51 protein-coding genes, 1 tRNA gene and 1 other RNA gene (2 of these 53 only partly in view) are annotated in these 55,924 nt (G+C 70.2%); 34 read left to right on the forward strand and 19 right to left on the reverse strand.

Annotated elements, in window-relative coordinates; all coding sequences use genetic code 11:
- The 7 genes from ftsE to AB0N07_RS15525 form a co-directional block, all read left to right on the forward strand.
- Nucleotides 1–377 carry the 3' portion of a cell division ATP-binding protein FtsE gene (ftsE, locus tag AB0N07_RS15495; protein WP_030943440.1) on the forward strand. The gene continues 313 nt to the left of window position 1, outside the view, so only the last 377 of its 690 coding nucleotides appear in the window; its start codon lies beyond the left edge, outside the window; its stop codon occupies nt 375–377.
- A gap of 34 nt (nt 378–411) precedes the next feature.
- On the forward strand, nt 412–1,332 hold the full coding sequence (gene ftsX, locus AB0N07_RS15500; RefSeq protein ID WP_365835075.1) for a permease-like cell division protein FtsX: 921 nt from the start codon (nt 412–414) through the stop codon (nt 1,330–1,332).
- A 67-nt stretch (nt 1,333–1,399) separates the two neighbouring features.
- Complete coding sequence (locus tag AB0N07_RS15505; RefSeq protein WP_365835077.1) at nt 1,400–2,578, forward strand: S41 family peptidase; 1,179 nt, start codon at nt 1,400–1,402, stop codon at nt 2,576–2,578.
- Nucleotides 2,579–2,647: 69 nt separating this feature from the next.
- Nucleotides 2,648–3,190, forward strand: coding sequence for an SsrA-binding protein SmpB (gene smpB, locus AB0N07_RS15510; RefSeq protein ID WP_365835185.1), 543 nt, complete (start codon nt 2,648–2,650; stop codon nt 3,188–3,190).
- Nucleotides 3,191–3,280: 90 nt separating this feature from the next.
- Nucleotides 3,281–3,675, forward strand: a transfer-messenger RNA (tmRNA) gene (gene ssrA / locus AB0N07_RS15515).
- 174 nt (nt 3,676–3,849) lie between these two features.
- Nucleotides 3,850–4,239 (forward strand): hypothetical protein, encoded by a 390-nt coding sequence (locus AB0N07_RS15520; protein WP_365835081.1) that lies wholly within the window; start codon nt 3,850–3,852, stop codon nt 4,237–4,239.
- On the forward strand, nt 4,236–5,222 hold the full coding sequence (locus tag AB0N07_RS15525; protein WP_365835083.1) for a PHB depolymerase family esterase: 987 nt from the start codon (nt 4,236–4,238) through the stop codon (nt 5,220–5,222). Before AB0N07_RS15520 ends, AB0N07_RS15525 begins: the two co-directional genes overlap by 4 nt.
- Here AB0N07_RS15525 and AB0N07_RS15530 read toward each other — a convergent pair.
- The 7 genes from AB0N07_RS15530 to AB0N07_RS15560 all read right to left on the reverse strand — a co-directional run bounded on the left by AB0N07_RS15530 (nt 5,209) and on the right by AB0N07_RS15560 (nt 16,008).
- The gene (locus AB0N07_RS15530; protein ID WP_365835085.1) at nt 5,209–8,118 is read right to left on the reverse strand and encodes a glycoside hydrolase family 3 C-terminal domain-containing protein; all 2,910 of its coding nucleotides are present in this window, start codon (nt 8,116–8,118) and stop codon (nt 5,209–5,211) included. The genes AB0N07_RS15525 and AB0N07_RS15530 overlap by 14 nt on opposite strands.
- Before the next feature lie 41 nt (nt 8,119–8,159).
- Nucleotides 8,160–9,167 carry a LacI family DNA-binding transcriptional regulator gene (locus AB0N07_RS15535; protein WP_365835087.1) on the reverse strand — a complete coding sequence of 336 codons (1,008 nt, stop codon included), beginning with the start codon at nt 9,165–9,167 and terminating at the stop codon, nt 8,160–8,162.
- The gene (gene yicI / locus AB0N07_RS15540) at nt 9,167–11,434 is read right to left on the reverse strand and encodes an alpha-xylosidase (protein ID WP_365835089.1); all 2,268 of its coding nucleotides are present in this window, start codon (nt 11,432–11,434) and stop codon (nt 9,167–9,169) included. Before yicI ends, AB0N07_RS15535 begins: the two co-directional genes overlap by 1 nt.
- A gap of 11 nt (nt 11,435–11,445) precedes the next feature.
- A complete protein-coding gene (locus tag AB0N07_RS15545) occupies nt 11,446–12,270 on the reverse strand; it encodes a carbohydrate ABC transporter permease (RefSeq protein ID WP_365835091.1) in 825 nt (274 codons plus the stop codon).
- Complete coding sequence (locus tag AB0N07_RS15550; RefSeq protein ID WP_365835093.1) at nt 12,267–13,226, reverse strand: sugar ABC transporter permease; 960 nt, start codon at nt 13,224–13,226, stop codon at nt 12,267–12,269. Before AB0N07_RS15550 ends, AB0N07_RS15545 begins: the two co-directional genes overlap by 4 nt.
- Nucleotides 13,223–14,518 (reverse strand): extracellular solute-binding protein, encoded by a 1,296-nt coding sequence (locus tag AB0N07_RS15555; RefSeq protein ID WP_365835095.1) that lies wholly within the window; start codon nt 14,516–14,518, stop codon nt 13,223–13,225. Before AB0N07_RS15555 ends, AB0N07_RS15550 begins: the two co-directional genes overlap by 4 nt.
- 173 nt (nt 14,519–14,691) lie before the next feature.
- Nucleotides 14,692–16,008 carry an MFS transporter gene (locus AB0N07_RS15560; RefSeq protein WP_365835097.1) on the reverse strand — a complete coding sequence of 439 codons (1,317 nt, stop codon included), beginning with the start codon at nt 16,006–16,008 and terminating at the stop codon, nt 14,692–14,694.
- Between the two features lie 96 nt (nt 16,009–16,104).
- Here AB0N07_RS15560 and AB0N07_RS15565 point away from each other — a divergent pair, with 96 nt between their 5' ends.
- Complete coding sequence (locus AB0N07_RS15565) at nt 16,105–17,088, forward strand: LysR family transcriptional regulator (protein WP_365835099.1); 984 nt, start codon at nt 16,105–16,107, stop codon at nt 17,086–17,088.
- A gap of 96 nt (nt 17,089–17,184) precedes the next feature.
- Here the strand turns inward: AB0N07_RS15565 and AB0N07_RS15570 are convergent, their stop codons facing one another.
- The 3 genes from AB0N07_RS15570 to AB0N07_RS15580 are packed head-to-tail and all read right to left on the reverse strand — an operon-like array spanning nt 17,185 to nt 19,648.
- Nucleotides 17,185–18,000, reverse strand: a complete 816-nt coding sequence (locus AB0N07_RS15570) for an ABC transporter permease (RefSeq protein WP_365835101.1) — start codon at nt 17,998–18,000, stop codon at nt 17,185–17,187.
- Nucleotides 17,997–18,944, reverse strand: a complete 948-nt coding sequence (locus AB0N07_RS15575) for an ATP-binding cassette domain-containing protein (RefSeq protein WP_365835103.1) — start codon at nt 18,942–18,944, stop codon at nt 17,997–17,999. Before AB0N07_RS15575 ends, AB0N07_RS15570 begins: the two co-directional genes overlap by 4 nt.
- Before the next feature lie 38 nt (nt 18,945–18,982).
- Nucleotides 18,983–19,648, reverse strand: a complete 666-nt coding sequence (locus tag AB0N07_RS15580; RefSeq protein ID WP_365835105.1) for a DUF4097 family beta strand repeat-containing protein — start codon at nt 19,646–19,648, stop codon at nt 18,983–18,985.
- Nucleotides 19,649–19,895: 247 nt separating this feature from the next.
- On the opposite strand from AB0N07_RS15580, the gene AB0N07_RS15585 reads away from it, so the two are divergent.
- The 4 genes from AB0N07_RS15585 to AB0N07_RS15600 all read left to right on the forward strand — a co-directional run bounded on the left by AB0N07_RS15585 (nt 19,896) and on the right by AB0N07_RS15600 (nt 24,236).
- Nucleotides 19,896–20,648: a helix-turn-helix domain-containing protein gene (locus AB0N07_RS15585; RefSeq protein ID WP_365835107.1), complete on the forward strand. Its 753-nt coding sequence runs from the start codon at nt 19,896–19,898 to the stop codon at nt 20,646–20,648.
- 94 nt (nt 20,649–20,742) lie between these two features.
- Nucleotides 20,743–21,357: a Uma2 family endonuclease gene (locus AB0N07_RS15590; protein ID WP_365835109.1), complete on the forward strand. Its 615-nt coding sequence runs from the start codon at nt 20,743–20,745 to the stop codon at nt 21,355–21,357.
- A gap of 221 nt (nt 21,358–21,578) precedes the next feature.
- Nucleotides 21,579–22,958, forward strand: a complete 1,380-nt coding sequence (locus AB0N07_RS15595; protein WP_365835111.1) for a nitrate/nitrite transporter — start codon at nt 21,579–21,581, stop codon at nt 22,956–22,958.
- Between the two features lie 117 nt (nt 22,959–23,075).
- Nucleotides 23,076–24,236 (forward strand): uroporphyrinogen-III synthase, encoded by a 1,161-nt coding sequence (locus AB0N07_RS15600; RefSeq protein WP_365835113.1) that lies wholly within the window; start codon nt 23,076–23,078, stop codon nt 24,234–24,236.
- Nucleotides 24,237–24,313: 77 nt separating this feature from the next.
- Here AB0N07_RS15600 and AB0N07_RS15605 read toward each other — a convergent pair whose 3' ends face one another.
- A complete protein-coding gene (locus tag AB0N07_RS15605) occupies nt 24,314–24,841 on the reverse strand; it encodes an anthrone oxygenase family protein (protein WP_365835115.1) in 528 nt (175 codons plus the stop codon).
- A gap of 187 nt (nt 24,842–25,028) precedes the next feature.
- Between AB0N07_RS15605 and AB0N07_RS15610 the strand changes: the two genes are divergently transcribed.
- The 6 genes from AB0N07_RS15610 to AB0N07_RS15635 all read left to right on the forward strand — a co-directional run bounded on the left by AB0N07_RS15610 (nt 25,029) and on the right by AB0N07_RS15635 (nt 32,123).
- The gene (locus tag AB0N07_RS15610) at nt 25,029–25,628 is read left to right on the forward strand and encodes an ABATE domain-containing protein (protein ID WP_365835117.1); all 600 of its coding nucleotides are present in this window, start codon (nt 25,029–25,031) and stop codon (nt 25,626–25,628) included.
- Nucleotides 25,629–25,945: 317 nt separating this feature from the next.
- Nucleotides 25,946–26,467, forward strand: a complete 522-nt coding sequence (locus AB0N07_RS15615) for a sigma-70 family RNA polymerase sigma factor (protein WP_010039908.1) — start codon at nt 25,946–25,948, stop codon at nt 26,465–26,467.
- 47 nt (nt 26,468–26,514) lie between these two features.
- Nucleotides 26,515–27,288 (forward strand): zf-HC2 domain-containing protein, encoded by a 774-nt coding sequence (locus AB0N07_RS15620; RefSeq protein ID WP_365835119.1) that lies wholly within the window; start codon nt 26,515–26,517, stop codon nt 27,286–27,288.
- A gap of 92 nt (nt 27,289–27,380) precedes the next feature.
- The gene (locus tag AB0N07_RS15625) at nt 27,381–29,759 is read left to right on the forward strand and encodes a UvrD-helicase domain-containing protein (RefSeq protein WP_365835121.1); all 2,379 of its coding nucleotides are present in this window, start codon (nt 27,381–27,383) and stop codon (nt 29,757–29,759) included.
- A gap of 325 nt (nt 29,760–30,084) precedes the next feature.
- On the forward strand, nt 30,085–31,497 hold the full coding sequence (locus AB0N07_RS15630; protein ID WP_365835123.1) for an NAD-dependent malic enzyme: 1,413 nt from the start codon (nt 30,085–30,087) through the stop codon (nt 31,495–31,497).
- A 344-nt stretch (nt 31,498–31,841) separates the two neighbouring features.
- Nucleotides 31,842–32,123 (forward strand): HU family DNA-binding protein, encoded by a 282-nt coding sequence (locus tag AB0N07_RS15635; RefSeq protein ID WP_007382399.1) that lies wholly within the window; start codon nt 31,842–31,844, stop codon nt 32,121–32,123.
- 167 nt (nt 32,124–32,290) lie between these two features.
- On the opposite strand, the gene murA is transcribed toward AB0N07_RS15635, so the two are convergent.
- On the reverse strand, nt 32,291–33,631 hold the full coding sequence (murA, locus tag AB0N07_RS15640; RefSeq protein WP_365835126.1) for a UDP-N-acetylglucosamine 1-carboxyvinyltransferase: 1,341 nt from the start codon (nt 33,629–33,631) through the stop codon (nt 32,291–32,293).
- 252 nt (nt 33,632–33,883) lie between these two features.
- Here murA and AB0N07_RS15645 point away from each other — a divergent pair, with 252 nt between their 5' ends.
- The 8 genes from AB0N07_RS15645 (at nt 33,884) to AB0N07_RS15680 (ending at nt 43,651) form a co-directional block, all read left to right on the forward strand.
- A complete protein-coding gene (locus tag AB0N07_RS15645; protein WP_099929216.1) occupies nt 33,884–34,456 on the forward strand; it encodes a YqgE/AlgH family protein in 573 nt (190 codons plus the stop codon).
- A gap of 30 nt (nt 34,457–34,486) precedes the next feature.
- The gene (locus AB0N07_RS15650; protein ID WP_078912757.1) at nt 34,487–34,768 is read left to right on the forward strand and encodes a DUF3039 domain-containing protein; all 282 of its coding nucleotides are present in this window, start codon (nt 34,487–34,489) and stop codon (nt 34,766–34,768) included.
- A gap of 100 nt (nt 34,769–34,868) precedes the next feature.
- On the forward strand, nt 34,869–36,560 hold the full coding sequence (locus AB0N07_RS15655; RefSeq protein ID WP_365835128.1) for a beta-N-acetylhexosaminidase: 1,692 nt from the start codon (nt 34,869–34,871) through the stop codon (nt 36,558–36,560).
- A 245-nt stretch (nt 36,561–36,805) separates the two neighbouring features.
- The gene (locus tag AB0N07_RS15660) at nt 36,806–37,699 is read left to right on the forward strand and encodes a xanthine dehydrogenase family protein subunit M (RefSeq protein ID WP_030943523.1); all 894 of its coding nucleotides are present in this window, start codon (nt 36,806–36,808) and stop codon (nt 37,697–37,699) included.
- A complete protein-coding gene (locus AB0N07_RS15665) occupies nt 37,696–39,429 on the forward strand; it encodes a 2Fe-2S iron-sulfur cluster-binding protein (RefSeq protein ID WP_365835130.1) in 1,734 nt (577 codons plus the stop codon). The genes AB0N07_RS15660 and AB0N07_RS15665 overlap by 4 nt, the downstream gene beginning before the upstream one ends.
- Nucleotides 39,426–41,735, forward strand: coding sequence for a molybdopterin cofactor-binding domain-containing protein (locus AB0N07_RS15670; RefSeq protein ID WP_365835132.1), 2,310 nt, complete (start codon nt 39,426–39,428; stop codon nt 41,733–41,735). The genes AB0N07_RS15665 and AB0N07_RS15670 overlap by 4 nt, the downstream gene beginning before the upstream one ends.
- Before the next feature lie 40 nt (nt 41,736–41,775).
- A complete protein-coding gene (locus tag AB0N07_RS15675; protein ID WP_365835134.1) occupies nt 41,776–42,303 on the forward strand; it encodes an AAA family ATPase in 528 nt (175 codons plus the stop codon).
- A gap of 172 nt (nt 42,304–42,475) precedes the next feature.
- Entirely contained in the window at nt 42,476–43,651 is a 1,176-nt protein-coding gene (locus AB0N07_RS15680) for an SUKH-4 family immunity protein (RefSeq protein ID WP_365835136.1), read from the forward strand.
- Between the two features lie 95 nt (nt 43,652–43,746).
- On the opposite strand, the gene AB0N07_RS15685 is transcribed toward AB0N07_RS15680, so the two are convergent.
- Nucleotides 43,747–43,818 (reverse strand) — tRNA-Cys (locus AB0N07_RS15685).
- A gap of 214 nt (nt 43,819–44,032) precedes the next feature.
- Here AB0N07_RS15685 and AB0N07_RS15690 point away from each other — a divergent pair.
- From AB0N07_RS15690 to dapE, 5 genes are all read left to right on the forward strand, one after another.
- Entirely contained in the window at nt 44,033–44,230 is a 198-nt protein-coding gene (locus AB0N07_RS15690; RefSeq protein ID WP_124441851.1) for a hypothetical protein, read from the forward strand.
- On the forward strand, nt 44,230–44,598 hold the full coding sequence (locus AB0N07_RS15695) for a Fic family protein (RefSeq protein WP_365835139.1): 369 nt from the start codon (nt 44,230–44,232) through the stop codon (nt 44,596–44,598). The genes AB0N07_RS15690 and AB0N07_RS15695 overlap by 1 nt, the downstream gene beginning before the upstream one ends.
- A gap of 122 nt (nt 44,599–44,720) precedes the next feature.
- Complete coding sequence (locus AB0N07_RS15700) at nt 44,721–46,526, forward strand: DEAD/DEAH box helicase (protein WP_365835141.1); 1,806 nt, start codon at nt 44,721–44,723, stop codon at nt 46,524–46,526.
- A 300-nt stretch (nt 46,527–46,826) separates the two neighbouring features.
- Entirely contained in the window at nt 46,827–47,468 is a 642-nt protein-coding gene (locus AB0N07_RS15705) for a helix-turn-helix domain-containing protein (RefSeq protein WP_365835143.1), read from the forward strand.
- A gap of 121 nt (nt 47,469–47,589) precedes the next feature.
- On the forward strand, nt 47,590–48,693 hold the full coding sequence (gene dapE / locus AB0N07_RS15710) for a succinyl-diaminopimelate desuccinylase (protein WP_365835145.1): 1,104 nt from the start codon (nt 47,590–47,592) through the stop codon (nt 48,691–48,693).
- On the opposite strand, the gene AB0N07_RS15715 is transcribed toward dapE, so the two are convergent.
- Nucleotides 48,665–50,215 (reverse strand): helix-turn-helix domain-containing protein, encoded by a 1,551-nt coding sequence (locus AB0N07_RS15715; RefSeq protein WP_365835147.1) that lies wholly within the window; start codon nt 50,213–50,215, stop codon nt 48,665–48,667. The two genes, dapE and AB0N07_RS15715, sit on opposite strands and share 29 nt — an antisense overlap.
- Before the next feature lie 123 nt (nt 50,216–50,338).
- Here AB0N07_RS15715 and AB0N07_RS15720 point away from each other — a divergent pair, with 123 nt between their 5' ends.
- The 3 genes from AB0N07_RS15720 to AB0N07_RS15730 are packed head-to-tail and all read left to right on the forward strand — an operon-like array spanning nt 50,339 to nt 53,049.
- On the forward strand, nt 50,339–51,109 hold the full coding sequence (locus tag AB0N07_RS15720) for a chorismate synthase (RefSeq protein ID WP_365835149.1): 771 nt from the start codon (nt 50,339–50,341) through the stop codon (nt 51,107–51,109).
- On the forward strand, nt 51,106–52,236 hold the full coding sequence (gene menC, locus AB0N07_RS15725) for an o-succinylbenzoate synthase (protein ID WP_365835151.1): 1,131 nt from the start codon (nt 51,106–51,108) through the stop codon (nt 52,234–52,236). The genes AB0N07_RS15720 and menC overlap by 4 nt, the downstream gene beginning before the upstream one ends.
- Before the next feature lie 21 nt (nt 52,237–52,257).
- Entirely contained in the window at nt 52,258–53,049 is a 792-nt protein-coding gene (locus tag AB0N07_RS15730) for a S16 family serine protease (RefSeq protein ID WP_365835153.1), read from the forward strand.
- A gap of 16 nt (nt 53,050–53,065) precedes the next feature.
- Here the strand turns inward: AB0N07_RS15730 and AB0N07_RS15735 are convergent, their stop codons facing one another.
- The 5 genes from AB0N07_RS15735 to AB0N07_RS15755 form a co-directional block, all read right to left on the reverse strand.
- Nucleotides 53,066–53,503 carry a type II toxin-antitoxin system VapC family toxin gene (locus AB0N07_RS15735; protein ID WP_365835155.1) on the reverse strand — a complete coding sequence of 146 codons (438 nt, stop codon included), beginning with the start codon at nt 53,501–53,503 and terminating at the stop codon, nt 53,066–53,068.
- Complete coding sequence (locus tag AB0N07_RS15740) at nt 53,500–53,739, reverse strand: DUF2191 domain-containing protein (protein ID WP_365835157.1); 240 nt, start codon at nt 53,737–53,739, stop codon at nt 53,500–53,502. Before AB0N07_RS15740 ends, AB0N07_RS15735 begins: the two co-directional genes overlap by 4 nt.
- Nucleotides 53,740–53,804: 65 nt before the next feature.
- Nucleotides 53,805–54,767, reverse strand: coding sequence for a glycine betaine ABC transporter substrate-binding protein (locus AB0N07_RS15745; protein WP_365835159.1), 963 nt, complete (start codon nt 54,765–54,767; stop codon nt 53,805–53,807).
- Nucleotides 54,764–55,594 carry an ABC transporter permease gene (locus AB0N07_RS15750; protein WP_365835161.1) on the reverse strand — a complete coding sequence of 277 codons (831 nt, stop codon included), beginning with the start codon at nt 55,592–55,594 and terminating at the stop codon, nt 54,764–54,766. Before AB0N07_RS15750 ends, AB0N07_RS15745 begins: the two co-directional genes overlap by 4 nt.
- Nucleotides 55,591–55,924, reverse strand: partial view of a betaine/proline/choline family ABC transporter ATP-binding protein gene (locus AB0N07_RS15755; protein WP_365835163.1) — the 3' portion only. Its footprint extends 902 nt past the window's final position; 334 of the gene's 1,236 nt are visible here — the last part of the coding sequence; its start codon lies off the right edge, out of view; its stop codon occupies nt 55,591–55,593. Before AB0N07_RS15755 ends, AB0N07_RS15750 begins: the two co-directional genes overlap by 4 nt.

Below are 55,924 nucleotides of genomic sequence, written 5' to 3' on the forward strand. Positions count from 1 at the left end.
AGGAGGTCATCGGCAAGTCGAAGGGCGAGATCCGCAAGTCCGTGCCGCAGGTGCTCGACCTCGTCGGGCTGGGCGGGAAAGAGGATCGGATGCCCGGTGAGTTGTCCGGTGGTGAACAGCAGCGCGTGGCCATCGCGCGCGCCTTCGTCAACCGGCCCAAACTGCTCATCGCGGACGAGCCGACCGGAAACCTCGACCCGCAGACCTCCGTCGGCATCATGAAGCTGCTCGACCGGATCAACCGGACCGGCACCACCGTGGTGATGGCGACGCACGACCAGAACATCGTGGACCAGATGCGCAAGCGCGTCATCGAGCTGGAGAAGGGCCGCCTCGTCCGCGACCAGGCACGCGGCGTCTACGGCTACCAGCACTGACCGCCACGTCCACGGAAAGGCTCAACCAGTCGCCATGCGCGCACAGTTCGTACTCTCCGAGATCGGTGTCGGTCTCCGCCGCAACCTGACCATGACCTTCGCGGTCATCGTCTCCGTCGCCCTGTCCCTGGCCCTGTTCGGCGGGTCGCTCCTCATGAGCGACCAGGTCAGCACCATGAAGGGCTACTGGTACGACAAGGTCAACGTCTCGATCTTCCTCTGCAACAAGAGCGACGCCGAGTCCGACCCCAACTGTGCCAAGGGTGCGGTCACCGACGACCAGAAGAAGCAGATCCTCTCCGACCTGGAGAAGATGACCACGGTCGTCCAGAAGGTCACCTACGAGTCGCAGGACGATGCGTACAAGCACTACAAGCAGCAGTTCGGCGACTCCCCACTGGCCAGTTCCCTCACGCCGGACCAGATGCAGGAGTCGTACCGGATCAAGCTGAAGAACCCGGAGAAGTACCAGGTCATCGCGACCGCCTTCGACGGGCGTGACGGTGTGCAGTCCGTTCAGGACCAAAAGGGCATTCTGGACAACCTGTTCGGGCTTCTCAACGGTATGAACTGGGCCGCGCGGGCCGTGATGGCACTGATGCTCGTGGTCGCGCTGATGCTGATCGTCAACACCGTGCGGGTGTCCGCGTTCAGCCGGCGGCGCGAGACCGGGATCATGCGCCTGGTCGGCGCCTCGGGCTTCTACATCCAGGCGCCGTTCATCATGGAGGCGGCGGTCGCCGGGCTCATCGGCGGGACGGTCGCCTGCGCATTCCTGGTGGTCGCGCGGTATTTCATCATCGACCACGGTCTGGCCCTGTCCCACAAGCTCAATCTGATCAACTTCATCGGCTGGGACGCGGTGTTGACCAAGCTGCCGCTCATCCTTGCCACGAGTCTGCTGATGCCTGCGCTTGCCGCGTTCTTCGCGCTGCGCAAGTACCTGAAGGTGTGACGCATGCCAAGAGGGCCGTACGGTCAACCGGCCGTGCGGCCCTTCGCGTTGTCCTAGACTCACCGGCATGTCAGGTCGTGACCTGTTCTGCCAGCCCCGCCGCATTCGCCGCGGGGCCGTCCTGACATTGGTCTTCGCGAGCGTGCTCGTCGCCGGCGCGGCGACCGGCTCCTTCTCCGAGGGCGACCGGAAATCCTCGTCAGGCGCGGCCCGTTCGGCCGTGCCCGCCGGTCATCACGAGGACGTGGCGAAGGCGGCCGAGGAGGCCATGGCCGACGGCAAGTCCCCGATGGAGGCCGCCGAGCGCGCGGTCAGCCGCAGCGGCGACCGCTGGGGCGCCGTCTACTCCGAGGGCGAGTACCAGGAGTTCGAGGAGGCCCTCGACGGCCAGTACACCGGCGTCGGCCTGTGGGCCAGGCGCGAGGGGGACGGCCGTATCGAGGTGACCAAGGTGGCCGCCGACTCGCCCGCGGCCGCCGCCGGTATCCGCAAGGGCGACCGGCTGCGCAGCATCGACGGTGAGAAAGTCGACGGGCAGCCCGTCACCGAGGTCGTGTCGTTACTGCGCGGCGACGCCACCGACGCGGCCGCCGGTACGGCGGTGCGGCTGGGCCTGCAGCGCGGCACGCGCGCGTGGATCGAGACCTTGCGCCGCGCCCATCTGTCCACCGATTCGGTCACCGTCCGAAAGCTCGCCGACGGGGTCACCGTGATCAGGATCGCCGCGTTCACCAAGGGCTCCGGCGACGTCGTCCGCGCCGCCGTACGGCGGGCCCCCGCCGGCGCCGGGATCATCCTCGACCTGCGCGCCAACTCCGGCGGCCTGGTCACCGAGGCCGTGACCACCGCCTCCGCCTTCCTCGACGGCGGCCTCGTCGCCACGTACGACGTCGACGGCGAGCAGCAGGCCCTGCATGCCGCTCCCGGCGGCGACACCACCAGACCCCTGGTCGTGCTCGTCGACGGCGGGACCATGAGCGCGGCCGAGCTCCTCACCGGCGCCCTCCAGGACCGTGGCCGTGCGGTCGTCGTGGGCTCCCGCACCTTCGGCAAGGGCTCGGTCCAGATGCCGAGGCAGCTCCCCGGCGGCTCCGTCGCGGAACTGACCGTCGGGCACTACCGCACTCCCTCCGGTCGCAGCGTCGACGGCCGGGGCATCACCCCCGACCTGGACGTCACCTCGCCGGGCCAGGCGGCCGTCGAGCGCGCCGAGACCGTGCTCGACGGACTGGGCGACGCCGACTAGACAGCCGTTAAAGGGCTGGCCCGGACACCCCTGCGTAGTGCGAAAATGGACGGCACTATGAGCAAGGGAATGTACGTACCGAAGGAGTCCCAGCCCAAGCAGGGCGGGGCGGCCGCGAAGGCCAGGGACGGCGAGAAGGGCGGCAAGCGCAAGATCGTCGCCCAGAACAAGAAGGCCCGGCACGACTACGCGATCGTCGACACCTACGAGGCCGGCCTCGTGCTGACCGGCACCGAGGTCAAGTCGCTGCGCGAAGGTCGCACCTCGCTGACCGACGGCTTCGTCCAGATCGACCGGGGTGAGGCGTGGCTGCACAACGCCCACATCCCGGAGTATCACCAGGGCAGCTGGACCAACCACTCCGCGCGCCGCAAGCGCAAGCTGCTGCTGCACCGCGAGGAGATCGACAAGCTGGAGTCCAAGGCGCAGGAGACGGGTCACACGATCGTGCCCCTCGCCCTGTACTTCAAGGACGGCCGTGCGAAGGCCGAGATCGCCCTCGCACGAGGCAAGAAGGAGTACGACAAGCGCCAGACCCTGCGGGAGAAGCAGGACCGGCGGGAGTCGGACCGGGCGATCGCGGCGGCGAAGCGGAAGCAGCGCGGAGTGTAGCCCGGGAATACGGTGGCATCCGCCCTCGTTGGTTCTGTACGATGGCCTCAACACCGGTTGAACCCGGTGTGAGCATTGAAAACACAACATGGGGATGATCGGTTTCGACAGCGGCTGTCGAAACAGGGGAAGCGTGTCGAGGAAGCGGCAATGATCTCGTAAACCATATGTCGCAAAAAATAATCGCCAATTCCAAGAGCGATTCTCCCGAGCTTTTCGCTCTCGCTGCCTGATCAGGTAGTGATCGAATAGCTCCTTAATGGGAGTGTCAGCCCGGGGCTGTTCCCGACCCGGATCCTGGCATCAGCTAGGGGACTAAACCTTGATCCCGGTCACGGGGTGAAGAGGGAAATCAAACAGTGACTGGGCCCGTCGGCGACTTGTTCGCGTGATCGCCGGGGCCGAGAAAATCGCAGCGAACTGCACACGGAGAAGCCCTGATTCTGCACCGTTGGACGCGGGTTCGATTCCCGCCATCTCCACTCATCCCATGTGGGCAAGGCCCCGTCGCTTCCGAGCGGCGGGGCTTTGTCGTGGTGATCGCGACCGGCGACTGGGGGGAACCAGACCGTGCGGGACCAGTCCGGCCCCTACTTCGAGAAGTACGACTCCGACTTGCCCGCCACGGCATCGTCCAGGCCCACGCCGAACTCACCGGCATGCCCGGGACCGGCCAGGTCACCGACTGCCACCGCGCCACCGGAGCGTGGAGCGACCTCTGGGAGGACGGATGGGCCTGCGCCGGGGCTTTCGAGTCCGACGACCACAGGGTGCGGATCGCCGCTGTCGGCATCGCCGGCATCCTGACGTCCCCTCCCGACGAGCCCCTCGCCGCCCGCGTCGACGGGGCCTCCGCCCGCACCGCGACCGAGGACAGCTCCGGCCTGTGGAAGTGGCCCGCGGCCTTCTGCGCGAGCGCCGCGCCGACGGAGCCGCAAACCCGGTCCCGGCCTGAGGGCCCTGCACGGCGTCCCACAACCACGGCGCCCGATGTGGTGCCGCACCACATGTCGAGGGACCGTTCACGCTTCTACGGTCCCTCCCCATGACCCAGACCAGAGCCGCACGTCACAGCACCGTCCTCGCGACCCTCCTGGTCGCCCTGATCGCCGCCTTCCTCACCCCGGGCAGGGCGTCCGCCGCCTCCCTCCAGGAAGTCACCGGCTTCGGCTCCAACCCCGGCGCCCTGCGCATGTTCCGGTACGTGCCCGACGGGCTGCCCGCCGGGCGGCCCGTCGTCGTCGCCCTGCACGGCTGCACACAGGACGCATCCGGCTACGGCACCGGCAGCGGCTGGCTCCAGCTCGCCGACCGGTGGGGGTTCTCCGTGGTGCTGCCGCAGCAGCAGAGCAGCAACAACGCCTCGAACTGCTTCGACTGGTTCCAGAGCGGGGACATCGATCGCGGCCAGGGCGAGGCCGCGAGCGTCGCGCAGATGGTGGACCGGCAGCTCACCGACATCGGCGGCGACGTTTCGCGCGTGTACGTCACCGGGCTGTCCGCCGGCGGTGGCATGACCGCCGTGATGATGGCGGACTACCCGGAGAAGTTCGCCGCGGGCGGGATCGTCGCCGGGTTGCCGTACGGATGCGCGCAGGCCGCCGGGTCGCCGTATGTGTGCATGTACGTCGGTGCCACGCAGACGGCGAAGCAGTGGGGCGACCGGGTGCGTGCCGCCCGGCCGGGCTACACCGGCCCCTGGCCCACGCTCACCGTCTTCCAGGGCAGCGCCGACTACACCGTCAAGCCCGTCAACATGACCGACCTGATGAAGCAGTGGACCGATGTGCACGGGGCCGACCAGACCGCGGACGTCAGCGACACCGTCGCCGGCTACCCCCACCAGGTCTTCCGGGACCCGGCAGGGAACACCGCCGTCGAGACGTACAGCATCACCGGCATGGGGCACGGGCAGCCGGTCGACCCCGGCAGCGGCACCGCGCAGTGCGGTGCCGCCGGGGCCTACCTCCTCGATGTGAACCTCTGCGCCGCCTACCGGCTCGGGCTCGCCTGGGGGCTCAGCGCAGGGTGAACGTCGACAGGCGAACGCCCTTGCTCAGGACCAGATAGACGTCCGTACGGCCCTTCGTCGGGCCCGACAGCTTCGCGGTCACCGTGGTGTAGTCGTACGGCGACGACGTGCCCGCGAAGTGTGCGGTGCCGACGAGGGTGCCGGTAGGTGAGCCGAGCCGCACCTCCACTGTGCCGGGCGAGGTCCCGGCGACCCGTGCGTCGAACTCGCCCGCACCCGGGACCGGCCGGGTGTCCGCGAACTTCAGCCACGCGCCGTCGGAGGCCGCCGACACCGCCGTACCGCTCGCCTTGGACTCGTCGACGAGAGCGATGCCGGCGGAGTAGTCGTCGAAGTTCTCCGCGCGGGTCGTCTCCGACAGGTCGCGGGGCGGGATGGTCTCGCCCTTCACCTGCCAGGACGTACGGGCGCGGACATCGGAGGACGACGCGCCCACCAGGACGTCGTAAGTGCCGCTCTCCACCACCCACTTGGAGCGGGTGACGTCCCAGTGCGCCAGGTCCGAGGGCCGTGCCTTCAGCCGCACCGTCCTCGTCTCACCCGGCTTCAGCGACACCCGCTGGAAGGACTTGAGCTGCTTGAGCGGCTGTTTGTCGCGGGAGGTGCGCTGGTGGGTGTAGAGCTGGACGACCTCCGCGCCCGCCCGGCTGCCGGTGTTGGTGACCGCGACCTCGTAGCCGTCGCCGACCCGCCGCAGACCGGAGTACGCGAAGGTCGTGTACGAGAGGCCGTAGCCGAAGGGATAGAGCGCCTGTCCCGTGAAGTACTGGTAGGTGCGGTCGGACTTGATGATGTCGTAGTCGAGGATCGACGGGAGGTCGGCGTCGGACCGGTACCAGGTCTGGGTGAGGCGGCCCGACGGGTTGGCGTCGCCGTAGAGGAGGTCGGCGAGGGCGTTGCCGGTCTCCTGGCCCGCGTGGGTGGTCCACAGCAGCGCGGGGACCTCCTTCTGCAAGGAGCCCAGCGTGGTCGGGTAGCTGTTCTCGACGATCACGACCGTGTGCGGGTTGGCCGCCCGCACCGCCTTGACCAGGGCCTCCTGCGTCGGAGCCAGGGCCAGGTCCGTCCGGTCGTGGGCCTCGCGGCCGTTGATGGACGGGTCCGAGCCGACCACCACGACGGCCTGGTCCTTGCCCTTGACCGCGGCGACGGCCTCCTCGACACCGCTGCGGACCACGTCCTTGGTGTAGTGGGCCGCCTGGTCCTTGGCGACCAGGCCGAGGGTGCCGTCCGTGCCCGTCGGGCCCAGGTAGACCGGGTTCGACCACCAGGACTCGGAGGTCTCGTAGCCGGCGTAGCGGAGCAGGTACGTGCCGTCGTCCTGGCGCTCCAGCTTGAACTGCTGCTGTACGAACCAACCGTTCGGCTGCTTCTGGTCGTTGACGAAGTTCGACCAGTTGTAGCCGACGTACTTTCCGTTCGCCGCGGAGCGCAGGGTCACGATGCCCGAGCCCCAGTCGAAGACGTCGAACTGGGCTCCCGTACCGGAATCCGTCGTCTCCTTCAGGGGCGCGCCCGCCTCGCCCGCGCCCGCCGTCACGTACTTGCCGGTCGCCGTGTCCTTCAGGGCGATCCGGTCCACGCCCTCGCTGCTCGCGACCGAGGTGCCGAGCTTGGACTCGATGCCGTCCTTCGGGGTGACGGCGTAGGGGAGGGTGCCGGAGTACCAGTCGGTGTAGAGGGTGTCGGCGAGGGGGCCGACGACGGCGGCACTGCCCGTCTTCTTCAGCGGCAGCGCGCCGTCGTTCTTCAGCAGGACCGCCGACTCGGTGGCGGCCTTGCGGGCCAGGGCGCGGTGGGCGGGGCTGTCGATGACCGACGCGTCGATGGAGCCGTACCTGCCGCCGCCGGGGTCGAACTCGCCGAGGCGGACGCGGATGCTCAGTACGTCTTTCGCCGCCTTGTCGACGTCCGACTCCTTCAACAGGCCGGTGGAAAGAGCCGACTTGACCGCCGAGGTCGTCGGGCCGGAGTCCGCGTCGTCGGCGGTGAAGCTGTCGACGCCCGCCTTCAGTGCCGCCGCGTCCGCCTCGGCCTGGGTGCCGTAGTACTGCTGGCTGCCGACCAGGTTCCCGGGCGCCGCGGCGTCCGTCACATTCAGCAGATCCTTCGAGGTCCAGGTGCGGACGGTGTCGTCGAGGGCCGGATTCACCGTGTTCGGACGGCCGTTGACCAGGTTGTACGAGGTCATCACGCCGGTCGCCGCGTCGGCCGCGACCGCGGGCTTGAAGGCCTGCTCGTCGTACTCCTTCAGTACGCGCGGGCGCAGTTCGGAACTCGTGGTGTCGCGGTGCTCCTCGTTGTTGTTGGCGAGGAAGTGCTTGATCGTCGGGGCCGTCTTGAGGTGGTCCGGGTCGCCTCCCGTCAGGCCCGTGCCGTACGCCGTGGAGATGGCGCCGGTCAGATACGGGTCCTCGGAGTAGCCCTCCTCGTTGCGGCCCCAGCGCGGGTCGCGCAGCAGGTTGACCACGGGAGCCCACAGGTTGAGGCCCCAACCCGCGGGGCGGGTCTGCTGGAAGCCGCGTGCCTCGTCGCCGACCGCCGAGCCGACCTGGCGGAGCAGGGTCGGATCCCAGGTGGAGGCAAGGCCGACGGCCTGCGGAAACACGGTCGTCCTGCCGAGCCAGGCCACGCCGTGCAGGGCCTCGGTGCCGGTGCGGAAGGACTGGATGCCGAGGCGGGGGATGGCGGGCTCGTACTGGTGGAGGAGGGAGATCTTCTCGTCGAGGGTGAGGCGGGAGAGCAGGTCCAGGACGCGGGCGTGCACCGGGAGATTCGGGTCGCGGAACGGGTAGACGGGGTCGTCGGCGTGGGCGGGGAGGGTGGCGCCCAGACCGGCGATCAGGGTCAGGGCCGCCAGCAGCGTGGTTCTCTGTTTTCTGCGCTTGCCTTTCAAGTCACGGCTCCTTCGAGTAGGGCCTTGCACACAGGGGTTGGTCAGGCGTTACGCGGCGCGGTGCTCGCCCGCTCCGTCAGCCGCGGTGGCAGCAGCGTCGCCTCGGGTACGGTGCTGCCGCCCAGCTTCTTCATCAGGAGCTCCACCGCCCGCTCGCCCACCTCGGCGGACGGCAGGGCGACGGAGGTGACCGGTACGCGGACGGACTCGGCGAGTTCGTCGGGGCAGATGGCGGTGACGGAGAGGTCGCCGGGGACCCGCAGGCCGAGCTGCTCGAAGGCCTCGATGAGCGGTTCGAGGATCGGCTCGTTGTGGACGACCACTCCCGTCAACGCGGGGTGTTCGCGCAGGAGTTGCCCGGCCACCAGCCGGGCGGCCGCGGGCGAGGCCTCGCAGGGGTGCACGGAGGAGGACAGCCCGCTGCGGTCGGCGGCGGCCGTGAAGCCCTGCACCACCCGCTGGGCGAACGCGGTCTGCCGTACGTACACCTCCGGCGGCGAGCCGACCAGCGCCACCACCCGGTGCCCGAGCCGCGCCAGATGCTCCACGCACGCCTCGCCGGCCGCCTTGAAGTCGAGGTCGATGCAGGTCAGGCCCTCGGAGTCGGCCGGGAAGCCGATCAGCACGGACGGCCGTTCCAGCGAGCGCAGCAACGGCAGCCGGGGCTCACGGAGCTGGACGTCCATCACGATCAGCGCGTCGACCAGCGCCGTGTCCGCCACCCGCCTGAGGCCGTCCTCGCCCTCCTCCTGCGTCAGCAGCAGCACGTCGTGGTCGTGCTTGCGAGCCGTCGTCACCACCGACACCGCGAACTGCATCACCACCGGGACATGGATGCCCGCCCGTAAGGGGATCACGAGAGCCAGGACGTTCGACCGGCTGCTGGCCAGGGCGCGGGCGCCCGCGTGCGGCCGGTAGCCCAGCTCGCGGGCGGCCGCCTCGACCCGCTGCCGGGTCTCCTCGGAGATCGGGCGCTTGCCGCTGAGCGCGTAGGAGACGGTGCTGGGGGAGACCCCGGCGTGCCGCGCCACATCGGTGATCTTCACCATCAGCCCAGCTCCAGGGAGAGGAACCCGGTACCCGCCTGCGCCCGCGCCGACCGCTCCCCGGCGGCCAGACTCCACTCGGCCACCGGCTCACTGCACGAGGCCCGCAGCGTGTCGCCTTCCCGTACGACGGTGAAGGTCACGTCCCCCACCGGCACCGTCACCTGAGTGCCCCGCTCCAGGTCGTAGGTTCGCAGGGTGACCCCGTCGGCATGGTCGTAGTCGGGCCGGTCGGCCACCGCGCCCACCGGGATCACCGTCCCCGGCCGTACCAGCAGGGGCACGCTCAGGAAGCCGTGCCGCTCGCGCACCCAGCGCGGCCCGGTCACCGTCCGCCCGCTCAGGAAGTGCGTCCAGGTGCCCTCGGGCACGTAGTAGGACACATCCCCCTCGTCGTCGAACACCGGTGCGACCAGCAGATCCGGCCCCAGCATGTACTGCCGCTCCAGATGCGCGCACCCCGGATCGTCCGGGAACTCCAGCACCATCGCCCGCATCATCGGCACGCCCTCGGTGTGGGCGGTGCGCGCGGCCTCGTACAGATACGGCATGAGCTGCAGCTTCAGCCGGGTGAACTGGCGCAGCACGTCCACGGACTCCTCGTCGAACAGCCAGGGCACGCGGTACGAGGAGCTGCCGTGCAGCCGGCTGTGGGAGGACAGCAGCCCGAAGGCCAGCCACCGCTTGAACAGGGCGGGGGTCGGGGTGCCCTCGAAACCGCCGATGTCATGGCTCCAGTAGCCGAAGCCGGACAGGCCCAGCGAAAGGCCGCCGCGCAGCGACTCGGCCATCGACTCGTAGGTCGCCTCGCAGTCGCCGCCCCAGTGCACGGGGAACTTCTGGCTGCCGGCCGTCGCCGAGCGGGCGAAGAGCACGGCCTCGCCCTCGCCGCGGTGCTTGCGCAGCACGTCGAAGACGGTGCGGTTGTAAAGGTACGTGTAGTAGTTGTGCATCCGCTCCGGGTCGGAGCCGTCGGACCACGCCACGTCCACCGGCACCCGCTCGCCGAAGTCGGTCTTGAAGCAGTCGACGCCCTGCGCGAGCAGCGCCTCCAGCTTCGAGGCGTACCAGTCGCGGGCGGCCGGGCTGGTGAAGTCGACCAGCGCCATGCCCGGCTGCCACATGTCCCACTGCCAGACGCTTCCGTCGGGCCGCTTCAGCAGATGGCCGAGCGCCTTGCCCTCAGCGAACAGGGGCGAGCGCTGGGCGATGTACGGGTTGATCCACACGCACACGCGCAGGCCGCGTGCCTTCAGCCTGGCCAGCATTCCCTCCGGGTCCGGGAAGACCCGCGGGTCCCACTCGAAGTCGCACCACTGGAACTCCCGCATCCAGAAGCAGTCGAAGTGGAAGACGGAGAGCGGGAGTTCACGCTCCCGCATGCCCTCGATGAAGGACGTCACCGTCTCCTCGTCGTACGAGGTCGTGAAGGACGTCGACAGCCACAGGCCGAACGACCAGGCGGGCGGCAGGGCCGGGCGGCCGGTGAGGGCCGTGTACTTGCGGAGGATCTCCTTGGGACCGGGGCCGTAGATGACGTAGTACGTCAGCTCCTGCGTCTCCGCGCTGAACTGGACCCGGGACACCGCCTCCGAGCCGACCTCGAAGGACACCTTGCCCGGGTGGTCGACGAAGACGCCGTAGCCCCCGTCCGTCAGATAGAACGGGACGTTCTTGTAGGCCTGTTCGGTGGCCGTGCCGCCGTCGGCGTTCCAGATGTCGACGACCTGGCCGTTCTTGACGAGCGGGCCGAAGCGCTCGCCGAGGCCGTAGACGGACGTACCGACCCCGAGGCCCAGCTGTTCCCGCAGGTAGTGCGCCCCCTCCGCGTTCCGCATGATGCCCATGCCCTTGGGGCCGCTGGAGGTGAGGATGCGGCCGTCGGCGAGGAAGTCGACATGCCAGGGGCCGGTGCGGGCCACTCGGACCGACAGCGCGCCGGAGGTGAGGGTCGCGTGCTCCTCGTCGTACCCGACCTGTGGGGCGAACTCCTGTCCGCTGATGTCGAATTCAGGGCCGCGTGACTGCTCGCCCTCGAAGTGGGTGAAGGTGAGGCCGATGACGTCGGGCATCGGGGTGTGCGCGCTGATCGTCACGACCGGTCCCTTCAGCAGGTCGCCGCGGTGGCGGATGGGCTGGGTCGGCGCATGGATCTCCAGCGAGCCTCCCCCAGAGGGGGTGCCCCCAGTGGCGCTGACGTCGAGGACCTCGACGGGGTGGGCCGCGGTGACTCCCTCGCGCAGCAGCCAGTAACCATCGGTGAACTTCACGTGGGGGGTCCTTACTTCACAGCACCTACGGCGATGCCGCGGGTGAGGGTCCGTTGGAAGACGAGGAAGAACACGATCGCCGGGAGGACGCCGAGCAGGGCCGCCGCATTGGTCATCGTGGCGTCCATCAGGCGCTGGCCCTGGAGGACGCCGAGGGCCACCGACACCGTCTGGTTGTCGTTGGAGATCAGCATCACCAGGGGAAGCAGGAACTCGTTCCAGGTCCAGATGAAGAAGAAGACCAGGAGCACGCCGATGGTCGGCCGGCTGACCGGGACGACGATCCGCCACAGCACCTGCCACCTGTTCGCACCGTCGATGCGGGCCGCCTCGATGATCTCTCGGGGGAACTGGCCCAGGACCGACGAGAGCAGATAGGTACCGAAGGCCGCCTGGATCACCGTGAAGACGATGATCACGCTCAGCCTGGTGTCGTACAGACCGGTCTGCTTGCTCAGGTAGTAGACCGGGTAGACCAGCGCCTCCTGGGGCAGCATGTTGGCGAGCACGAAGAAGGCCAGGACCCAGGTGCGGCCCTTGATCCGGCCGATCCCGATGGCGTACGCGTTGAGGACGGAGAGGATCACCGCGAGCACGGCCACCGAGCCGCTGATCAGCACCGAGTTGACCAGCTTCTGGCCGAAGTCGACGCGCTGCCAGAAGCTCTTGAGACCGTCCAGATACAGCCCCTCGGGCAGGCTGAGCGGGCCGTTCTGGGAGTACTCGGCCGGCGATTTGAACGCGTTGACGGCGACGATCAGGAACGGCACCACCATGAACAGGGCCGCGATGCACAGCGCGATCAGCACCGGGTAGCGGCGCAGGGAGGTCGTCATGCGCGGTCCCCTTCCTCGTCGCGGGTCTGGAGCTTCAGGAGGACGAGGGAGAGCACCAGGATGATCACCGTGAGGATCGTGGAGATCGCGGCGCCGTAGCCGACCTGGGTCTTCTCGAAGAAGGTGGAGAAGGAGAAGTAGGACGGCACGTCGGTCGCTCCCCCCGGACCGCCCTTGGTCAGCACGTACACCGCGCCGAAAACCTTGAGCGCGGCGATCGTGCACCAGGTCAGGACCACGTAGATCTCCGGGCGGATCTGCGGCAGTGTGATGTGCCAGAAGCGGCGCCACCAGCCCGCGCCGTCCAGCTCGGCCGCCTCGTACAGCTGCGGGTCGACGCGCTGCAGGCCCGCCATGAAGACGACCAGCGGGAACCCGATCTGCACCCAGACCATGACCCCCATGACGCTGTACAGCGCGATGTCGGGGTCGCCGAGCCAGTCCTGCTGCCAGGAGCCCAGCCCGACCGCCTTCAGCAGTTCGTTGAGGGAGCCGTTGTCGGGGGCGAGGATCCAGCTCCAGACGATGCCGGCGACCGCGATCGGCAGTACCTGCGGGAGGTAGAAGCAGGCACGCAGCACCGCGGCCCACCGGGATCCGAAGTGCTTGCCGATGTAGTCGAACAGCGCGGCCGCCAGGACGAGACCGATCATCGTCGGTACGGCCGCCATGGCGACGACCATGAACAGGCTGTGCCGGAACGACGCCCAGAACTCCGCATCGTCCATCAGCTCGCGGTAGTTGGCGAGACCGGTCCACTTGGGGCTGCCGATGCCCTGCCACTGGGTGAAGCTCACGCCCGTGTTCATCAGGAACGGGACGACGATGATCGCCGTGAAGGCCAGGATGCCGGGGAGCAGGAACAGGGCGTACGAGTCGCGGGTACGGGGGCGGCGCGGGCCGGTGTCCGGGTGCTTGCCGGCGGCCCGCGCACCCCGTTCGACGGTCACCGTCATTTCGTCGGCGCGCCCTTGTCGTAGGCCTGCTGCAGTGCGCTGAGGTAGGCGTCCGGTTTCTCGCTGCCCGTCATCAGCTTCTGCGTCTCGGAGGTGAGGACGTCGTAGAAGCCGTTCACCGGCCAGTCCGGGTAGAAGGCCAGGCTGTCACGTCCGCTGAGGGTGTTGAAGTTGGCGATGAGCTGCTTGGACTTCGGGTCCGTGATGGCGGAGGCGTCGGCCGCGACCGGGACGCCGCCCTTGTTGCCGAGCAGGTTCTGGATCTTCTTCGACATGGTGATGTCGATGAAGTCGTAGGCCAGGTCCTTGTTCTTGGCGTTCTTGGGGACCACCCAGATGTTCCCGCCGGAGCCCGGGGTCAGATTCGAGCCGGGCCACAGGGTGGTGTCCCAGTCGAACTTGGCCTCCCGCTGGAAGCGGCCGTACCACCAGCTGCCGGAGAAGAGGATCGGCGCCTTGCCCTGGATCCAGGACACGCCCGCGTCCTCGGATTTGGTGCTGGTGGAGTTCTTGCTGATGTAGCCCTTCTTCACCCAGTCGGCGAAGGTGGTGGCCCCGTACGTCCAGGCCTGGTCGTGGAAGTCGGTCTTGCCCTTGTACAGCTGGTACTTGTCGACCCAGGAGCGGTCGGCCTTGGAGAGGGCCAGCTGGTAGAGGTACTGCTGGGCCATGTACTCGGCGCCCGCGTTGGCGAGCGGGGTGACGCCCTTGGCGACGAACTTGTCCATGGCGGCGGTCAGTTCGTCGAACGTCTTCGGCTCGGTGATCCCGTACTTCTTGAAGAGGTCCTTGTTGTAGTAGACCATCGTGTACTCGGCGTAGTTGGGCACGCCGTACCAGTTGCCGGAGCCCATGACTCCGTTCGTGTCGTACATGCTGGTCGTACGGACGCCCGCGCTGAGCTTCTTGTCCCAGCCGCGCTTGGTCGCCTCGGCCGTCAGATCGGTCAGCAGGCCCTGCTTCGCGAGGGTGCCCGCGGTCGCGTTGCCCTTGCTGTACTCCATGACGTCGGGCACGTCCGAGGAGTTCAGGATCATGGGCGCCGTCTTCTGGATCTGTTCGAAGCCCTTCTCCTCGAACTTCACCTTGACGCCCGGATGCCTCGCCTCGAACTCTTTGATCGCCTCGTTCCAGGCCACGCCCATCGCGCTGTCGGGGCCCTCGAAGTGCCAGAGCTTGAGTGTCTTGGCGTCGGAGGACCCGCTGCCCGAGCCGCCGCATGCCGTGACCAGCAGCGATCCGCCGAGGAGCGCGGCCGTGACCGTCATCACACGCCTTCGTGCCGTCAACATCCCGTGCCTCCAGGAGAGCCGGATGGGTATTCGGGGGTGTCACGCGGCGGAGGGATTCGGTCGTCGAATCGATTCGATGCGTGACGTCGAAGCGCTTCGACGGGCGAAGGTATGCGGGCGCTGTGGGTGCGTCAATGGCTTGCGCGAGAAATGCTTCGCGGGACGGGCCGTTATCAACCCGCGGGCCGGTGGGGGCTGGCGGCGCAGTTCCCCGCGCCCCTTACGGGGCGCATCAGCGCACCGGCGATCAGCAGCGCTGCGGCCGCCGCCGTCACCGGCACTCCGAATCCCGCTGTCGGGGACAGGCGGTCCACCAGCCAGCCGCCGGTCGCGGAGCCGCAGGCGATTCCGCCGAGCAGGCCGGTCACCGCGAGGGTCATGCCCTCGTTGAGGCGGCCCTCGGGGGTGCGCTGCTGCACCAGCGTCATCGTCGTGACCATGGTCGGGGCGGTCGCCATGCCCGCGACCAGCAGCGCGCCGGCCAGCAGCAGGAGCGAGCCGGTGAGGGCGGCGGCGAGGAGGGGGAGCGTCATCAGGGTGGTCATCGCGGCGATGCACCAGGGCAGGCGGGCGCCGGCGGAACCGCGCGGCTTGAAGGCTCCGTACAGCAGTCCCGCCGCGCACGAACCCGCTGCCTGCAGCGCGAGCGCGACGCCCGCCGCCGAACGGTGTCCCTGTGCGTCCGCGAACGCGATCGTGACGACCTCCATGGAGCCGAACACCGCGCCCATGGCCAGGCAGACGGCAAGCAGCGGGGGCATGCCGGGCGCGCGGAACGGGGACCTGGCGCGAGCGTGCCGCTGCACGGGCGGCTCGGTCGAGCGCTGCGCGGCGAACAGCAGCATGCCGGTCAGCAGCAGCACCGCCCCGACCAGCGTGCCCGCCTCCGGGAAGAACGTCCCGCAGAGGAAGGCCGCGAGCACCGGGCCCAGCATGAAACAGAGCTCGTCGGCGGCCTGTTCGAAGGAGTTCGCGGTGTGCAGCGCACCGTCGTCGCCCTTCAGCAGATGGGCCCAGCGGGCGCGGGACATGCCGCCGGTGTTCGGGGTCGTCGCGGTGGCGGCATAGCAGGCGAACAGGGTCCAGGCGGGGGCGTCGAAGTGCACGCAGAGCAGGAGGGCCAGGGAGCCGAGGGCCGCGATCACCGTGGCGGGTACGGCGATACGGGCCTGGCCGTGCCGGTCGACGAGCCGCGCGGTCCACGGGGCCACCAGGGCCGTCGTCGCGAGGCCGGTCGCGGTGACGGCGCCGGCGAGGGCGTACGAACCGCGCGCACCCGCGATCATCACGACCGCGCTCACACTGAACATGCCCATGGGCAGCCGGGCCAGCAGATTCCCGAGAGTGAAGGCGCGGGCGCCGGGGGTGGCGAAAAGGCGGCGGTAGGGACCGGGCGGGCGGTTGCCGGTACGGGGGCTGAAGTCGACGGCGACGAGGGTGTCGGCGGTGACGGTGAACAACGGGGCTTTCCCGGGGGTCGGTTGCGGCATGGGCACCACGGTCGCCCGTAGGTGATCAAGGGGTCCAACACCTACTCCGCGCCGATTCACGCACCTGTGTTGTAAGTCCTGTTGTAGGTTCGCCGAATGTCCGCGCCCTGTCGTCTCGACCCCCGCCTCCTGAGTGCCTTCCTCGCCGTCGCCGAGGAACTGCACTTCACGCGAGCCGCCGCCCGGCTCTACGTCGCCCAGCAGGCGCTCAGCCGGGATGTGCGGCGCCTGGAGCTGGAGTTGGGTGCCGAGCTGTTCGTGCGCAGCACCCGGCAGGTGACGCTGACGGCCGACGGTGAGCGGCTGGTGCCGTACGCGCAACGGGTGCTGCAGGCGCAGGACGAGCTGCTGGCCGCCTTCGGGCAGGCCAGGCCCCTGTTGGTCGACCTCAACTACCGGGGCGCGGCCACCGCGCGCCGCGTCCTGCACCGGGCCCGTGAACTCGCCCCGGACCACGAGCTGATGGCGCGTTACGAGAGCGGTCTGACCGGCGCGGCGGAAGAACTGCTGGCCGGGCGGCTGGACGCGTCGTTCGGCCGGTTCGCGGGCCTGGACCCGGTGCTGCGGGCCCGGCTGGAGCACCAGCCCGTGCGCTACGAGCCGATGGCGGTCGTGCTGCCCGAGGACCACCGGCTGGCGGCGCTCGACGCGGTGCCGCTCGCCGCACTGGCGGGGGAGACGGTGTACGCGGGGGCGGGAAATCCGCGGACACCGGAGTGGACGGATCTGGCCCGCCGGCTGTTCGACGGGCGGGGCATCGAGATCGCGCCGCCCGTTCCGCTGGCCGTCGGGGAGGAGGAGTTCGAGCGGATCATGGCCAAGACCCGCAACCCGATTCTCGCCGTGGTGGATTTCCCGGCGATGCCTGGGAGGGTGTTGCGGCCCTTGATCGATCCTGTGCCTCTGTCGCCCGTGTCACTTGTGTGGCGGAAGGGGCTGGTGCACCCCGGATTCGATGCGCTTCGACGGGCGGCGGCCGAACTCTCAGCGGAGGAGGCGTGGCTTCGGGTGCCCTCTGGTGGATGGCTTCCAGACATCGATGCGGACGTCCTGCCCGCCGGGGCCCGGCGCAGGCGCTGACCGGACACGAACGGGGCGGCGCACTCCGACGGGTTGTCGGTGCACGCCGCCCTGGGGTGGGACGGGTTTGCGGGGTGGCCCGCGCTGTCATGGCCGTTACTTCGGGTCGCTGTTGAACTTCGACGCCGACCAGAAGTAGCCGAGGACCGCGAGGCCGACGCACCAGGCGATGGCGAGCCACCCGTTGTGGCCGATCGGGGTGCCGAGGAGGAGTCCGCGCAGGGTCTCGATGGCGGGAGTGAAGGGCTGATACTGGGCGATCGGCTGGAACCAGCCCGGCATGGTGTGCAGGGGGACGAAGGTGCTGGAGATGAGCGGGAGGAAGATCAGCGGCATCGCGTTGTTGCTGGCGGCCTCGGCGTTCGGGCTGACCAGGCCCATCCCGACCGCGATCCAGGTGAGCGCCAGGGAGAACAGCGTGATCAGCCCGAAGGCGGCGACCCACTCCAGGACGGTGGCGTCGGTGGAGCGGAAGCCGATGGCAACGGCGACGGCGCCGACCAGGACCACGCTCATCAGGCACTGCAGCACGCTGCCGACGACGTGCCCGATGAGCACCGAGCCGCGGTGGATGGCCATGGTGCGGAAGCGGGCGATGATGCCCTCGGTCATGTCCGTGGAGACGGACACCGCGGTGCCGATCGTGGTGGAGCCGACGGTCATCAGCAGCAGGCCCGGCACCAGGTAGGCGATGTAGGCGGAGCGGTCGGCGCCGCCGCCGAGGCCCGCGCTCATCGCGTCACCGAAGATGTAGACGAAGAGCAGCAACAGCATGACCGGGGTGAGGAGCAGGTTCAGGGTGAGCGACGGGTAGCGCCGGGCGTGCAGCAGGTTGCGGCGCAGCATCGTGGACGAGTCGCGCAGGGCGAGGGAGATCCGGGTCGGGCGGGCGGGAGCCGTAGGGGTGCTCATTGCAGGGCCTCCTCGGGCCGGGTGCTGCTGGTCAGGGCGAAGAAGACGTCGTCGAGGTCGGGGGTGTGCACGGTCAGCTCGTCGGCCTCGACACCGGCCGAGTCCAGCCAGTCGAGGATGGAACGCAGTTCGCGCTGGCTGCCGTCGCTGGGGATCTGCAGGGCGAGGGCTTCGTCGTCCCGGGCCGCCTCACCGAGGGCGGAGGCGGCGCTCTGATACGCGGCCGGGTCGGTGAAGCGGAGCCGGACGTGGCCGCCGGGGACGATCCGCTTGAGCTGGGCGGCGGTGCCTTCGGCGGCGATCCTGCCGTCGTGGAGGACGGCGATACGGTCGGCGAGCTCGTCGGCCTCGTCCAGGTACTGGGTGGTGAGGAAGACGGTCACGCCGTCGCCGGTGACGAGGTCGCGGATGATCTGCCACATGGTGTGCCGCGAGCGCGGGTCGAGCCCGGTGGTCGGCTCGTCGAGGAAGATGATCCGCGGACTGCCGACCAGGGTCATGGCGATGTCGAGGCGGCGCTTCATGCCGCCGGAGTAGGTGGAGGCGGGCTTCTTCGCGGCCTCGGTGAGGTCGAAGCGCTCCAGTAGTTCGGCGGTGACCTGCCGCCCCTCTCGCTTGGAGAGGTGGTGCAGGTCCGCCATCAGGAGCATGTTCTCCTCACCGGTGATCAGGTTGTCGACGGCGGAGAACTGCCCCGTGACGCCGATCGCGGCGCGCACGGCCTGCGCGTCGGTGGCGAGGCTGTGCCCGCCGACGTACAGGTCGCCGGCGTCGGCGCTGATCAGAGTGGAGAGGATCTTGACTGCGGTGGTCTTGCCGGCGCCGTTCGGGCCGAGCAGCGAGAAGATCGTTCCTTCCGCGACGGCCAGGTCGATGCCGTCCAGGACGGTCTTGTCGCCGTAGTACTTGCGCAGCCCGTTCGCCGCGATGGCCAGGTCGGTCATGGGGAGTGCTCCTTCAAGGGCTGGGAGGCCGCGAGCGGTCAGAGGCTGCGGGCGGTGATGTCACCGGAGGAGGTGGTGGCGCGGATGTCGAGTGCGGCGGTGCCGTCGTTCTTGAGGGCGTTGCTGATGCGGCCGTGGCCGGTGCCGGCGTCCAGGACGGCGGAGACACCGGCGGCGGCGCCGACCGAGATGTCGCCGGACTGGGTGCGCAGCGTCACCGTGCCGCGCACGGCCTCGGCGATCCGGATGTCGCCGCGGGCGGTGCTGATCTCGGCGGGGCCGCCCAGCCGGCCGACCTCGACGTCGCCGTCGACCGCGGTGAGGCGGAGGCTCGCGGCCTCGTCGATCTTGATCTGGCGGTAGGCGCCTTCGAAGACGACGTCACCGAGGCGGCCCACGGTCCGCAGCTCGGCGCTGCCCGTCTTCGCCTCGATCCGGGAGCCGGCGGGCAGCTGGACGGTGACCTCGACGGATCCGGAGGGGCCGAGGTACTGGTTCTTGGCCGGCTTCGCCGCGATCCGCAGCACACCGTCGCGGTAGTCGACCTCCAGCTCCTCGGCCGCCTTCACATCGCGGTTCTTGGAGGCGTTGGCGGGCCGGACCTCGACGGTGGTGTCGGTCCGGTCGGCGGCGATGAACTCGATGCGTCCGGCGGGGATGTCGAGGACGGCGGAGACGGCGGCGGGGGTGTCGAACTTCTGCATGGTGCTCTCCTTCGTATGCAGCGGGCGCTCGGTCGGCCAGCTGTTTCTGATGAGAGAAAGCTACGTTGCGTTCGAAGATCCGGCAACAGACTCGTTGCGCAACATTCCAATCAATGCAGGTGAGAGCAGATAAATCGTTGCAACGGATCAAAATTTAATGCAACGTCAGTGCGTCGCTCGTTGCAATGGAATGAGGCTGAACGCTAGAGTGGGAGGCGCCGAAGAGGCCCGTACGAAGGAGAAGGCGATGCCCGGAGGCAGACTCACCCAGCAGGACCGCCAGCAGATCGCGCTGGGACTGGCCGACGGCCTCGCCTACGCGGAGATCGCCCGGCGCCTGGACCGTCCGACCTCGACCATCACGCGCGAGGTGCTGCGCAACGGCGGCCCCACCGCCTACCGCGCCGAGATCGCGCACCGTGCGACGGCACACCGCGCGCACCGCCGCAGGCAGACCGCGACGCCGAACTCTCCGGCGTCCCCGCAGCCGTACGGGCGCGATGCGGAGGCGGTCCGGGCGTACGAGGAGACGCTCACCACCGTGTTCGTGCAGTCGGGCACGCCGCAGATGATGGCCCGGGTGCTGGCCGCCGTCTGCCTCAGCGACGCCGGCTGCCTCACCGCCGCCGAACTCGTCGAGCGGCTCAAGGTCAGCCCGGCGTCCATCTCCAAGGCGGTCGCGTTCCTGGAGGAACAGGGCATGATCCGGCGGGAACGCGACGCACGCCGCCGCGACCGCTACGTCGTCGACTCCGACGTCTGGTACCAGTCGATGATGGCCAGCGTCCGCGGCACCGCCCAGGTCGCCGAGACCGCACGGCAGGGCGTCGCCGTCCTCGGCCCCGGCACCCCGGCCGCCGTCCGCCTCGAGAACATCGCCCGCTTCCTCGACTTCGTCTCCGAGAGCATCGCGCGCGCCGCGGACCAGGCCCGGGACGTCCTCCATGCGCGGCCCGAAACGGGGTCGGACGGCAGCGCGGAGCCACATCCGGATCGCTGAGGGGCGCTTTGGATCACTCATCGGGGTGAGGTGACCGCCATTCCCCCTGGGCACGCTGAACCGGCAGTCGAGACTCCGTCCCATGGGAGCACCGATGAGCGCCGTATCCGACGACGGGCTGGACGACGAGCCGGCGTACCGCTGGCCGATTCCGCCCGCCGGAGGCTGGACCGCGGACGACCTCGACGGGATTCCGGGCCTCCCGCCGCACACGGAGTTGATCGACGGGAGCCTTGTCTTCAGGAGTCCGCAGACGCGCTTCCGCAACCTGACCCTGCGTCTGCTGGACAACGCCCTCCTGGACCAGGCGCCGGACTACTTGGATGTCATGCGGGAGATGACGGTCAAGCTGGATGCGAAGAACCGGCCCGAGCCGGGCATCCTGGTGCTCCCCCTGGAGGCGACCACCGGACCCGACCAGACCTGGTACAACCCCGAGGACGCCATCCTCGCCGTAGAAGTCGTCTCCGCCGACTCTCGCCAACGCGACCGCGAGGTCAAGCCCCGCAAGTACGCGGCCGCAGGCGTTCCGCACTTCTGGCGGGTCGAGCAGGACGACGACAAGGGATATCCCGTCGTGTACGTCTACGAGCTCGACCCCGCCACCAAGTCCTACGGCCTCACCGGCATCTTCCACGACAGGCTCAAGGTCTCCGTGCCCTTCGACATCGAGATCGACCTGACGGCCGTCGACCGCCGCGGTCGGTGAGCGCTCGCGCGTCACCTTCACAGGAGTCATCTCACGAGCGGGGAGCCGTTCGTAACGTACGGGCGCAAGACCTCTCATCCGCCCCGGCCGCCGGGTGAGAGCAAAGTTCCTTTCCGGTCACCCAGTGCCACAGGCCGGAAACGCTGCCTCCCTACCTTCGGGACTCATCACCGCTCATCTGCCCCAAGCACGACCGAGCCCCGGAGCACCGTGGAGGCGTCATGACAGCCCCTAGCACAGCCCCCGCACCCAGCAGGGGAGGCCGCTGGATCCAGCAGTGGGATCCCGAGGACGAGACCTTCTGGAACGAGACCGGAGAGAAGATCGCCAAGCGGAACCTCTACTTCTCCGTCCTCTCCGAGCACATCGGGTTCTCGATCTGGACCCTGTGGTCCGTGCTGGTGCTGTTCATGGGCCCGAAGTACGGGCTCACCCCGGCCGACAAGTTCCTGCTGACCTCGATGGTGACCCTGGTCGGCGCGGTCGTCCGCGTCCCCTACACCTTCGCCGTGGCTCTCTTCGGCGGCCGGAACTGGACGATCATCTCGGCCGGCCTGCTGCTCATCCCGACGATCGCCGCGTTCGCGGTGATGAAGCCGGGCACGTCCTTCGACACCTTCCTCGGGATCGGTCTGCTGGCCGGCATCGGCGGCGGCAACTTCGCCTCCTCGATGACCAACATCAACGCCTTCTTCCCGCTCCGTAAGAAGGGGTGGGCGCTCGGCCTCAACGCCGGCGGCGGCAACATCGGCGTAGCAGCTATCCAACTCGTGGCCCTCGCCGTCATCGGCGCGAGCGGCGGGCCGCGCGTGCTCCTCGGGATCTACATCCCGCTGATCGTGGTCGCCGCCGTCCTGGCCGCACTGTTCATGGACAACATCGAGAACGTCAAGAACGACACGGGCGCCGCCAAGGACGCCGTGAAGGACGCCCACACCTGGATCATGTCCGTCCTCTACATCGGGACGTTCGGCTCCTTCATCGGCTACAGCTTCGCCTTCGGGCAGGTGCTCACGAACCAGTTCGGCCGTACGCCGCTGCAGGCCACGTACCTCACCTTCATGGGCCCGCTGCTCGGCTCGCTGGTCCGTCCGGTGGGCGGCTGGCTCGCCGACAAGTACGGCGGCGCGAAGATCACGCTCTACAACTACATCGCCATGGGGGCTGCGACCGCCGTCCTGGTCGTCGCCAGCATGCAGAAGTCGCTGCCGCTGTTCGTCGTCGCCTTCGTCGTCCTGTTCTCGCTCACCGGCATCGGCAACGGATCCACGTTCAAGATGATCCCCGGAATCTTCCAGGCCAAGGCCCTCGCCAAGGGGCTGGAAGGTGAGGCGGCGGCCAAGTACGGGCGTCGGCTCTCCGGCGCCTCCATGGGTCTCATCGGCGCGGTCGGCGCACTCGGCGGCGTCGGCATCAACCTGGCCTTCCGCCAGTCCTTCCTCTCCTACGGCTCCGGCACCGGCGCGTTCGTCGCCTTCCTCGGCTACTACGCCCTCTGCTTCGGGGTCACCTGGGCCGTATACCTTCGGCGCCCGGCAGCAGCGGCGCAGTCCGAAGCCGCCGCAGAGGCGAAGCCGCAGCTCAGCTACGCCGAGGTGTGACGTAACACCAGCGACATGAAGCCGAACCGAGCCTGTCACGGACCGTTGACAGGCTCGATCGGCATTGCAGGCAGTACCGCCGTACTGCAGGTACGACGACTCTTGGGGACGAGAGCCATGTACGACGAACAGCAGGGACCGGACCCGGTCAGGCAGAGCCCCCTGGCGGGCTTCACCGTGGGCGTGACCGCGGCCCGCCGGGCCGACGAACTGGGCGCGCTGCTGCAACGACGGGGAGCCGCCGTCCTGCATGCACCCGCCCTGCGCATCGTGCCGCTCGCCGACGACAGCGAACTGCTGGCGGCGACGAAGGACCTGATCGACCAGGCGCCGGACGTGGTGGTGGCCACGACCGCCATCGGCTTCCGGGGCTGGGTCGAGGCCGCCGAGGGGTGGGGGCTCGGCGAGCCGCTCCTCGACCGGCTGCGGCACGTGCAGCTGCTGGCGCGCGGGCCCAAGGTCAAGGGTGCGATACGGGCCGCCGGGCTGACCGAGGAGTGGTCGCCGTCGAGCGAGTCCATGGCCGAGGTGCTGGACCGGCTGCTTGAGGAGGGCGTCGACGGGCGCCGTATCGCCGTACAGCTGCACGGCGAGCCGCTGCCCGGGTTCGTGGAGGCGCTGCGGGCCGCCGGAGGCGAGGTCGTCGGGGTGCCGGTGTACCGGTGGATGCCGCCGGAGGACATCGCGCCGGTGGACCGGCTGCTGGACGCCGCCGTCTCCCGGGGGCTGGACGCGATCACCTTCACCAGCGCGCCCGCCGCCGCGTCCCTGCTGAACCGGGCCGAGAAGCGCGGGCTGCTGCCCGAGCTGCTCGCCGCACTCCACCACGACGTCCTGCCGGCCTGCGTCGGTCCGGTCACCGCGCTGCCGCTGCAGGCCCACGGCGTCGACACGATCCAGCCCGAACGCTTCCGGCTCGGCCCGCTCGTCCAGCTGCTGTGCCAGGAGCTTCCGAACCGGGCGCGGTCCCTGCCCATCGCCGGGCACCGGGTGGAGATCCGCGGCCATGCGGTCCTCGTCGACGGCGACCTCAAGCCCGTACCGCCCGCCGGAATGTCGCTGCTGCGGGCGCTGTCGCGGCGGCCGGGTTGGGTGGTGGCCCGGTCGGAGCTGCTGCGGGCGCTGCCCGGCGCCGGGCGCGACGAGCATGCGGTGGAGACCGCGATGGCTCGGCTGCGGACGGCTCTCGGCGCGCCGAAGTTGATCCAGACGGTGGTGAAGCGGGGGTATCGGCTGGCGTTGGATCCGGCGGCCGACGCGAAGTACGCCGACGTGTGAGGAGGCACCCGGCGGTGGGGGCTCCCTCGCTGGGGACTCCGCCCCCAGGCCCCCGATCGGCCTGAACGGCCTCGTCCTCAAACGCCGGACGGGCTGAAATGATCCGCCCGGCGCTCGGACGTGCCGCGCGTAACCCTGCCGTAGAGAACCAGCGCCCGCCCCAAGCACCCCAGCGCCACTGTCGTCACAACCGCCCGCACCACATTCCACGCCACCCACGCGTCCTCGAAGTGCTCCCGTGCCGCCGTCGGATCCGTCATGTTCGCCAGGTCGTCGTTGAGCGGGATGTTGACGGCGACCGTGGTGAGGAAGCCGAGCGCGCAGGCCGCCAGGGCCGCCCACACCCACCAGCGGTACGGCTGCCCGCGCAGCTGCCACGAGGCCACCGCCGTCAGCAGCGGCGCCCCCAGGAAACCGAGGAAGAACACCGGGTTCTGGATCACGTCGTTGATGTTCCGCATGACCTCGACGTAGACCCGGTCGTCGCTGCGGGCCAGCGCCGGCATCACGCAGCACGCGAAGATGCAGTAGACCCCGGCGATCAGGCCCATCGCGACCGTGGCCGCACCCAGTACGAATCCCGTGCTCCTGCTGTGGGTTGTCATGCCCTCCAGTCAACGGACGGCGGCCCGCCCGGAACATCGCCGAGAAGCGCAGCCGCATGAGCGGCCGTCCACCCGCCACCTCCTCCGCCGCCGGCACGAGGGGTTCCGGCCGCGCGAGCGGGAAGGCACTGTAAGAGGGATCGGTTGCTTCAGCCCTCAGGTTCCCGAGCCAGGCGGTGACAGGCACATGGCACTGGGTACGGCCACGGCCGCGTACGAACTGCGGTTCGACGCCGGGCGGATCTGTCTCGACCTCCTCGCCACCACCCACCCCGAGGAGCGGTTCGACTCCCTCGAGGTGCTGTGCGCCTGGATCACCGGGGCGGGGCTGGTCCCCGCGACCACCCCGCTGGCCCACGCCGACCCGTCCTGGCTGGTCGGCTTCCGTGAACTGCGCGGACAGATCGGGCAGTTGGTGCACGGCGGACTTGCGCCGGCAGTCCTCCGGCCGTCGTACGACATCGCGCTCGCCCGTGTGAACGAGATCGCCCGTGTCTCGCCTCCCGCCCCACGCGCCGTGCGCGGCGAGGACGGCTCGCTCGTACGCGAGCTGGACGGCCCGCCCGAGTGCGCGGCGCTGCTCGCGGCGATCGCCCGGGACGCCGTGGAGCTCCTCACCGACCCCGTCGTACGGGCAGGGCTGCGGCAGTGCGAAGGGGACAACTGCCCGATCGTCTACGTGGATTCGTCCCGGGGGCGCAGGAGGCGCTGGTGCTCCAGTGAGGTCTGTGGGAACCGGGAAAGGGTGGCCCGGCACCGTCGGCGGGCGGCTCTGACACGAGCCTGACGTCCGCTATGCGGCTTCTGCGAAGGAGTCGTCGACGTGATTTCGATTACACACCGTTTACCTCATCCGTGGCATGGGCAGCGGTTGCGATCTCGCCAATGCGGCGGAAATGTGAAGATCGCGAGGGGGGAATGTGCTCCCATGTCCGCCTCGTCACGTCACTCAGAAGAAAACTGTCATCTCACGTTGAACATGACACGGCCCACATCCGTACCCGTGGACGAGCGACCGACTGGGGGAACCCCCGGACATCGGAGGTGGGCGTGCGCAAGGATTCCGTCGTGGCCAATGAACGTGGATCGAGGGCCCGACATCGCATGTCCCAGCCCTCGGAACCTGATGAGGAGCTGATGCGTGCGCTCTATCGCGAGCACGCCGGACCTCTCCTTGCCTATGTACTGCGCCTGGTCGCCGGAGACCGGCAGCGCGCCGAGGACGTGGTCCAGGAGACACTGATCCGTGCCTGGAAGAACGCCGGTCAGCTCAATCGGGCGACCGGATCTGTACGCCCCTGGCTGGTGACGGTCGCGCGCCGCATCGTCATCGACGGCCACCGCAGCCGGCAGGCCCGGCCGCAGGAGGTCGATCCGTCGCCGCTGGAGGTCATCCCCGCGGAGGACGAGATCGACAAGGCGCTGTGGTTGATGACGCTGTCGGACGCGCTGGACGACCTGACCCCGGCCCACCGGGAGGTGCTCGTCGAGACGTATTTCAAGGGGCGTACCGTCAACGAGGCCGCCGAGACGCTGGGCATTCCCAGCGGCACGGTGCGGTCCCGGGTGTTCTATGCCCTGCGGTCCATGAAGCTCGCACTGGAGGAGCGGGGGGTGACGGCGTGATGAGTGTTTACGGGGGAAACCAGGGATTCGGTACAGGTGGTTCGGGTATGTCTGGCTCCATGATGGGATCTCCGGGCCCGAGCGAACACGAGACGGTCGGCGCCTACGCTCTCGGCATCCTCGACGACGCCGAGGCAACCGCTTTCGAGGCGCACCTCGCGACCTGCGAGTGGTGCGCCCAGCAGCTCGACGAGCTGGCCGGGATGGAACCGATGCTCGCCGCCCTCGCGGATCTGCCGGGGACCGGTTCACCCGCGATCGGGGAGTCCCTGTCCGCCAGGCCCAGCCCGCGGCTCGCGGAGAAGCTGGTCGACGAGGTCTCCGAGCGCCGGGCACAGAAGCGCCGCAAGGGCTTCTACCTGGTGGCGGCCGCGGCAGCGCTGATCATCGGCGGCCCGCTGACGGTCATGGCCGTCAACGGCGGCAGCGGCTCGGGCACGAACGCCACACCGCTGGCGGCCGGAGCCAAGGCTGCCTTCGGCACCATCTCCGACAAGGTCTCGGCCACGGACGCGTCCACCAAGGTCAAGGCGACCGTGGCGATGGAGCAGAAGGACTGGGGCACCTGGGGTGTCGTCGAGCTCAGCAACGTCAAGGGCCCGCTGAAGTGCTCGCTCATCGCCGTCGGCAAGAACGGCGAGCGCGAGACCATGTCCTCCTGGTCGGTCCCGAAGTGGGGCTACGGCATCCCGAACGGCAAGACACCGGAGGCGAAGCAGCCGCTCTACGCCCAGGGCGGCGCGGCCCTCAAGCCCAACGAGATCGACCACTTCGAGGTCATGACCTTCCAGGGCCAGAAGCTCGTCCAGGTCGACGCGTAGTTCTCGTGGAGATCGACGCGTAGCTTACGTAGCTTTGCCGGGTCCCCTTCGCGTACGGTTGACGGCTGCCATGCACGTCAGAAGGGGGTCCGGTGGCCGCTCAGGCTCAACCCGATACCGCCGTCGGCTCGGATCACGACTCCGTACGCGACCGAGAGATCAGCGTCGAACAGGAACACCTCGACCGGGTGTACCGGCGTCTCGAGGAGAAGATCCACGAGGCCGAGTTCCTGATGAACGACGCGGCCAAGCGCGGTCAGGTCGGCACGCCCGGCGCCCTCGCCGAGCGGGACGCACAGGTCTTCCGGGCGGGAATCCATCTCAACCGGCTCAACAACGAGTTCGAGGACTTCCTCTTCGGGCGCATCGACCTGCTGCTCGGCAAGGACGGCAAGAAGGGCCCCGACGGCGCCTACACCGCCGTGGAGCCTGCTGAGGGTGCCGTGCGGGACGACGACACCGCCGATATCGCCGAGACCCTGCACATCGGACGGATCGGTGTCCTGGACTCGGAGTACGCACCGCTGGTCATCGACTGGCGGGCGCCCGCCGCCGCGCCCTTCTACCGCTCCACCCCCGTCGACCCCGGCCGGGTCGTGCGCCGCCGTGTCATCCGCTCCAAGGGCCGCAAGGTGCTCGGCGTCGAGGACGACCTGATGCGCCCCGAGCTCAAGGCCTTCCTCGACGGCAACGAGCTGCCCGTCATCGGCGACGGCGCCCTGATGGCCGCCCTCGGCCAGGCCCGCAGCCACACCATGCGGGACATCGTCGCCTCCATCCAGGCCGAACAGGACCTGGTCATCCGCGCCCCCGCCGCCTCGGTGACGTATGTCGAGGGCGGGCCCGGTACGGGCAAGACGGCCGTGGCACTCCACCGCGCCGCCTACCTCCTCTACCAGGACCGCCGCCGGTATGCGGGCGGCATCCTGATCGTCTCCCCGACCCCCCTGCTCGTCGCCTACACCGAGGGTGTCCTCCCCTCCCTCGGCGAGGAGGGCCAGGTCGCCATCCGCGCGATCGGCTCCCTCGTCGACGGTGCGGAGGCCACGCTCTACGACTCGCCGTCCACCGCCCGCGCCAAGGGCTCGCACCGCATGCTCAAGGTCCTGCGGAAGGCGGCGCGCGGAGCACTGGAGCTGGGGCCGACCGCCGACCCCGGACGTGCCGCCTCCGGCCAGCTCGCCTTCGGCGAGGACGACACGGACGGGTCCGCTGCCCCCACCGGCACCCCCACCCGTCTGCGGGTCGTCGCCTTCGGCCGCCGTCTGGAGCTGGAGGCCGCCGAGCTGGGCCGTATCCGCCAGGCCGTGCTCGGCGGCACCGCGCCCGTGAACCTGCTGCGCCCCCGCGCCCGCAAGCTGCTCCTCGACGCCCTGTGGGCGCAGTCCGGCGCGGCGGGACGGCACACCGACCCGGAGCTGGCGGCCGAACTGCGGTCCTCCTTCGACGAGGACGTGTCGAGCGAGGACGCCTTCCTCACCTTCCTGGACGCCTGGTGGCCCGAGCTCACGCCCAGGGCGGTCCTCGCCGCGATGTCCGACGAGCGGCGCCTCGGCCGCTGGGCCCGCCGGATCCTCAACCCCAACGAGGTCCGCAAGGTCGCCCGCTCGCTCAGACGCGAAGGCCACTCCGTGCACGACATCGCCATGCTCGACGAGCTCCAGTCGATCCTCGGTACCCCGGCCCGCCCCAGGAAGAAGCGCGAACTGGACCCGCTCGACCAGCTCACCGGCCTCGAGGAGCTGATGCCGCTGCGTGAGGAGTCGCAGCGCGAGCGCGCCGAGCGGCTCGCCCAGGAGCGCACCGAGTACGCCCACGTCATCGTCGACGAGGCCCAGGACCTCACCCCGATGCAGTGGCGCATGGTCGGCCGCCGCGGCCGGCACGCCACCTGGACCGTTGTCGGCGACCCGGCCCAGTCCTCCTGGTCCGACGTCGACGAGGCGGCCGAGGCGAGGGACGAGGCCCTCGGCACCCGCCCCCGGCGACGCTTCGAGCTCACCGTCAACTACCGCAACCCGGCCGAGATCGCCCAGCTGGCCGCCAAGGTGCTGGCCCTCGCCATGCCGGGCGCCAAGTCCCCGTCAGCCGTACGGTCCACCGGGGTCGAGCCGCGCTTCTGCGTCGTACGGGACTCCCTCGCGCAGTCCGTCCGCGAGGAAGCCGCCCGACTCCTCGACCGTGTCGACGGCACGGTCGGCGTCGTCGTCGCCATGCAGCGCCGCGAGGAGGCCGCCCGCTGGCTCGCCGGGCTCGGCGACCGGGTGGTGGCCCTCGGCAGCCTGGAGGCGAAGGGCCTGGAGTACGACGCGACGGTCGTCGTCTCGCCCGCGGAGATCGCCGACGAGTCCCCGGCCGGCCTGCGGGTCCTGTACGTCGCCCTCACCCGCGCGACCCAACAGCTGACCATCGTCTCGGCCGACCGCGACGCCCCGGACGCGAACGCCGTCCCGGACCTGCTGAGGGACTAGCACCTGCTCCATCAAAGTTAAGAACCGGATGAACTCTCGGCACGGGAATGGCCTTACGGGATCTGTTTGTTAGCCTTGGTGTGGCACCGGCCCGATCCAAGCCCCCGGGCCCAACCTTCGTCGCTACGAGCGACCACTTGCCGCGAGGCGAGCATGGCGGGTCGGTGCCACTTGAACATCGAGAGGCCCGCGTCACCATGTGACGCGGGCCTCTTCTGCTGTGAACAAAACGATCGCAATACGGAGCGGCTAACGCCTACTCGGCAGTAGGTGCGACCATCGGACGGCATACCCAGCGTCACGGTGAAAGCAGAGGAAGTCGGCCATGGCAACGGCGCCCAGCGTCTCCTACTCCATTACGGTCCGGTTGGAGGTGCCCGCGAGCGGAACCGCGGTCTCCCAGATCACCACCGCCGTAGAGTCCCACGGAGGCTCGGTGACCGGCCTCGACGTGACCGCCTCCGGCCACGAGAAACTCCGCATCGACGTCACCATCGCGGCGAGCTCCACGGCCCACGCCGAAGAGATCGTCACGCAGCTGCGCGGCATCGAGGGCGTCACCCTCGGCAAGGTCTCCGACCGTACGTTCCTGATGCACCTCGGCGGCAAGATCGAGATGGCGTCGAAGCACCCCATCCGCAACCGTGACGACCTCTCCATGATCTACACGCCGGGTGTGGCCCGCGTCTGCATGGCGATCGCCGAGAACCCCGAGGACGCCCGCCGCCTCACCATCAAGCGCAACTCGGTTGCGGTCGTGACGGACGGTTCGGCCGTGCTGGGCCTCGGCAACATCGGCCCGAAGGCCGCCCTCCCGGTCATGGAGGGCAAGGCGGCCCTCTTCAAGCGCTTCGCGGGCATCGACGCCTGGCCGCTGTGCCTCGACACCCAGGACACCGACGCGATCGTCGAGATCGTGAAGGCGATCGCCCCCGGGTTCGCCGGCATCAACCTGGAGGACATCTCCGCGCCCCGCTGCTTCGAGATCGAGGCGCGCCTGCGCGAGGCCCTCGACATCCCCGTCTTCCACGACGACCAGCACGGCACCGCGATCGTCGTCCTCGCCGCCCTGACGAACGCACTTCGCGTCACCGGCAAGGCCATTGAGAACATCCGGGTCGTCATGTCCGGCGCCGGCGCGGCCGGTACGGCCATCCTCAAGCTGCTGCTCGCCGCGGGCGTCAAGAACGCCGTCGTCGCCGACATCCACGGCGTCGTGCACACCGGCCGCGAGGACCTGCGGGAGGCCGCGGCCGACTCGCCGCTGCGCTGGATCGCCGACAACACCAACCCCGAGGGCCTGACCGGCACCCTCAAGGAGGCCGTGCGCGGCGCCGACGTCTTCATCGGCGTCTCCGCCCCGAACGTCCTCGACGGCGACGACGTGGCCGCCATGGCCGACGGCGCCATCGTGTTCGCGCTCGCGAACCCCGACCCCGAGGTGGACCCGGCAATCGCCCGTCAGACGGCGGCCGTTGTGGCCACCGGCCGCTCCGACTTCCCGAACCAGATCAACAACGTGCTGGTCTTCCCGGGCGTCTTCCGCGGTCTGCTGGACGCCCAGTCCCGCACGGTCAACACCGAGATGATGCTGGCCGCCGCAACCGCTCTCGCGGACGTGGTGACCGAGGACGAGCTGAACCCGAACTACATCATCCCGAGCGTCTTCAACGACAAGGTCGCGGGCGCGGTGGCCGGCGCGGTGCGGGAAGCGGCGAAGGCCGCGGCAACCTCGTAAGGGCTTGCAGGGCCTTTTCCGCGGGTTGTGAGGATCGCCACGGCAAGGCCTTGCACCGGCGCGTCGGGGAACCTGACCCTCCTGGTCGCCGTTTATCGTGTCGGCCAGGCTCAGGCCCTCTTTTCGTGTGACTCCCAAGGGTGTTCTCACGACTCCTGCGGGTGCCGGATTGGCTTTCGCGCCGCAGGTAGGGGCAGGATGCGTCCCTGGGCGCGAGGGGTCTGACCACGGACCCGGGCCCGGGGCCTCTCCGAGGACCCTGGCAGCATCGGCTTCACCGTGCCCGATATGCGGCTCCGCCGCGTGGCACGCCTCAACGGCAAGAAGAACACGGGAGTAACAACATGAACCGCAGTGAGCTGGTGGCCGCGCTGGCCGACCGCGCCGAGGTGACCCGCAAGGACGCCGACGCCGTGCTGGCCGCGTTCGCCGAGACCGTCGGCGAGATCGTCGCCAAGGGCGACGAGAAGGTCACCATCCCCGGCTTCCTGACCTTCGAGCGCACCCACCGTGCCGCTCGCACCGCGCGCAACCCGCAGACCGGCGACCCGATCCAGATCCCGGCCGGCTACAGCGTCAAGGTCTCCGCGGGCAGCAAGCTCAAGGAAGCCGCGAAGGGCAAGTAGGCGCTCCGCTTCGAGCGCCGGGTAACTGCAGGCCGTCTCTCGGCTGACGGGACGTCCGTGGCTGGTCGCGCAGTTCCCCGCGCCCCTTTGGGGCGCTCACCACAACGCCGATGGGGCGGTCACCCGGACTCGGGTGACCGCCCCATCAGCGTTCGTACGACTGCCGTCTACCCGAGCGCCTTGCCCGGCAGTTCCACCTTCGCACCCAGCTCCACGAGCTTCTCCATGAAGTTCTCGTAGCCACGGTTGATGAGGTCGATGCCGTGGACGCGGGACGTGCCCTGGGCGGCCAGTGCGGCGATGAGGTACGAGAAGCCGCCGCGGAGGTCGGGGATGACCAGGTCGGCGCCCTGGAGCTTCGTCGGGCCCGAGACGACGGCCGAGTGCAGGAAGTTGCGCTGGCCGAAGCGGCAGTCGGAGCTGCCCAGGCACTCGCGGTACAGCTGGATGTGAGCGCCCATCTGGTTCAGCGCGGAGGTGAAGCCGAGACGGGACTCGTAGACCGTCTCGTGGATGATCGACAGGCCCGTGGCCTGCGTCAGCGCGACCACGAGCGGCTGCTGCCAGTCGGTCTGGAAGCCCGGGTGCACGTCCGTTTCGAGCGCGATGGACTTCAACTGGCCGCCGGGGTGCCAGAAACGGATGCCCTCGTCGTCGATCTCGAAGGCCCCGCCCACCTTCCGGTAGGTGTTCAGGAACGTCATCATCGAGCGCTGCTGGGCGCCGCGGACATAGATGTTGCCCTCGGTCGCGAGCGCCGCGGACGCCCAGGAGGCGGCCTCCAGGCGGTCCGAAAGCGCGCGGTGGTTGTAGCCGCCGAGCCGGTCCACACCCGTGATGCGGATGGTGCGGTCGGTGTCCATCGCGATGATGGCGCCCATCTTCTGCAGGACGCAGATCAGGTCCTCGATCTCCGGCTCCACGGCCGCGTTCGAGAGCTCCGTGACGCCCTCCGCGAGGACGGCCGTCAGCAGCACCTGCTCGGTCGCGCCCACCGACGGGTACGGCAGCCGGATCTTCGTGCCGCGCAGCCGCTGCGGCGCCTCCAGGTACTGTCCGTCCGCCCGCTTCTCGATGCGCGCGCCGAACTGCCGCAGCACCTCGAAGTGGAAGTCGATCGGCCGGCCGCCGATGTCGCAGCCGCCGAGACCCGGGATGAACGCGTGTCCGAGGCGGTGCAGCAGCGGACCGCAGAACAGGATCGGGATACGGCTGGAACCCGCGTGCGCGTCGATGTCCGCGACGTTCGCACTCTCCACGTGGGACGGGTCCATCACCAGCTCGCCCGGCTCCTCACCCGGACGGACCGTCACGCCGTGCAGTTGCAGCAGTCCGCGTACGACACGAACGTCCCGGATGTCCGGAACATTGCGCAGTCGACTCGGTTCACTGCCCAGCAGGGCGGCGACCATTGCCTTCGGTACGAGGTTCTTCGCACCGCGGACACGGATCTCGCCCTCCAGCGGGGTTCCGCCGTGGACAAGCAGGACATCGTCGTTGACGGTCATGTATCTCGCGTTCCGATGAGTGGGGCAGGGGCCAGAAGGGAAAGGGTAATCGCCGCCCACCCCCCTTCTGTAAGCCCAAGGACGGCCCGGCTGCGTCATAGCTGTGTCACAACACGAACCGTTCCCTGGTGGCCACATGGGGTCACCGGCCCGTCCGTGCGCCCTGGGTGCTTCATTCCTCCCTGAGCTGCATTCACCCGGTAACCGCCATTGCCTCCCCACGCGGAGGCAAGATGCGGGATCATGTCTGCCATGACCGAGGTGTCCTCGCTCACAGGGCGGTTGCTCGTGGCAACGCCCGCCCTGGCGGACCCGAACTTCGACCGTGCGGTGGTGCTCCTTCTCGACCACGACGAGGAGGGCTCCCTCGGTGTCGTCCTCAACCGGCCCACGCCGGTGGACGTCGGCGACATCCTGGAGGGCTGGGCGGATCTCGCGGGTGAACCCGGCGTCGTCTTCCAGGGCGGCCCGGTGTCCCTCGACTCGGCCCTGGGGGTCGCCGTCATCCCGGGCGGCGCGACCGTCGACGGGGCGCCGCTGGGCTGGCGCAGAGTGCACGGCGCGATCGGTCTGGTCGACCTGGAGGCACCGCCCGAGCTGCTCGCCTCGGCCCTCGGCTCCCTGAGGATCTTCGCCGGATACGCCGGCTGGGGCCCCGGCCAGCTGGAGGACGAGTTGGTCGAGGGTGCCTGGTACGTCGTCGAGTCCGAGCCCGGCGACGTCTCCTCGCCGTCCCCGGAAAGACTCTGGCGCGAGGTGCTGCGCCGCCAGCGCAGCGAGCTGGCGATGGTGGCCACGTATCCGGACGACCCGTCTCTCAACTGATCCGTGTGACCTTCAGTACCCTTGGCACTTATGAGCACTCTTGAGCCCGAGCGCGGGACTGGTACGGGGACCCTCGTAGAGCCGACGCCACAGGTGTCCCACGGCGACGGCGACCACGAGCGCTTCGCCCACTACGTCCAGAAGGACAAGATCATGGCGAGTGCCCTCGACGGGACCCCCGTCGTGGCGCTGTGCGGCAAGGTGTGGGTGCCCGGCCGGGACCCGAAGAAGTACCCGGTGTGTCCCATGTGCAAGGAGATCTACGAGTCCATGGGCGCCGGCGGCGACAAGGGCAAGGACGGCGACAAGTAGTCCTGCCTGAGGCCCGAGGCAGGTGATCCCGCCTCCGGCTCGAGCTCGGCGAGGCCCCGGAGCGCGTTTCGGCGCGTCTTCGGGGCCTCGGTTCGTGTGCATGAGGCCCCGGCCCGTTCAGCCGCTTCCCGCAAGGACCGACGTGACTTCACAGACGGAACTGATTCCCGCGCCCCGCAGCGTCGTCACCGGTGCCGGCGAGGTTCGGCTGACGGCCGATTCCCGGTTCCACGCCGGTACGGCAACGGAGGGCGTCGGGCGCTGGCTGCGCACCGTCCTCTGGCAGGCCACGGGGCTGCCCCTGCCGGAGGGGCGGGAACTCGACGACGCGCACGGCGACGGCATCGCGCTCCGGCTCGCCCCAGGGCTCGGTCCCGAGGAGTACCGCCTCGTCAGCGACCGGAACGGCGTCCTCATCGAGGGCGGCGACGCGGCCGGTGTCTTCTGGGGTGCCCAGACCCTGCGGCAGCTCCTCGGCCCCGACGCCCACCGCAGGGCCCCGCTCGACCGCGACCGCACATGGGCCGTGCCGCACCTCACGATCGAGGACTCCCCCCGCTTCCGCTGGCGCGGTCTCATGCTCGACGTCGCCCGGCACTTCACGCCCAAGGAAGGCGTCCTGCGCCACCTCGACCTGATGGCCGCACACAAACTCAACGTCTTCCACTTCCACTTGACGGACGACCAGGGCTGGCGCGTCGAGATCAAGAGGTACCCGCGGCTGACCGAGGTCGGCTCCTGGCGGGCGCGCACGAAATTCGGCCACCGGGCCTCACCGCTGTGGGAGGAGAAGCCGCACGGTGGCTTCTACACCCAGGACGACATCCGCGAGATCGTCGCCCACGCCGCCGAGCGGCATATCACCGTCGTCCCCGAAATCGACGTACCCGGCCACTCGCAGGCCGCCGTCGCCGCATACCCGGAGCTCGGCAACACCGACGTCATCGCTGCATCCTCCAAGGGGGGCACCGCCCTCTCCGTCTGGGACAACTGGGGGATCTCCGCCAACGTACTCGCGCCCACCGACAACACCCTGCGTTTCTACGAGGGGGTGTTCGAGGAACTCCTCGGTCTGTTCCCGTCGGAGTTCATTCACGTCGGCGGTGACGAATGCCTCAAGGACCAGTGGCGGCAGTCGCCGGCCGCGCAGGACCGCATCAAGGAACTCGGGCTCGCGGACGAGGACGAGTTGCAGGCGTGGTTCATCGGTCACTTCGACAAGTGGCTGACCGCGCGCGGGCGCAGGCTCATCGGCTGGGACGAGATCCTGGAGGGCGGGCTCGCGCCGGGCGCGGCCGTGTCCTCGTGGCGCGGGTACGAGGGCGGGGTCGCCGCGGCCCGGGCCGGTCACGACGTGGTCATGTGCCCCGAGCAGTACGTGTACTTGGACCACCGCCAGGCGGCGGGCGAGGACGAGCCGGTGCCGATCGGTTACGTGCGCACCCTTGAGGACGTCTACCGGTTCGAGCCCGTTCCACCGGAGTTGACGCCCGGCCAGGCAGAACACGTGCTCGGCACGCAGGCCAACGTGTGGACCGAGGTGATGGAGGACCCCGCACGGGTGGACTACCAGACGTACCCGCGGCTTTCGGCCTTCTCGGAGGTGGCCTGGAGTGCGCTTCCCGCCCCGGCGGAACGGGACTTCGCCGGCTTCGAGCGGCGGATGGCCGTCCACTACCGGCGGCTTGACGCCCTGGGAGTGGGCTACCGGCCGCCGACCGGCCCACTGCCCTGGCAGAAGCGTCCCGGCGTGCTCGGGCGGCCGCTGGACGGGGTGCCCCCGAACAGGTAAGTGAGCTCCCGAACAGGTAAGGCAAAAACGTCGTAAGCATCACCGAAGAGTGGCAATTCGTGCGCACCGGTGATGCTGCACGAAAACGGAACATCTCCCTGGTGAAGTGGGCGAATGCCTCCTAGCGGTCCCCCGTCTTCGGGGCTTGCGAAGATGTGCCAGAGTTGCCACGTCCGCCCTGTCAGCACGTACCGTACGGCAGCACAGGTGGGACCAGGTGGGGCAGCGGGAAGGGGCAGCCGGTTTTGACCACGCACGCACCGCAGGCGGCGCAGGCCGTCACGCTGCCCACGACGCTGGACGAGGCCGTGGCGGCGCTCACCGCCGTGCCCGCCGCCGTCCCGGTGGCCGGCGGCACCGACCTCATGGCAGCCGTCAACTCCGGGCAGCTCAGGCCCGCCGCACTGGTCGGTCTCGGCAGGATCAGCGAGATCCGCGGCTGGCAGTACCAGGACGGACACGCTCTGCTCGGCGCCGGGCTCACGCACGCGCGCATGGGGCGCCCGGACTTCGCGGCCCTGATCCCGGCGCTCGCCGCCGCCGCGCGCGCGGCGGGCCCGCCGCAGATCCGCAACGCGGGCACCCTGGGCGGCAACATCGCCTCGGCGTCCCCCACCGGGGACGCGCTGCCGGTGCTGGCCGCCCTGGAGGCGACACTGATCATCGCGGGCCCGGGCGGAGCCCGCCGGGAGATCCCGGTGTCGCACCTGCTGGCCGCGGTCGACATGCTGCGCGCCGGTGAACTCATCGGGTACGTGCGCGTGCCGCTGCTGCACGCGCCGCAGGTCTTCCTGAAGGCGACCGGCCGGACCGGCCCCGGACGCGCGGTCGCGTCCGTCGCGCTCGTCCTCGACCCCGCCCGGCGCGGAGTCAGGTGTGCCGTCGGTGCCATAGCGCCGATGCCGCTCAGGCCCCTGGACGCCGAGCAGTGGGTCGCCCGGCTCATCGACTGGGACAACGGCCGGACGATCGTCCCGGAGGCGCTGACCGCCTTCGGGGAGTACGTCGCGGCGGCCTGCATCCCCGACCCCGTTCCCGAACCGGACGGCACCGTCCAACAGCTTCCGCCCGCCGTACTGCACCTGCGGCGCACCGTCGCCGCGCTGGCCCGACGAGCACTGGGGAGGGCGCTGTCGTGACCGACGACCAGCACGGAGAGGGCACACCCCACGGCGGCGGCCGCTGGGACCCGCTGCCCCAGGGCGACTACGACGACGGCGCCACCGCCTTCGTGAAACTCCCCGAAGGGGGGATCGACGCCCTCCTGGCCTCCGCCGACAGTCCCCTTGCGGCGCCCGGCCACGGCTATGTGCCGCCGCCGATAACGGCCGAGCCCGGCGCGGGCGCGGGGACCGACCCGGCGGCGACCGGCAACTGGGCCGTGCCCGCCGACGGCGCCCGGTGGCCCGACCCCAACGCCGTGCCGCAGGACACCACGGGCGACCGGTTCTCGTACAACCCCGCGGCCACCCAGCAGTGGAACTTCGAGGAGACGGCGCCCCGGGAGTCCGCCCCCGCGCCGGGCCACGATGTGACCGGGCAGTGGTCGATCCCCGTGGCCGGTGGCGACCTCCCGGACGAATCGGGCGAGTTCACCACGTCGTCCCTGGTCCAGCAGTGGGGCGGCACGCCGCCGGCCACGCTCCCGGGCGGCGCCCCCGCCCCCTGGGCGACGGAGGCCGCGGGACAGCCCTGGGGGCAGCCGCAGACCGAGGAGCCGACGGCGCCCGAGGACGGCTCCGGGCACGCGTACGAGCAGCCCCCGGCCCACACCGGCGACCGGTCTGCCGAGCACGCAGGCGCCGCGCAGGCGCCCGTGGAGCCGGACCCGGCCGCGCACGAGTCCGAGAACGCGCGGGCGCACACCCCTGAGCAGTCCGGCCCTCATGCCGACGAATACGGAGCTCCGCCCGCCGACGCCTACATGGAGGCACCCGCCGACGTAGCCGCCTCACAGCCCGCGCACGGGCCCGGTGAGGACGCTCGGGCGGCAGAGAGTGCCCAGGAGGCCGCAGAGGCGCCTGAGGGGGCCGTGGAGCCCCTCGCGGAGCCCGCGGCGGATGCCGGGCCGGACGCCGTCGGACCGGCCGCGCGGACGTCGGCCGAACCCGACGCCTCCAACATGCCCGACTCTCCGGACAGTTCGGACACTTCGGTCGGCCCGGACGCCGCCGACGGCTCCGACACCGAAACCGCCGACGAGGCCCCGCCGCCCCCCGGCGACGAGCACCCCCTCGCCTCCTACGTCCTGCGCGTCAACGGCGTCGAGCGCCCCGTCTCCGACGCCTGGATCGGCGAGTCGCTGCTCTACGTGCTGCGCGAGCGGCTCGGCCTCGCGGGCGCCAAGGACGGCTGCTCCCAGGGTGAGTGCGGGGCCTGCAACGTCCAGGTCGACGGACGCCTCGTGGCCTCCTGCCTGGTGCCCGCCGTGACCGCCGCCGGCAGCGAGGTACGCACCGTCGAGGGCCTCGCCGTCGACGGGCAGCCCTCGGACGTGCAGCGGGCGCTCGCCCGGTGCGGCGCCGTGCAGTGCGGTTTCTGCGTGCCCGGCATGGCGATGACCGTGCACGACCTGCTGGAGGGCAACCCGGCGCCGACCGAGCTGGAGACCCGCCAGGCCCTGTGCGGCAACCTGTGCCGCTGCTCCGGCTACCGGGGCGTCGTGGAGGCCGTCCAGGAGGTCGTCGCCGAACGCGAGGCGCACTCCGCGGGTGACGCTTCCGAACAGGACGGCGACGAGGCACGTATCCCTCACCAGGCGGGTCCCGGAGCCGGCGGTGTCAACGCGTCGGCGTTCGAGTCACCCGGGTTCCCCGCACCGTCGGGACCGCATGACCAGGCGTACGGACAGGACGGAGGCCAGGCGTGAGCAACGAAGCCGCCACCGCGACCACCGCCGCGGAGGCCGCACCCGCTCCCGAGCAGCTGCCGCACGGCCTCGGCGCCTCCCTGCCGGCCGCCGACACCCGCGCCAAGACCGAGGGCACGTTCCCGTACGCGGCGGACCTGTGGGCCGAGGGCCTGCTGTGGGCCGCCGTACTGCGCTCGCCGCACCCGCACGCGCGCATTGTGTCCATCGACACGTCCCACGCGCGCGAGATGCCGGGCGTACGGGCCGTCGTCACGCACGAGGACGTGCCGGGCACCGCCCGCCACGGCCGCCGCAACGCCGACCGGCCCGTGTTCGCCTCCGAGGTCGTGCGCCACCACGGCGAGCCCATCGCCGCCGTCGCCGCCGACCACCCGGACACCGCGCGGATGGCCGCCGCGGCCGTCATCGTCGAGTACGAAGTACTCGACCCGGTGACCGACCCCGAGCAGGCCTTCGAGGCCGAGCCGCTGCACCCCGACGGCAACCTGATCCGGCACATCCCGCTGCGGCACGGCGACCCGGACGCGGCCGGCGAGATCGTCGTCGAGGGCCAGTACCGCATCGGCCGCCAGGACCCGGCCCCCATCGGTGCCGAGGCCGGCCTCGCCGTGCCCCGCCCCGACGGCGGCGTCGAGCTCTACCTCGCCTCCACCGACCCGCACGCGGACCGCGACACCGCTGCCGCCTGCTACGGCCTCGAACCCGAACGCGTCAAGATCGTCGTCACCGGAGTCCCCGGTGCGACGGCCGACCGCGAGGACCAGGGCTTCCAACTCCCGTTGGGTCTCCTCGCGTTGAAAACCGGCTGCCCGGTGAAGCTCACCGCGACGCGCGAAGAGTCCTTCCTCGGCCACACGCACCGGCACCCGACCCTCCTGCGCTACCGGCACCACGCCGACGCCGAGGGCAGGCTGGTGAAGGTCGAGGCGCAGATCCTCCTCGACGCGGGCGCGTACGCCGACACGTCCTCCGAGGCCCTCGCGGCCGCCGTCGGCTTCGCCTGCGGCCCCTATGTCGTCCCGAACGCCTTCATCGAGGGCTGGGCCGTACGCACCAACAACCCGCCCTCCGGCCATGTGCGGGGCGAGGGCGCGATGCAGGTGTGCGCCGCGTACGAGGCCCAGATGGACAAGCTGGCGAAGAAGCTGGGCATGGATCCGGCGGAACTGCGCCTGCGCAACGTGATGGCCACCGGGGACGTACTCCCGACGGGCCAGACGGTGACCTGCCCGGCCCCGGTGGCGGAGTTGCTGCAGGCCGTCCGCGACTTCCCGCTCCCCGCGCTGCCCAAGGACACCCCCGAGGAAGAGTGGCTGCTGCCCGGTGGCCCCGAGGGCGCGGGTGAACCGGGCGCGGTGCGGCGGGGCGTGGGCTACGGCCTGGGCATGGTCCACATGCTCGGCGCGGAGGGTGCCGACGAGGTGTCCACCGCGACGGTCAAGGTCCAGGACGGCGTGGCGACCGTGCTCTGCGCGGCCGTGGAGACCGGTCAGGGATTCACCACGCTGGCCCGCCAGATCGTCCAGGAGACCCTCGGCATCGACGAGGTGCACGTGGCGCCGGTCGACACCGACCAGCCGCCCGCCGGCGCGGGCTGCCGCGGCCGCCACACGTGGGTGTCCGGCGGTGCGGTGGAGCGCGCGGCCAAGATGGTCCGCACGCAGCTTCTGCAGCCCCTGGCGCACAAGTTCGGCATGTCGACCGAGCTCCTCCAGATCACCGACGGCAAGATCACCTCGTACGACGGCGTCCTGTCGACCACCGTCACCGAGGCGATGGACGGCAAGGAACTGTGGGCCACGGCCCAGTGCAGACCCCACCCGACGGAGCCGCTGAACGAGGCCGGTCAGGGTGATGCCTTCGTCGGCATGGCGTTCTGCGCGATCCGCGCGGTCGTCGACGTCGACATCGAACTCGGCTCGGTACGGGTCGTCGAGCTGGCGCTCGCCCAGGACGTCGGCCGGGTCCTCAACCCGGCCCAGCTGGCCGCCCGTATCGAGGCGGGCGTGACGCAGGGAGTGGGCATCGCGTTGACGGAAAACCTGCGTACCGCGCGCGGGTTGATCCGCCACCCCGACCTGACGGGCTACGCCCTGCCGACCGCCCTGGACGCCCCGGACATCCGGATCGTCAAGCTCGTCGAGGAACGCGACGTGGTCGCCCCCTTCGGCGCGAAGGCCGTCAGCGCGGTCCCGGTGGTCACCTCCCCGGCCGCCATCGCCTCCGCCGTACGGGCCGCCACGGGCCGCCCGGTGAACCGGCTGCCGATAAGACCGCAGGCCGCCGTGGTGACCGACCGGTGACCGCACGATCGGTGATCGTGCCGGGTGGCGTGTACGTCGCGTGAGGGGCGTTGTCGTCATCACGGGTGTGATGGCGTCCGGCAAGTCGACGGTGGCGCAGACGCTGGCAGAGAGGCTGCCGCGGGCGGCACACGTGCGTGGTGATGTCTTCCGCCGCATGATCGTGTCCGGGCGCGAGGATTACGTCCCCGGGGCCGACGGCGAGGGAGAGGCGCAGCTCCGGCTGCGGTACCGGCTGTCGGCGGCGACCGCGGACACGTACGCGGAGGCCGGGTTCACGGCGGTGGTCCAGGACGTGGTGCTGGGGCAGGACCTGACGTCGTACGTCGGCCTCGTACGCACGCGGCCCCTGTACGTCGTCGTACTGGCTCCGAGACCCGAGGCCGTGGCCGCGCGGGAGGCGGGGCGGGCGAAGACGGGCTACGGCGCGTGGACGGTCGAGGACCTGGACGGGGCGCTGCGTGCGCACACGCCCCGGCTCGGGCTGTGGCTGGACAGTTCGGAGCTGACGGTGGGGGAGACGGTGGAGGCGATCCTCGCGGGGCGGGAACGGGCGAGGGTGCGCTGAGCGTCCTGTGGTCCGGGGCGTTGTCAGTGGCGGGGCGTACTGTTCTGAGCAGTGGGGAACGGCCGCCGGAGTCGTACGGCGCGACGGTGCATGCCCGGCCGCGCCCTGCGCGGGGACTGTGAGCAGACACATGCGCCGAGGCACATGTGACGAAGCACATGCGGGGGAATCAATGAGCACGACCAGTGCCGCCACGGCGGTGATCACGCTGACCGAGGACCAACTCGATCCTTACGTCACGCACGGGGCGACGCGCCGCTGGCTGACGGGGCCCGGACTGCCGGGCGACAGCGGTCTGTTCACCTTCGAGGAACTGGTCCGGGAAGGCCTGCGGACGGTCGGGGACTCCACCGGCGACCCCGACGGCCGGCTGGCGGCGGAGCTGCGGGACCAGCTGGTCATAGGGGCGCTGCTCGACCCTCGGGGCCTGGAGACGGAGTCGGTGCTGCTGGACGGTGCGACGGGGGAGATCGCGACGACGTACTTCCTGCACGACCGTCCCGACCTGATGGACAGCCGCCCGCTGGCACCGTCGCTCGGCACGCTGGTGCGGTTCGCGACTGCGGCGGACGAACTGGCCGGGCTGCGCGGCCGGTTCGCGTCCTACGCGGGCCGTTTCGGCCCGAAGGCGGCGGCGGAGGCGTCACGCCATCTGCTGGCGGTGTTCGAGGAGGGCACGGACGGCGAACTGCCGCCGTTCTGGAAGATGGCGGCACTGATCCGCCCCCTGTCCCTGGTGGCGGGTCCGGGAACGGCCTCCGGCCTCGCGCTCGACCTCCCCACCCGCCTCCTGGACGGGGAGTTCGGCCACGGCAAGGTGTGGCGCTTCGAGGACGTCGACTTCCCCTCGACCCTCACCCACGAGCCGACCCGCCGCTTCCTGCGCGATACGGGCCTGCCGGAGGAGGGTGTGCTCTTCCACCTCGACACGGACGTCCCCCTGCCGACCCTGGCCGAGCACTACGCCTACCAGGGCCCGGACGGCTTCGATCCGGCCCGACTCCCGTACAGGGCCCCCCACTTGATACGGCTGGGCAGCCTCGTCGAGGACAACAGCCTGGTGGTCGACGGTGAAACGGGCGCGGTCCTCAACTGGAGCGAGCCCGAGGCCACCCTGTACCCGCTGAACACGGACGTCTCCACCCTGGCCTTCACCCTCTGGCTCCTGCACCGCGAGAGGGCCATCGACGAGGACCTGGCAGGAGAGCTGACGACCGACACCTACGACCAACTGGCCACGACGATGATCCACACCCTGTCGACCATCGACCCGACCACCCTCACGACGGAGCCCGGCCGGCACTACTGGACGGAGGCCTTCCAGGACGAGGCGGGCGGGATCCTGTGACCGTTAAGGGGGCCTGTGGCACGCGGCCGGAACACACTGAGGGCGGGCACCCTCAGCGGATGCCGCCCTTCCGTTCTGCCTGGTCAGGCAGCCTGAGGCCGTGGCGGGAATTGAACCCACGTACCTCGCTTTGCAGGCGAGTCCCTAAGCCACTCGGGCACACGGCCGGGTCGGGGTGGAGCGCTGGGCTCCGCTCCGAACTCGGTGAAACGACCGTACGGCGGGGCCGGGAGTGGGCTCAAGGGAAACACGGGGGCTGCAACGGGACTGCCATACGCCGTTCATGAATGGGCGGCGGCGGGCTTGGATGAGTGCGCGGCTGAGGACGACCATGGACGGATCCGGGTGACACCGGGTGGTACCACGTAGTACCGTCGAAGCATGGCTGGATTGAACCTGCGGTTCACGGACGAAGAGCTCGACGCCCTGCGTGAGCGTGCGGCGGCCGAGGGGCGCAGTATGCAGGCCTTTGCGCACGACGCGGTGATCGCGGCCATAAACGAGCACTCTCGGCTGTTCAACGAGGCTGCCGAGCACGTCCTGAAGGCGAGCGCCGAGCTGAACCGGAGGCTCGCCTGATGCACTACCTCACCCTGCCCGAGCTGCTGAACCTCGCACAGCGGCTCGGGGCGGACGAGGTGCGCGACTACGGGCTGCTGGACTCGGCCCTGGCGCGTCCGCAGTCGAGTGTCTTCGGGCAGGACGCCTATCCCGACGTGTGGCAGAAGGCCGCCGCGCTGATGGAGTCACTCGCCCGCAACCATGCCCTCGTGGACGGCAACAAGCGCATCGCCTGGTACGCGACCTGGGTATTCCTCCATATGAACGGGCACCCGTTGGACGCCGACTTCGATGTGGATGAAGCGGAGCTGTTCGTGCTGGATGTCTGTCAAGGCGCCCTGGACGTACCCAAGATCGCGGCCCAGCTGCCTCGCTTCGCACGCTGACTGTGACCTCGGTCCCACCCGTCGGCGACGTGGCCCCGTCCGCGCGTTGACCCAACCGGCGCGCCGGTAGGGTGGCCCGGTTGTCATACCCAGCCGAGCAGTCCGACCACCCCACGGAGACCGTGACTACCACCGCCGCAGCCAGCTCTGCCTCGCACTCCCACCATCTCTCTCCCGCCTTCCCCGGCCGCGCCCCCTGGGGCACCGCCAGCAAGCTGCGTGCCTGGCAGCAGGGGGCGATGGAGAAGTATGTCCAGGAGCAGCCCCGCGACTTCCTCGCCGTGGCCACCCCCGGCGCCGGCAAGACGACCTTCGCGCTGACGCTCGCCTCCTGGCTGCTGCACCACCACGTCGTGCAGCAGGTGACCGTGGTCGCGCCGACCGAGCATCTGAAGAAGCAGTGGGCGGAAGCGGCGGCCCGTATAGGCATCAAGCTCGATCCCGAGTACAGCGCGGGCCCGCTCGGCAAGGACTACCAGGGCGTGGCCGTCACGTACGCCGGTGTCGGCGTGCGGCCCATGCTGCACCGCAACCGCGTCGAGCAGCGCAAGACCCTCGTCATCCTCGACGAGATCCACCACGCCGGTGACTCCAAGTCCTGGGGCGAGGCCTGTCTGGAGGCCTTCGAGCCGGCCACGCGGCGGCTCGCGCTCACCGGTACGCCGTTCCGCTCCGACACCAACCCCATCCCCTTCGTGACGTACGAGGAGGGCAACGACGGGATCCGGCGGTCCGCCGCCGACTACACCTACGGCTACGGGAACGCGCTCGCCGACCACGTCGTGCGGCCCGTCATCTTCCTCTCCTACAGCGGCAACATGCGCTGGCGTACGAAGGCCGGTGACGAGATCGCCGCCCGGCTCGGCGAGCCCATGACCAAGGACGCGATCAGCCAGGCCTGGCGCACCGCCCTCGATCCGCGCGGCGAGTGGATGCCCAGCGTCCTGCGCGCCGCCGACCAGCGGCTGACCGAGGTCAGGAAGGCCATCCCGGACGCGGGCGCCCTCGTCATCGCCTCCGACCAGGACTCCGCGCGGGCCTACGCCAAGCTGATCCGCGAGATCACCGGCAACAAGGCGACCCTCGTCCTCTCCGACGACGCCGGCGCCTCGAAGCGGATCGACGAGTTCAGCGAGAGCAACGACCGCTGGATGGTCGCCGTCAGGATGGTGTCGGAAGGCGTCGACGTGCCACGCCTCGCGGTCGGCGTGTACGCCACCACCATCTCCACCCCTCTCTTCTTCGCCCAGGCCGTCGGCCGTTTCGTGCGTTCGCGGCGGCGCGGCGAGACCGCGTCCGTCTTCCTCCCCACCGTCCCGGACCTCCTCACCTTCGCCAACGAGATGGAGGTCGAACGCGACCACGCCCTCGACAAGCCGAAGAAGGAGGGCGAGGAGGACCCGTACGCCGAATCCGAGAAGGAGATGGAGGAGGCGAACAAGGAGCAGGACGAGGACACCGGTGAGCAGGAGGAGTTCTCCTTCGAGGCGCTGGAGTCCGACGCCGTCTTCGACCGGGTGCTCTACGACGGCGCCGAGTTCGGCATGCAGGCCCATCCGGGAAGCGAGGAGGAGCAGGACTACCTCGGCATCCCGGGGCTCCTCGAACCCGACCAGGTGCAGCTCCTCCTCCAGAAGCGGCAGGCGCGGCAGATCGCGCACAGCCGAAAGAAGCCGGACACCGAGGCGGACCTGCTGGAGCTGCCCGCCGAACGGCGGCCCGTCGTCTCGCACAAGGAGATGATGGAGCTGCGCAAGCAGCTCAACACCATGGTCAGCGCGTACGTCCACCAGAGCGGCAAGCCCCACGGCGTCATCCACACCGAACTGCGCCGCACCTGCGGCGGCCCGCCGAGCGCCGAGGCCACGGCAGGGCAGCTGCGGCAGCGGATCGCCAAGGTGCAGGAGTGGGCCACGCGCATGCGGTGAACGGCCGTTGCGTGCCGGACCTTTCACGCCGTACGTATCGGGACATACGGAGTTACTCCCTCCCCGTGTGTGCCCGGATTCTGGACGGAGACTTCCGCTCAGCGAACTCCCTTCGCTACTGTCCGGCTACGCACACGCCCCGTGGCAGCGCCGCCGCGGAGCGCAGCCGTGAAGCGACGCGGCCCGGCATCGGCCGGGCCGCCGGCCGATCGGCGGCCTCTGTTGCGCGTCACCGACGGGACTCGGTGACGCACCGCCGCTCGGAGGTCGCCGACCTCACCACTTGGAGGAGTGGGCGTCGTGACCGCGGAGACCTCTCAGACGCTCGACCGGGGACTGCGTGTCCTCAAGCTGCTGGCCGATACGGACCACGGGCTGACCGTCACCGAGCTATCCAACAAACTGGGCGTGAACCGCACCGTGGTGTACCGGTTGCTCGCCACACTGGAACAGCATGCGCTCGTACGGCGTGACCTGGGCGGCCGCGCCCGGGTCGGGCTCGGGGTGCTCAGGCTCGGCCGGCAGGTGCATCCGCTGGTGCGGGAGGCCGCGTTGCCGGCGCTCCGGTCGCTGGCCGAGGACATAGGTGCGACGGCCCATCTGACGCTGGTGGACGGGGCGGACGCGCTGGCCGTGGCCGTGGTCGAACCGACGTGGACGGACTATCACGTGGCGTACCGGGCCGGGTTCAGGCACCCCTTGGACCGGGGCGCCGCGGGCAGGGCGATCCTTGCCGCGCGGGCCAAGCCGGCAGGGGAGTGCGGGTACACGCTGACTCATGGGGAGTTGGAGGCGGGGGCCAGTGGGGCCGCGGCGCCGCTCCTCGGGGTCACCGGGGTCGAGGGCAGCGTCGGTGTGGTGATGCTGGCCGACGCGGTGCCGGAGCGGGTCGGGCCGCGGGTGGTCGACGCGGCTCGGGAGGTGGCCGAAGCCCTTCGCTGAGCGCAAGCGGTTGGCCGATGTGCCAAAGCGTTCCCGTTGTCTCTGGCCGATCCTTTCACCGCTGTCCGCCCGTCCGTCCGCATCATCGGGTCGAGCAGCGGAACAGCGGAGAGGGCGGTCAGTGGACGCAGTCGGAATTCGGACCGAGGCCGGGCGGCAGACAGTCCCGCTCGACCTCACCTCCGATGTCGTCGCCCTCACCCGGGCCCTGGTCGACATCCCCTCCGAGAGCGGGCAGGAGGGCCGGATCGCGGACGCCGTCGAGGCCGCCCTGCGGCCCCTTCTCCGTCTCACCGTCGAGCGGATCGGCAACTCTGTCGTCGCGCGCACCGACCTCGGCCGGCCCCGACGGGCGCTCCTCGCCGGGCACTTGGACACCGTCCCGGCCGCCGGGAACCTGCCCTCCCGGCTCCATGGCGACCGCGTCCACGGCCTCGGCGCCTGCGACATGAAGGGCGGCGTCGCCGTCGCCCTCCGCCTCGCGGCCACCGTTCCGGCGCCCGCCCGCGACCTCACCTATGTCTTCTACGAGTGCGAGGAGGTCGAGGGTGACCGCAACGGGCTGCACCGGATCGCCGCGGAACGCCCCGACCTGCTGGAGGACGCCGACCTGGCCGTCCTCATGGAACCCTCCGACGCGGGCGTCGAGGCCGGCTGCCAGGGCGTCCTCACCGCCGAGATCGTGGTGCGCGGCGCGCGCGCCCACACCGCCCGCTCCTGGATGGGCGTCAACGCCGCGCACCTCGCCGCGCCCGTCCTCCAGCGGCTCCACGACCACACGCCGGAGCGGATCGTGATCGACGGGCTGGAGTACCGGGAGGGCCTGAGCGCGGTCGCGGTACGCGCCGGGGTCGCCGGGAACGTCGTACCGGACGAATGCGTGATCACCGTCAACTCCCGCTTCGCGCCCAGCCGTTCGCCGCAGGAGGCGGAGGAGTACGTGCGCAGGCTCTTCCCCGAGTACGAGGTCCGCGTCACCGAAGTGGTGCCGGGCGCGCTCCCGGGGCTGGACCGCCTCGCAGGCCTCGTGTCCGCGCTCGGCGCCTCGCCCCGCCCCAAGCTCGGCTGGACGGACGTGGCCCGCTTCGCCGTGCTCGGCACGCCCGCCGTCAACTACGGCCCCGGAGACCCGGCGCTGGCGCACACGGCGGAGGAGTACGTGCCCGTCGAGCACCTGCGCACCTGCGAGGAACGCCTCAGGAAGTGGCTCCTTCAGGCCCTTTGAGCCCTGCCAGCGTCCTCAGCTGAAGCCACAGCACCAGCCGTTCGTCGGGGTCGTCGAGGTCGATCCCGACGTGCCGCTGTGCCTGCTTCAGCCGGTAGCGGCAGGTGTTCGGGTGCACGGCGAGCAGCTTCGCCGCGCCCGCCATGTCGCAGCCCGCGTCGAACCAGCCGACCAGGGTGCGCGCGTAGTCGGTGCCGTGCCGCTCGTCGTACGCGAGCACCCGCCGCCATGCCCCCGCGCTCAACTCCCGCCGCTCGCCCAGCACTTCCGCGAGCCGCAGCAGCGTCACCCGCGGGCGCACCTCGTCCACTGTCGCCACCGGCAGCTCCGGTCCGAGCACCCGCAGCACCAGGTCGGCGTCCTCCCGCGAACCCACGACCTCCGCCGGCCCCGCCACCACCTCGCCCAGCGCCGCCCGCACGGGCACCCGCAGTGCCTGCCCGGCCCGCGCCACGATGTCCTCGGCCAGCCGCTTGTGGCGCGCGCCCGGCCCGGGAAGGACGGCGTACACCACCCCGTCGACCAGCACGCACGCGTGCCGCCCGTAACGCGCCTCGCACTGCAGTCGTACGACGTCCAGCAGGCGCAGTGCGGTCTGCTCGGCGTCCGGGAGGCTCGCGGCGTCCAGTACGAAGGCGGCCACCCGGACCGTGCCCTCGAGGCCCAGGCGTTCGAAGGCGGTCGACGGGTCCGCCGTGCCGTCGAGCACCCGGCGCAGCAGGTCGCTGTTCTGGTGGCGGGCCAGCTCCTGGGCCGCCCGGGCCCGCAGCAGGAGCAGGGCCGCCGTGGACGCGCCCTGCGTCAGGGTCTCCTCCGCGTCGGGTGCGAGCGTGCCGTCGTCGACCACCCAGACCGAGCCGAGCGTCTCGCCGCCCGCGCGGACGGCGACCGCGAGGCGCGGCAGGTCGCCGTCCCGGAGCGCGGGCATCCGTACCGGCCCGGGGGCGGCGAACAGCGCCCGGTACTGCTCGGTGTTGGGTGTGCTGGCCGGCACCCGGAGGCCGAGGATGCTCTGCCGCCGGTCCTCGTCGACCGGCTGGCCCGGAACCGTGGAGTAGGCGAGGATCCGCTGGCGCGGGTCCTCCACGGCCGTCGCACCGCCGGTCGCCGCGGCGACCGCGTCCGCGAGCGCGAACAGGTCCCCGAGGCCGCTCACCGACGGTGCAGGCCGAGCCGCGATCGCCGAGGACAGCAGCAGGTGGACGTGGTGCCAGGCCGCGTCCTCGTCGACCGACAGCAGCGCGAGGCCGTGCGCCTCCGCCTCGCCGACCGGCCCGTCCGGACCGCGTACGACAAGGCCGGTCATCCCGGCCTCCGCGGCCGCCCGGACAAGAGGACCGGCGGCCGACGCCCGCACACCGACGGCCAGCAGCAGCGCTCCCGGCGCATACGGGACCTGCGCCTCGGCGTCGTACAGCAGCGCCTCGGTGACCGGGGCGGCGAGCCCGTCGGGGGCCGTGTGAAGGCGCAGCGCGGGGCCGCCGATGACGTCCAGGAGGTCGCCGAGGGTGCAGGCGTCCATGGGGCTCCTCAAAGTGCGGGGCTGCGCTCGAACGGTCGCGATTGGCCGATTCCGAAACGAACGTACGCATCTGTTGTCCAGACGCACAACCCGGAGCGGTTCCCTCCCCTCGAAACTCGACCCATGACCCTCGACCGCCCGCCCGGAGTGAGCATCCGTACCGTCCACGACGTCACCGGCCTCGCCGCCGTCGCCGACTACTTCAGCGAGGTCTGGCAGACCCCGCGCAGCGCCCCGCCGTACCCGGCCGAAGTGCTGCACAGCCTCGTCCACGCGGGCGGCGCCGTGCACGCCGCGTACGACGGGACACGGCTCGCGGGAGCGTCGGTCGCGGTGTTCGGGCCGCACGGGGACGCGTACTCCCTGGTCGCCGCCGCAGACCGGGGGCTCGGGTACGCCGTGAAACAGGCCCAGCGAGCCTGGGCCCTCGGCCTCGGCGCCCGCACCATGCGCTGGACCTTCGACCCGCTGGTCGGCCGCAACGCCCGATTCAACCTGGCCAAGCTGGGCGCCACCGGCACCGAGTACCTCGTCGACTTCTACGGCCCCATGGCGGACGGCGTGAACGGCGGCGACGAGAGCGACCGGCTGACGGTGACATGGCAGCTGGCGGCGCCGGCCCCCTCGAACAAGACCGACGACCGGGACACCGCCCCCGGCACCCACACCGCCCCCGACGGCGCGACGCTCGCCCGCCGGGACCCGGCCGGCCGGCACATCTGGTGCCGGGTACCGGACGACATCGTCCGGCTCCGTGCCGCCGAGCCGGAGCTTGCCCTGCGCTGGCGGTATGCCGTCCGTGAGGTGTTCACGGAGGCCTTTGCACAGGGGTTCACGGCGACGGGGATGTCCCGTGACGGCTGGTACACACTTTCGAGAGAGGCGGCGGCATGAAGCTGGAACGCGTGGAGGTCGTCCATGTGGAGATCCCGCTCGTCACCCCGTTCCGTACGTCCTTCGGCACGATGACGGCGAAGGACACCTTCCTGCTCCATGTCGTGACGGACGCGGCCGAGGGCTGGTCGGAGTTCGCCGCCGACCCCGAGCCGCGGTACTGCTCGGAGTTCGTGGCCGGCGCGGAGCTCGTGCTGCGGGACTTCCTGCTGCCGCGCATTGCCGCCCTGCCGCAGCTCACCGTGGCCGCGATCGCCCCCGCCATGGCGAAGACCAAGGGCCATGAGCTGGCGAAGGCGGCCCTGGAGACGGCGGTCCTGGACGCGGAGCTGCGGTCGTACGGCATGCCGCTCGCCACCTACCTGGGCGCGGTGCGCGAGCGGGTCCCCGCGGGGGTGTCCGTCGGCATCAAGGATTCCGTCCCCGATCTGCTGGACGACGTCGAGCGCTACCTCGCCGAGGGCTACGTCCGCATCAAGCTGAAGATCGAGCCCGGCTGGGACGTGGAGCCGGTCCGGGCGGTCCGCGAGCGCTTCGGGGACGCGCTGCCCCTCCAGGTCGACGCCAACACGGCGTACACCCTCGCCGACGCCGAGCATCTGCGGCGCCTGGACGCCTTCGGGCTGCTGCTGATCGAGGAGCCGCTGGACGAGAACAACCTGTACGCCCATGCGCAGCTCCAGAAGCGTCTGCAGACGCCCGTCTGTCTCGACGAGTCCCTCCACAACGCCCGTGACACCGCCTCCGCGATCGCGATGGAGGCGTGCCGGGTCGTCAATGTGAAGCCCGCGCGCGTGGGCGGCTATCTGGAGGCCCGCCGCATCCACGACGTGGCGCACGCCCACGGGGTGCCCGTGTGGTGCGGCGGCATGCTGGAGACGGGAATCGGCCGCGCCCCCAACCTCGCCCTGGCAGCCCTCCCGGGCTTCACGCTCCCCGGAGACACCTCCGCCTCCAGCCGCTACTTCGCCGAGGACATCACCGAGCCGTTCGTCCTCAAGGACGGCCACCTGCCCGTTCCCACCGCGCCCGGGATCGGTGTCGAACCGCTGCCGGACGCACTCCGGCGGTTCACGAGAGTGAAGCGAGACCTGTACGTGAGTCGACCGACACCTGGCCGGAAGTGACCGTCACGTTAGATTGATCCCGTGCTCTCTCGCCTCACACGCCCCCAGGCCCTCGCCGTCTGCGCCCTGCCCGTCGTGGCGCTGATCGCCACCGCGGTCTTCGCGCCGCTGCCGTTCTCGCTGGCGCAGCCCGGGCTGACGGCGAATGTGCTCGGGGACAACAAGGGCACCCCGGTGATCACGATCTCGGGGGCGAAGACCCGGCAGACGAGCGGGCAGCTGCGGATGACGACGATCGAGGCGACCAACCCGGACACGCGTGTGTCGCTGGGCGATGTGATCAGTGCCTGGTTCGCCACGGACCGGGCCGTCATGCCGCACGACTCGGTGTATCCGAGCGGGCAGTCCACCAAGGAGATCGAGCAGCACAACAGCGCGCAGATGAAGCAGTCCCAGGACGCGGCGACCCGGGCCGCCCTGGACTATCTGCACCTCAGCAGCCAGAAGGTCAAGGTCACGCTGAAGCTCGCCGACGTCGGCGGCCCCAGCGCCGGGCTCCTGTTCACCCTCGGCATCATCGACAAGCTCGACGGGAACGGCAGCGGCGGCGACCTCACGGCCGGCCGCACCATCGCCGGTACGGGGACCATCGACGGCGACGGGACGGTCGGTGCCGTGGGAGGCGTGGCCCTGAAGACGCAGGCCGCGCGCCGGGACGGCGCGACCGTCTTCCTCGTCCCGAAGGCCGAGTGCTCGGACGCCAAGTCCGAACTGCCGAAGGGCCTGCGGCTGATCCCGGTGACCACGCTGAAGGGCGCGGTGAACTCCCTGGTGGCGCTGGAGTCGGGGAAGGGTTCCGTACCGAGCTGCTGACCCGGCTTCCGGTGGGTCAGTCGGTGTCCTCCAGGGGGTGCTGCCAGCGGAGGCCGGGGAAGCGGGTGAAGTCGCGGTCGGCGGAGTAGAGAGTGGCGCCGTGCTCTATGGCAAGGGCGGCGAGGTAGGCGTCCTGGACGAGGTTGGCGCGCGCGCCTACTTTGCGGCACAACCGGTCGAAGATGTCCCAGTGGCGTGGCCCTTCGACCAGCGGGACGGTCGCTGGAGCATCGCGAAGGGCCTGCACGAAGTCCAGTGCGGACTCCACCGGTGCCGGATCGCGATAGATCCGGGGATGCGTCACGATGCGCACGAAGCCGCTGAGGACGACCGAACTGAGCCCGATCGGTTCATCGCCCTGGAGCCGTTCGGTGAGCCATGGGTTGTACGCCGCGTGCTGTTCGACGTCCTTGCGGAAGGCGTACACCAGGACGTTCACGTCGCAGAAGATCATTCGAGGCCGTCCATGAGGTCGAGCAGCGCGGCGTTGTTGTCGAGGTCGACGCCCGGGCGCACGCCGCCTGCCCCGTAGGTGGGCAGGTTGACGATGTTCTGCGCCGCCGCCACATCCCGTGCGAAAGACGCCCGCAGTGCATCCTCTATCACCGCACTGACCGTGACGCGTCTGCGCGCCGCCCGCAGCTTGGCTTGCTGGATCAGGTCCTCGGGGAGGTCGACAGTAGTCCTCATGCATATTAATGTAGATGCTCCGCATCATGATGCACCAGGGTGAATCGATGATGCGCAGAGTTGACCTACTTCACGAACCCCTCCGCCTTCATCCACGCCAGTGCCACCTGATGCGGATCCTCCCCGTCCACGTCCACCTTCGCGTTCAGCGACCGCGCCACGTCGTTGTTCAGCTTCTTCGTGACCGGGTCGAGGACCTCGGCGATCGTCGGCCACTTCTTCAGGGCCTTGGTGTTGATCTCCGGTGCCACGTTGTAGTTGGGGAAGAACTTCTTGTCGTCCCCCATCACCGCCAGGCTCATGGACTTGATGCGGCCGTCGGTGGTGAACACCTCGCCGTAGGTGCAGCTCCCCTTCTCCACCTGGGTGTAGATGATCCCGGTGTCCATCTGCGTGACGTTCTTCGCGGGCACGCTCATCCCGTACGCCTTCTCCATGCCCGGCAGCCCGTCCGCCCGGTTGGCGAACTCGCTCTCCACGCACAGCGTCACCGCACCGGGGTCCTTCCTGGCCAGGGCGGCCACGTCCGACAGCGTGCGCGTGCCGTACTTCTTGAAGTTCGCCTGGTTCATGGCCAGCGCATAGGTGTTGTTGAGCCGCGAGGGTGGCAGCCAGGTCAGGCCGTTCCCGAGGTCCGCGTCGCGCACCGCCTGCCACTGTTTCTGCGGGTCCGGGATCGGCTCGCCGTTGCCCTGGTACGTGATCCAGGCGGTGCCCGTGTACTCGTACATGGCGTCCACGTCGCCGGTCTTGACCGCCTCGCGTGCGCCGATCGAGCCCTGGATGCCGGTGCGGTCCAGGACGTCCGCGCCGGCCGCCTGGAAGGCGATGCCCATCATCGCGCCGAGAATGAGCTGCTCGGTGAACGACTTGGACGTGACGGTCAGATGGGCGCCGTCGAGCGGCTTGCCGCGGCCGATGGAGCCGGGCTTCACGGCATCCACCATGGGGGAGCCGCTCTGCAGGCCGCAGCCGGACGCGGTCACCAGGACGGGGATCAGCAGCAGACACGTGGGCCGCCGTCTCATGTCCCCACCTCCAGCCCCCGTGGCCGCAGCAGGAGTTCCGCCAGCGACGCCAGCCAGTCCACCAGCAGCGCCAGGGCGACCGTGAGGATCGAGCCCAGCATCAGCACCGGCATCCGCTGGTTGGTGATGCCGGCCGTGATCAGCACGCCCAGGCCGCCGCCCCCGCCGAAGGTCGCCAGGGTCGCCGTACCGACGTTCAGGACCAGGGCCGTACGGACGCCCGCGAGGATCAGCGGTACGGCCAGCGGGAGTTCGACCCTGGCCAGCACCCCCAGCGGGGACATGCCGATGCCGCGCGCCGCCTCCAGCAGCGTCGGGTCGTTGGCCTTCAGACCGGCGATCGTGTTGGAGAGGACCGGGAGCACGGCGTAGATGATGATGCCGATCAGGGCCGCCTTCGTGCCGGTGCCCAGCCAGATGACCAGCAGGGCCAGCAGGCCGATCGCCGGGGTCGCCTGGCCCATGTTGGCGATCGTCATCGCCACCGGGGTCAACTTCCGGAACGCCTTGCGGGTCAGCAGGATACCCAGCGGGATCGCGATGATCAGCACGAAGAAGGTCGAGACCACGGTGAGCTGGATGTGCTGCCAGAGGGCCTTCGACACCTGGCCGCCCGAGAGCGCGTTCTCGGAGATCGCGTCGAGGTCGGCCTGCCGGAACCACAGCCAGGTCGCGAGCAGGAGGGCGACGATCACGCAGGGCAGGAAGGTCAGCTTCTGCCAGGTGATGCGTGGCTTCAGAGGGCTCGGCGCCGGCGGGGGTGCCTCGGCCTCCTGTGGATCCTCCCGTGCCGCCGACCCGGGTTCCTCCAGCTCAGAGGTGGTCATGCCTTCGTCACCCCGCCGGGGCCCTCCTGCTCGGCGTGCGTCTGGACGGCCCGTAGCTCCTCCAGCTCGTGCTGGGCCTCCAGAGCCTCCAGCCGGTCTGCCTCCATCAGCTCGTGCACGGAGTTCATGAGCGTCTCCACGTCGACGACGCCCTCGTACTCGCCGCGCCGCCCGGTGACCGCGACCCGCCCCGCGTTGTCGGTGAGGACCGCCTCCAGGGCGTCCCGGAGCGTGGCGTCCCTGGTCACCGTGTCGTTCACCAGCGTGCCAGCCCGGGCCAGGGAGCCCCGCGCGCGCATGAGGTCGCCGCGCCTGAGCCATTTGTAGGGG

This window comes from Streptomyces sp. NPDC051172 (assembly GCF_040682555.1).
In the GTDB taxonomy this organism is placed as follows: domain Bacteria; phylum Actinomycetota; class Actinomycetes; order Streptomycetales; family Streptomycetaceae; genus Streptomyces.

What these genes read in the sequence shown, in the direction of transcription:
- AB0N07_RS15635 (WP_007382399.1), top strand. Translation starts at nt 31,842, where the DNA reads ATGAACCGCAGTGAGCTGGTGGCCGCGCTGGCCGACCGCGCCGAGGTG.
- AB0N07_RS15680 (WP_365835136.1), top strand. Translation starts at nt 42,476, where the DNA reads ATGAGCACGACCAGTGCCGCCACGGCGGTGATCACGCTGACCGAGGAC.
- AB0N07_RS15605 (WP_365835115.1), bottom strand. Translation starts at nt 24,841, where the DNA reads ATGACAACCCACAGCAGGAGCACGGGATTCGTACTGGGTGCGGCCACG.
- AB0N07_RS15615 (WP_010039908.1), top strand. Translation starts at nt 25,946, where the DNA reads ATGTCCCAGCCCTCGGAACCTGATGAGGAGCTGATGCGTGCGCTCTAT.
- AB0N07_RS15630 (WP_365835123.1), top strand. Translation starts at nt 30,085, where the DNA reads ATGGCAACGGCGCCCAGCGTCTCCTACTCCATTACGGTCCGGTTGGAG.
- AB0N07_RS15715 (WP_365835147.1), bottom strand. Translation starts at nt 50,215, where the DNA reads ATGGACGCCTGCACCCTCGGCGACCTCCTGGACGTCATCGGCGGCCCC.
- murA (WP_365835126.1), bottom strand. Translation starts at nt 33,631, where the DNA reads ATGACCGTCAACGACGATGTCCTGCTTGTCCACGGCGGAACCCCGCTG.
- AB0N07_RS15565 (WP_365835099.1), top strand. Translation starts at nt 16,105, where the DNA reads ATGTCCGCGCCCTGTCGTCTCGACCCCCGCCTCCTGAGTGCCTTCCTC.
- AB0N07_RS15650 (WP_078912757.1), top strand. Translation starts at nt 34,487, where the DNA reads ATGAGCACTCTTGAGCCCGAGCGCGGGACTGGTACGGGGACCCTCGTA.
- AB0N07_RS15655 (WP_365835128.1), top strand. Translation starts at nt 34,869, where the DNA reads ATGAGGCCCCGGCCCGTTCAGCCGCTTCCCGCAAGGACCGACGTGACT.
- AB0N07_RS15740 (WP_365835157.1), bottom strand. Translation starts at nt 53,739, where the DNA reads ATGAGGACTACTGTCGACCTCCCCGAGGACCTGATCCAGCAAGCCAAG.
- AB0N07_RS15590 (WP_365835109.1), top strand. Translation starts at nt 20,743, where the DNA reads ATGAGCGCCGTATCCGACGACGGGCTGGACGACGAGCCGGCGTACCGC.
- ftsX (WP_365835075.1), top strand. Translation starts at nt 412, where the DNA reads ATGCGCGCACAGTTCGTACTCTCCGAGATCGGTGTCGGTCTCCGCCGC.
- AB0N07_RS15600 (WP_365835113.1), top strand. Translation starts at nt 23,076, where the DNA reads ATGTACGACGAACAGCAGGGACCGGACCCGGTCAGGCAGAGCCCCCTG.
- AB0N07_RS15555 (WP_365835095.1), bottom strand. Translation starts at nt 14,518, where the DNA reads ATGTTGACGGCACGAAGGCGTGTGATGACGGTCACGGCCGCGCTCCTC.
- AB0N07_RS15620 (WP_365835119.1), top strand. Translation starts at nt 26,515, where the DNA reads ATGTCTGGCTCCATGATGGGATCTCCGGGCCCGAGCGAACACGAGACG.
- AB0N07_RS15690 (WP_124441851.1), top strand. Translation starts at nt 44,033, where the DNA reads ATGGCTGGATTGAACCTGCGGTTCACGGACGAAGAGCTCGACGCCCTG.
- AB0N07_RS15745 (WP_365835159.1), bottom strand. Translation starts at nt 54,767, where the DNA reads ATGAGACGGCGGCCCACGTGTCTGCTGCTGATCCCCGTCCTGGTGACC.
- menC (WP_365835151.1), top strand. Translation starts at nt 51,106, where the DNA reads ATGAAGCTGGAACGCGTGGAGGTCGTCCATGTGGAGATCCCGCTCGTC.
- AB0N07_RS15645 (WP_099929216.1), top strand. Translation starts at nt 33,884, where the DNA reads ATGACCGAGGTGTCCTCGCTCACAGGGCGGTTGCTCGTGGCAACGCCC.
- AB0N07_RS15545 (WP_365835091.1), bottom strand. Translation starts at nt 12,270, where the DNA reads ATGACGACCTCCCTGCGCCGCTACCCGGTGCTGATCGCGCTGTGCATC.
- AB0N07_RS15595 (WP_365835111.1), top strand. Translation starts at nt 21,579, where the DNA reads ATGACAGCCCCTAGCACAGCCCCCGCACCCAGCAGGGGAGGCCGCTGG.
- AB0N07_RS15570 (WP_365835101.1), bottom strand. Translation starts at nt 18,000, where the DNA reads ATGAGCACCCCTACGGCTCCCGCCCGCCCGACCCGGATCTCCCTCGCC.
- AB0N07_RS15560 (WP_365835097.1), bottom strand. Translation starts at nt 16,008, where the DNA reads ATGCCGCAACCGACCCCCGGGAAAGCCCCGTTGTTCACCGTCACCGCC.
- AB0N07_RS15535 (WP_365835087.1), bottom strand. Translation starts at nt 9,167, where the DNA reads ATGGTGAAGATCACCGATGTGGCGCGGCACGCCGGGGTCTCCCCCAGC.
- AB0N07_RS15580 (WP_365835105.1), bottom strand. Translation starts at nt 19,648, where the DNA reads ATGCAGAAGTTCGACACCCCCGCCGCCGTCTCCGCCGTCCTCGACATC.
- AB0N07_RS15575 (WP_365835103.1), bottom strand. Translation starts at nt 18,944, where the DNA reads ATGACCGACCTGGCCATCGCGGCGAACGGGCTGCGCAAGTACTACGGC.
- AB0N07_RS15550 (WP_365835093.1), bottom strand. Translation starts at nt 13,226, where the DNA reads ATGACGGTGACCGTCGAACGGGGTGCGCGGGCCGCCGGCAAGCACCCG.
- smpB (WP_365835185.1), top strand. Translation starts at nt 2,648, where the DNA reads ATGTACGTACCGAAGGAGTCCCAGCCCAAGCAGGGCGGGGCGGCCGCG.
- AB0N07_RS15585 (WP_365835107.1), top strand. Translation starts at nt 19,896, where the DNA reads ATGCCCGGAGGCAGACTCACCCAGCAGGACCGCCAGCAGATCGCGCTG.
- AB0N07_RS15720 (WP_365835149.1), top strand. Translation starts at nt 50,339, where the DNA reads ATGACCCTCGACCGCCCGCCCGGAGTGAGCATCCGTACCGTCCACGAC.
- AB0N07_RS15520 (WP_365835081.1), top strand. Translation starts at nt 3,850, where the DNA reads ATGCCCGGGACCGGCCAGGTCACCGACTGCCACCGCGCCACCGGAGCG.
- AB0N07_RS15750 (WP_365835161.1), bottom strand. Translation starts at nt 55,594, where the DNA reads ATGACCACCTCTGAGCTGGAGGAACCCGGGTCGGCGGCACGGGAGGAT.
- AB0N07_RS15505 (WP_365835077.1), top strand. Translation starts at nt 1,400, where the DNA reads ATGTCAGGTCGTGACCTGTTCTGCCAGCCCCGCCGCATTCGCCGCGGG.
- AB0N07_RS15610 (WP_365835117.1), top strand. Translation starts at nt 25,029, where the DNA reads ATGGCACTGGGTACGGCCACGGCCGCGTACGAACTGCGGTTCGACGCC.
- AB0N07_RS15525 (WP_365835083.1), top strand. Translation starts at nt 4,236, where the DNA reads ATGACCCAGACCAGAGCCGCACGTCACAGCACCGTCCTCGCGACCCTC.
- AB0N07_RS15695 (WP_365835139.1), top strand. Translation starts at nt 44,230, where the DNA reads ATGCACTACCTCACCCTGCCCGAGCTGCTGAACCTCGCACAGCGGCTC.
- AB0N07_RS15735 (WP_365835155.1), bottom strand. Translation starts at nt 53,503, where the DNA reads ATGATCTTCTGCGACGTGAACGTCCTGGTGTACGCCTTCCGCAAGGAC.